Below are 57,118 nucleotides of genomic sequence, written 5' to 3'. Positions count from 1 at the left end.
GATTTCCGTTACCATCCCGCTCGGGAAAGCTTTCAATTCAGCAAAAATCATATAATAAGGGTTTACTTCCAGACGCTGACGGAGTTCTTGACCCTGAATGATGCGCTGATTTTGCGGAAACAGGTCTGTATCGGTGTCTTCTTTGAATTCAGTATACGCCTCTCCATCACCGATAAACCACGCATAGGAAGAGATGGGGAACGGTTGTAATATATCTGCCGCAAACCGTCCGAATTCATTTGGGATGTCAAAAGTAATGCCGCGTTTCATATGGTCGTATCTCCTTTCGGCTTTTGCTAGAATAATATGGTATACCATTTGGATAAATATTGAAAGGGGTGAGTGTTATGACAACACGATACGGCATTGATGCGCCTTATGGAGCGTTTGGATTTATCTTTCTTGCGCTCCTTTATGCCGCTGCCACGTTATGCGGTATGATTCCTCCTTACTGGGGCTGGCTGACGGGCACCTTGTTTTTATTGCTCGGTCTTTGGATACTCTTGTATTCAACGGCCATTAAACTTTTACACCGCCATCGCATTCTTGCGCTTTCCGGTTTAAAGCCGGACATGAAGGTGCTTGATATTGGGACGGGACGGGGGCTGCTAGCCATCGCCGCGGCTCAAAAAGGCGCTGACGTCTCAGCGATTGACAAATGGTCAGGCTGGGATCTGAGCGGAAACGGGAGAGACGCATTTGAAAAGAACAGACGGGCAGAAGGAGCGCCGGAAATTGATTTGTATGATGGACTCGCGCAAGACATGCCGTTTCCTGATAAAACGTTTGACCTTGTCATTTCGCATTTTGTCGTACACAACATTTCAGGCAGAAAAGAGAGGGAACGGGCGATTGCAGAAATGGTGAGGGTGCTGAAGCCTGGCGGCACATTGGCCGTGTCAGATATAAAAAATACATCACAATACAGAGAGATTCTTGAGGAAAACGGCTTTCAGACAAGAACGTATTCCTTTTATTATACGTTTCCGTTTTCGAAACTCATCATTGCTGTCAGGACTCCGGTAGGAACCGGGCGCTCCATTTGTTAAAATAAATAAGACAAAACAGATAGAAAAGGTGTTACACATGAAGTCTTATATAATTATCGGGGCCGGCATTCTCGGTGCGTCCGCGGCTTATCATCTCGCAAAGGCCGGGGCGGATGTAACGGTCATTGACCGGAAGCACCCGGGGCAGGCGACTGACGCCGCGGCGGGGATCGTCTGCCCGTGGCTGTCACAGCGCCGCAATCAGGCATGGTATGCGATCGCAAAAGGCGGAGCCCGCTATTATAACCAATTGATACAGCAGCTTGAAGCTGATGGAGAAACAGAAACCGGTTATCAAAAGGTCGGTGCTGTCAGCCTCCATACGGATGAAAAAAAACTCAGCCAAATGGAGGAAAGAGCTTATAAAAGAAGAGAGGACGCCCCTGAAATCGGTGACATTACAAGACTGACTCCGGAAGAAACGAAGGCGCTGTTCCCCGCGCTGTCGGAGGAATACGGGGCGGTTCATGTCAGCGGCGCGGCCCGGGTGAACGGGAGAGCGCTTCGTAAGGCGCTGTTAAATGCGGCCGTTAAGCACGGAGCGGCTGTTTACAATGAAGAAGCGTCAATATTGACAGAGGACGGTGCCGTCATCGGTGTGAAAACCGCAGAACGCACGCTTACTGCCGACCAGGTTCTCGTAACGGCCGGCGCTTGGGCTAGAGAGCTGCTTGAGCCGCTCGGCATCCGTTTTTCAGTATCATACCAAAAGGCGCAGATCGTTCATTTAGAGCTTCAGGGAGAGGAGACGGGCGGCTGGCCCGTCGTCATGCCCCCAAACGATCAATATATTCTCGCCTTTGACAGCGGCAGAATCATAGCGGGCGCGACTCATGAAAACGATACCGGCATGGATTTGCGGGTGACGGCCGGCGGTCTCCGCGAGATTTTTGACAAAGCATTAACTGTGGCGCCGGGGCTTTCAGACAGTACTATGATAGAGACAAGAGTCGGGTTCAGGCCGTTTACTCCCGGTTTTCTTCCGGTCATCGGCAAAGTGCCGAATATCAGCGGACTCCTCGTTGCCAACGGGCTGGGCGCCTCAGGGCTGACGAGCGGGCCGTATCTGGGGGCTGAACTGGCGAAACTCGCGCTCGGGCAGCAGACGGAAATTGATTTGAGCCTTTATGATCCGGCCGGGGCGCTTGAATAAAAAATAGCTTTTGGCGCATTCTTATGATAGGATGGAGCTTTAATGAATAAGAGGACGTGACCCATTTGATAAAAATAAACCTTCCTGCTCCTGATGTAACCATTACGGAACGGCAGCAGTCACCGTCGGAGAATGAACCGGCGATTAAAGCGATTTACGGTTTCATTGATTTTCACCAAATTCCGAGAGACAAAGGCGGCATATTTATGTTTTATAACATTCATGATGAGCTGCTGTTTGTCGGGAAAGCCCGTAAATTAAGACAAAGAATCAAAAAGCATTTTGAAGACAATGTGTCGCCTGTTAAACATCACAGGGATGAAGTGTATAAAATTGAAGTATGTGTCGTAAATGATCCGATGGAAAGGGAGATTTACGAAACGTACGCGATCAATACCCTTCAGTCGAAATACAACATTGAGAAAGTATTTTATAAATAAGAAAAACCGGAGCTTAAGGGCTCCGGTTTTCTTTATGTCTACAGTGCCAGCCACATCACGGCAATATGCACGATCAGCAGACAGTAAACGACGAGGAATAGCTGGACGACCTTTTTTCTGAATAACATGCAGATCATCATGAGCACGGGAAAAATCAGGACGCCGGCCGTTTTATTGATTGATGTATTCGGACGGTTCGACACGTCATAGTGAATGGCCATATCAGCAGGAAGAAACGGATAAAACACAATCGAAAGAATAAAGGCGAGAACCACAGCTCCCCACAGCACTTTATCATTCATCAAAAACATATGAACACTCCCTTTTTTACATATAATAGTATATTAGTCTGAAAAATCTAATTTATTAATATTTTACTTGTTGAATGGTGTATAATCATGTCAATGAAATTTCCATACGCTAGGAGGGTTTCAATTGACTGACAAGAAGCAAACCAGCATGTTTTCATTCTTTCTTTTTATCATGGCCGCCTGGATCATCGTTTTGTTTTTTACCATCATCGCGGCATTGCCAAGCTCCGCCATCCAATTAACCAAGCATCAATCCAAAACCGTTTCCATGATTTATCCGCAAAGCTGGGGATTTTTCAGTAAAGATCCGAGAGAAGACAGCTTGAACATCTATCTTCTTGATGCCGATGAGGAACTCAGATGGCCGAATAATTCTCTGAAAAATGTCATCGGTTTAAACCGCTACGGCCGGACGCAAGGGATAGAGCTCGGCCTTATGCTGGAAAAGCTGCCTTCCAAAGAGAAGTGGAACGACTTCACGACTGGCCAAGACATTAAGGATACCACATTTTTGAAAATGAAAAATGAGTCTCCCTCCCCAAGGCTGAAAGGGAAAATGATCATTACATATGAACGCATTACCCCATGGGCATGGAGCCAGCATACCGAAACGAAAAGAACCATCAAAAAATACATCGGAGTGGATGTCAATTGATTCAGGATGCAAAAAAGCAGCTCACCTTATGGATGATGAAGAATCCGCCTTGGACAAATGTGTACGGGCTTGCCAGAAGCTTAATCGCGCTCGGCACGCTGCTGACATTGCTGTTCAATCCGGCGTCTGTCTTCTTCAAAACGCAAAATCAAATGCTCAGCTTTTCCGACACGTTCAGCCTGTTTCTGCTGTTTCCCGATTTCCGTTACATTGAGATCGTCAAAGCCGTTTGTATCTGTATGTTAATCCTTGTCGTCATTGGCTGGCGGCCCCGCCTCACCGGTTTTTTTCACTGGTGGATTTCGTACAGCTTCCAAAACTCCGCCGTTACTCTTGACGGGGGAGATCAAGTGGCTGCCGTTTTTACGCTGCTGCTACTCCCGCTGACATTAACCGATCCGCGGAAATGGCACTGGTCTCCGTACGAGGCGTCTTTTGAGAAAAGACCGCTTGAGCCTTATTACCGCTCCTTATGCTGGGCGACACTGACAATCATCAGAATACAGGTCGCGATGCTGTACTTTAACTCTGTCATTGCCAAACTGATGGAAGAAGAGTGGCAGAACGGAACCGCTGTTTATTACTATTTGAACGATCCGATGCTGGGTCTGCCGGATGCGCTTCACGGTCTGTTTGACTTTATCCTGCAGTCCAAGCTTGTCATCATCCCGACGTGGGGCACGCTCATTGTGCAAACCATTATGTTCTGCGCTTTGTTCGCTCCGAAAACCTATTGGCGTTTGATATTGTTTATCTCCATTTTTATGCACGAAATCTTTGCCGTTATGCTGGGGCTTACCTCGTTTTCCATTACGGTGGCTGGTATTTTGGTCCTGTTTTTGGTGCCGGCAGAGAAAACAGTAGCTTTGAACCATTACAATCCCCTTTTTATCAGATACAATTTTCTCAATAAAAGGAAAAGGAGGAAATTATATGGTTAAAAGCAAGAAGTCCGCAGCTGCCATGATGCTGGTGTTTGTTTTAATGGTCGCATTAGTCGGCCCGCATGCCGCGGCGAAAACTGAGCCGTCGGTCTCTTATTCGGGTGAAGACATTTTTTCCGGCATCTTTTTCGGACAAGGTGAGGTCGCAAAGCTCCTTCCCGAAGTATGGGATACCAAGGCTGTCAAAAAGATTGATCAGGATGAATTAAAGCAAGTGTCCGATCAGGTGATTGCTGATATTAAAAAGTCATCGCCGGATTATTTTAAAGAGTTAAAAGCGGCGGTCTACAGTGGCGATTATGAAAAAGTGAACAGCGTCATTGATCAAGGTTCGCAGATTATGGCGAAAGTGCTGAAAGAAGAGTTTGACAAAAAGAGCATGGACAAAGGAAAATCAACGGCCATCGGCCAATGCGCAACGGCTGTATGGGTATTTTTAAACGCGGCGGCCGCCATTGAGACGATCGCTCTTGCGGTAGCGGCCATCATTTTGACAGTAGCAAGCGTTGACGAAGATTCCGACTTAGGAAAAGAGCAGCTCATCGCTAATGTCGTTGACCGCATTAACGCGCAGCACTGAGGCTGAAGAAAGAAAACGCTAAGGAGACGAACCTTAGCGTTTTTTTGATTGAAGCATCTGTTTTAAATATGCTTCTGAATCAAAGCCGAGTTCCTCGTCGGCTTCTTTTTTCAGTTCAAGCTGAAGTCGCACGTACGTGTCATATTTCGGGCTGAGCTTTTGAAGAAGATTGCTGAAAGGCGATCCCGCCTTCAGCGCGGGAAGATCAGAAGCTGATTCTCCGACCTTGATCAGGCTTTCTCGGTATTCTTCATCTGTCTGCACTCTTTTCACAAGCTGAATGATGATGTTTTTATGAGTATCCCAAGTGGCGGGGTCTCTCTCCAAAATACGCTCGATAAATTGATCATGCTGGACTTTATGCTGCTGGAGCTGAGCCGGATCTTCCTTGCCGACCAGCTGCATCATCGGGTGTGCAGCCGGAACTTCTTCCATATCATCTAATACTTTGATAAGCTCCGCCCATATCATTTTTTTCTCATCTGTATCAATAGAAAAGTCGAGGAACGGTTCAAACAGCGCGGCGATAAATTCTCCAAAATCTCCCGGGAACAGTTTTTTCAGCTGAAGTCCCATATATTTCGGTTCATCTATTTTGACCTCGCCGATATCATGCAGAATTGAATCGACATTTTCCGCATCTTCCACGCGCTTGATCAGCATTTCAGTCAGTTTCCGTTCCTGCTCAAGCTCTTCAATCTGCCGGCTGAGCTTTTGATGCTGCTGGCGCAGTATATCATGCAGACTGCTGCCCTCTAAGAGGAACGCTTTAATATCGCTTACAGACAGTGCCAGCATTCGGAGGGCGGCAATCATTTTCAGCGTATTCACGTTCTGAGCGGAATACTCACGGTATCCGTTATCAGGGTTTTTGCTGACGGTGATTAAACCTTCCTGCTCATAATATTTGATGGCTTTTTTCGTGAGTCCCGTCTGCCTGGCGGCTTCTTTTATATTCATTCTGAATCACTCCCTGTTTTTCATTCTAAACGTGTCTCTAAGGGTCAGGTCAAGAGAGGGCGGGAAATAAGAAGGTTTTATTTTATATTTTAGAAATTTCAGAAAATATGATTGACAACGCACCTTTGTTGCGATTAATATAACGTTATATAATGTTATATAACGTTATATAATAAAATACTGAGGAGTGAAGGATTTGAGTCAAACTGCCGCACAAGTGAATCACAAGGTTCAGGCTTTCTTGGATGATCTGAAAGGAAAAACGATTGATCACGTCTTTTTCGTCGCCTGCGGAGGTTCTTCAGCCATTATGTATCCGAGCAAGTACGTGTTTGACAGAGAGGCGAAAGCCATCAGCTCTGATCTCTACAGTTCAAATGAATTTATTCAGCGCAATCCGGTTCAGCTCGGAGAGAACTCTCTCGTGATTTTATGTTCTCAGTCAGGCAATACGCCGGAAACGGTGAAAGCCGCCGGTTTCGCCAGTAAAAAAGGCGCGCTTACAATTGCGATGACCTTTGAGCCTGATTCGCCGTTAGCGAAAGAAGCCGAATATGTCGCGGTGTATGACTGGGGTGAGAACGCACAGGCGATAAATACGAATTACGGAGTTCTGTATCAAATCGTGTTCGGCGCTTTACACGTGCTGGAAAACCATCCCGCGTTTGAACAGGCGATCGACGGACTCAATAAGCTCCAGACCGTATATGACAAAGCGCTTAAACAAGAAGCGGATCACGCAAAGGCATTCGCGAAAGCCCACGAAAAAGAAGATATCATTTACACGATGGCAAGCGGTGCGAACTACGGCGTCGCTTACTCCTACAGCATCTGCATTCTCATGGAAATGCAATGGATTCATTCCCACGCCATTCATGCCGGAGAATATTTTCACGGACCGTTCGAAATCATTGATGAATCCGTTCCATTTATTATCCTGCTCGGCTTAGACGAAACAAGACCCCTTGAAGAGCGGGCGCTTTCCTTCTCAAAAAGATACGGCAAAAAACTGACTGTGCTTGATGCGGCAGCATATGATTTTTCCGGAATTGACGATTCTGTAAAAGGCTACCTGGCTCCTCTCGTATTAAACCGGGTGCTCAGAAGCTATGCGGATGCGCTGGCGGAAGCAAGGAACCATCCGTTAAGCAAGCGGCGTTACATGTGGAAAGTCGAATATTAAGAACGCGCATTATATTTCACTGGACTATAATGATATATAACGTTATAGTCCGGTGACAAAGGAGGAAAAGCATCTGAAAAAGCTCATCTGCCTGTTCGTTCTGTTAGCTGTATGTCTGTCAGCCGCCGCCTGTTCAAGCCAAAGCAGTTCCTCTGACGGAAAAGTGACCCTGAAGTTTTTTCACAGGTGGCCGAAGGAGCCGGAAAAAAGCTATTTTGAAGAAGCGGTCAAAGAATTTGAAGCCGCTCATCCGGATATTCATATCCAAACGGAAGCGGTCTTAAACGATTCTTATAAAGACAAGGTGAAAGTCATGCTCGGAACAACGAGCCCCCCTGATATTTTCTTTTCATGGAGCGACCGGTTTGCTTATAAATTCATCAAAGGAAATAAAGCCCTCGATCTGTCGTCTTACTATCAGCAGGATAAAGATTGGTCCTCACAGCTTGTGCAGTCACAAATCAAACCCTTTACGCATGACGGAAAACAGTACGGTGTTCCGTGGCAAATGGACGCTAAATCATTCTTTTATAATAAGGACATTTTTAATGCATTACATTTGAAGCCCCCGGCGACATGGGATGAACTGATCACAGTCTCTGAGAAATTGAAAAAGAACGGATATATTCCGATCAGTTTCGGCACAAAAGCGCCTTGGACCATTTCTCATTATATCGGGACGCTGAACCAGCGTATGGTGGATGAAAAAACGCGGGCGAAGGATTACAGCCCGGAAACCGGGGAGTTTACGGACGAAGGCTATGTCAAAGCGCTTGAAAAGCTTCAGGAACTTCTGCCGTACTTTACAAAGCACGTGAACTCCGTTGATCACGAATACGTGCGCCAGCAGTTTACGAGCGGCAAAGCGGCGATGATTTATGCGGAAACGGCAGAAATTAAGCTCGTCGAACCGGTCAATCTGGGGTTGTTTCCTTTCCCGAAAATCAGCGGCGAAAAGGGATCTTCCCGTGCACTGACTGGATCTCCGGAAGGATTTATGATTTCCTCAAAAACGAAGCACCCGAAAGAAGCCATGGAATTTCTTCAGTTTTTAACCTCGAAAAAAATGGGAGAGAAGCTGATAAAAGACGTCGGTAAATACAGCGCGGTTCAAGGAACGGCGACAGAAAACAATTCCGCCCCGATCCAGCGCGAAGCCGTGCAGGATATCGTCCGCGCAGAAACAATGGTGCCGTGGTTTGATATGGATGTTGACGTTGAAATCGCCGATGTGTATGCGGCAGGCGTTCAGCAGATGCTCGGCGGCACAATGACACCGCGCGAGGTGATGAATTCCGTGCAGAAAGCGGCGCGTCAGGTCAAAGCGTCATCTGAATAGAACAGATTTCTTTGGAGAAAGGAGATGAGGATTTCCTTGGTCAGCCGAAACCGTTTCATTCCGTATCTGTTTCTCGCGCCCGCGCTGATTTTTCTACTGTTCGTTTACATTCCGATTATTGAGAATGTGTTTTTCAGTCTGTTTGAATGGAGCTCATTTCAACCCGAAAAGACGTTTATCGGTCTGAAAAATTATATTGACCTGTTTCACGATCCCGTGTTTTTTACAGCACTCCGCAACAATGTGCTGTATGCGGTCATATCGCTGATTTGCCAGGTTGGCGGCGGCTTAATTCTGGCGGCCGTGCTGGAGGACAAATTGTTAAGAAAATGGTCGCCTTTTTTCCGTACGGTCTTTTTTCTTCCGGTCGTCATTTCTATGACCGTCATTGCGCTGTTGTTTGATTTTATTTATAACCCGGAAATCGGGCTTTTGAATCAGCTGCTGGAAGCCGTCGGACTTGATGAACTGACCCGGGCGTGGCTGGGCGATGAAAACACCGCTATGCTGTCTGTCATTTTTGTGTCTCAATGGCAGTCTGTCGGTTACATCGCCATGCTGTACATTGTCTCGATTCAGAGCATTCCCGCTGAATTATATGAATCGGCGCAGTTGGACGGAGCCGGAAAAATCCAGCAGTTTTTTCACATTACGGTGCCGCAGACGAAAGAAATGTCGTTTGTTGCCGTGGTGATGACGCTGACCGGCGCATTTACCGTATTTAATGAACCGTATATTCTGACCGGCGGAGGGCCGGGCAATGCTTCAGAAGTGCTGAGCACATTTTTGTATAAGAGCGCTTTTACAAAGGATATGATGGGCTACGCTTCTGCGATCGCGACGGTGGTGCTTTTGCTGACGCTTGCTCTGTCGCTTATTCAGATGAAATTCTTTAAGACCGGAAAGGAGGAGTAGCCGATGCTTCCTGAAAAGACGGACTTGCGTCATGCCCGTCAGGCCGTCAGAACAGGCGGAAAACCGAGAAAATGGTATGTCGGGGAAACGTCTGTGTGGCTGTTTCTCTTTATCTACCTCATTGCCGTTGCATATCCGCTGTTATGGATGGCGGTCAGCGCCTTTAAAAGCTCGGATGAGATTTTTGAGCACAGCTGGTCGCTGCCCTCTGTCTGGCATCCCGAAAACTTCGTATCCGCATGGAACCAAGGGATTTCCGCTTATTTTATGAACAGCGTCATTGTGACCGTGCTGACTTGTCTCATCACCGTATTTGTGAGCGCCTGGGCGGCATACGGGCTGGCCCGTTTTCAATTTAAAGGAAAAGGGTTTGTGCTGATCATTTGTCTTGGCGGCTTGATGCTGACGCCACAGGTCAGTCTTGTGCCGCTGTACTCCATTATCCAGTCATTGGGACTGTACAATACGTATTGGGCATTGATTCTTCCGTACGCCGCCTACCGTATTCCGTTTACCGTGATTCTGATCCGTTCCTATTTTTTGTCGATTTCCAAAGAGCTTGAGGAAGCTGCCTATCTGGATGGATGTACAAGTTTCGGAATATTTTTCAGAATATTCTTACCTATGAGCGTGCCGATTCTGGTGACATCAGGCATTTTGACGGCTTACCATACATGGAATGAGTTTATGTTTGCGATTATTTTTATCGATGATGAAAATTTACGGACGATTCCGGCCGGGCTGATGCAGTTCAGAGATGCGTTGCAGACGGATTGGGGCGTGCTGCTGGCCGGGCTGACGATTTCTGCTGCTCCGATCATCGCGCTGTTTTTATTAATGCAGAGATATTTTATCCGCGGCATTGCAGCGGGAAGCGTGAAAGGATAAGGAGGATGAAAAGATGAAACTGATAGCGGCCGGAGATAATGTAGTAGATTATTATCAGGATCAGGAGACGTTTTACCCGGGCGGAAATGCGTTAAATGTAGCCGTGCTTGCCCGGCGCTTAGGCCACGAAACTTCTTATATCGGGATTCTCGGCAGTGATGAAGCGGCGGATCACGTATTGAATGTGCTGAAACTGGAAAAGGTGAATGCCGATCTGATCCGCCGGGCATACGGAGAAAACGGGATGGCGGTCGTCACGCTTGATGAAAGAGGGGACAGGATATTTGCCGGATCAAATAAAGGCGGCGTGCAATCGCGTCTGACGCTCGCTTTTCAGGAGAATGACATCTCATTTATCGCAGGACATGATCTGCTGCATACGAGCGTATACAGCAGGATAGAACGTGACCTCCCGATGCTGAGCGGCCATGTGCCGATTTCCTTTGACTTCTCTGTAAAACGTGACGAAGCCTATTTAGAAGCGGTCTGCCCCTACGTGACGTATGCGTTTTTTTCCGGGAGTGATTTGAGTGAAAGTGAATGTATGCGGCTTGCCGAAAAAGCCCGCGGTTTCGGAGCGAAAATCGTTTGTCTGACAAGGGGAGAATATGGCGCGGTGTTATCGGATGGGGAACGCGTCTATCATCAGCCGGTGGTAAGAGCTGATATAATAGATACATTGGGCGCGGGTGATTCTTTTATCGCCGGGTTTCTTACCGATTTCTTCGAGCATCAGGATATTCGGCGAGCGCTTACTGCGGCCGCCGGGACGGCTGCCAAAACATGCGGAGGGTTCGGAGCGTTCGGTTACGGGCATCCCTACAGGCCGGGCGGCGGGAAAAGCAGTGAAAAAACGAGAATACGATAAGCATTGTCTCGTTTTTTATACTTGTTACGCATAGGGACTGTTAATGGTAAACGTGACGCGGTCGGTATGCATTAAAAACAGCGAGCTGTATATCGGCTGGTCTTTTGACATAAAAGCGGTTTTGTCAATTTCAAAAAGCGCATCCCCGATATCACAAGCCAGATAGCGGCTTTCTTCCTGCTTGGCGTATACGACATTTAACAGCTTCGTATTATGGGTGGGCACCACCTGATAGTGCTGTTTCAAAATGTCATGCATCGACACGCCGCCTTTAATATGCTTGCCGATGTCGGGAAATAAACTGAGCGGATAGTGGGCGATTTCGAATGAGAGCGGCTGGTCGTCGTGAAATAAAATGCGTTTTAATTCAAGAACGGGACTTTCGGAAGCGACGCGAAGTTTTTGGGCGATGGATTTAGGCGCTTCAATGATTTCATGGGAAAGGATCTGGTGTTTCGGTTTTTTCCCCGTTGATTCCATAAATTCAGAGTAGCCGTTGACCGCGATGAGCTCCCGCTTCAGTTTAGGGCTTTTAACGAAAGTTCCCTTTCCCTGCTGCCGGACGAGCCAGCCTTCTTCCACAAGATCAAGGATGGCCTTCCTGACCGTTATGCGGCTGACGTTGTACGTTTCGCACAGCTCATTTTCAGTCGGCAGTTTTACGGACGGCGAATAAACGCCCTTCTTGATATCGTCCGCGATAATTTGTTTCAGCTGAATATATAAAGGTTTCGAGCTCCCGTTATTTAACAATGGGACGGACCTCCTTTGTCAAGTAGTAGTACTATTATATGTATTATGACGTTATAATACAAATTTGCTTTTCATTTATGAATCTGTCAGAAACCCCGAACATTTTTAACATAACAGAAAGATGTGGCGGTTTCCAGTATTGGAGGAGGTTTCGAATGGCATCATTAACATTTGACCATATCAAAAAAACATACGGCGCCCAATCGGCGGCAGTGAAGGATTTTCACTTAGATGTAAAAGATGAGGAGCTGCTGGTGCTAGTCGGTCCCTCCGGCTGCGGCAAATCTACGACACTCAGAATGATTGCCGGACTGGAGAGCATTTCTGAGGGGAAGCTTTATATCGATGGAGACGCGGTAAACGATCTGCCCCCGAAGGATCGTGATATCGCGATGGTTTTTCAGAATTACGCGCTGTATCCCCACATGACGGTGTTTGACAATATGGCGTTCGGTTTGAAGCTCAAAAAGCTGCCGAAAAAAGAAATCGCGGAGCGAGTCCGGACGGCCGCTGATATTTTGGAAATCGGGCATCTGCTCAAGCGGAAACCGAAGGCTCTTTCAGGCGGACAGCGGCAGCGGGTTGCGCTCGGCCGGTCGATCGTGCGGGAGCCGAAAGTGTTTCTGATGGACGAGCCGCTTTCCAACTTAGATGCGAAATTGCGAGTGACGATGCGCGCCGAAATCAGCAAACTCCATCAGCGTTTGAAAGCGACCATCGTTTATGTGACGCATGATCAGACGGAAGCGATGACAATGGGCGACCGGATTGTCGTGATGAATGAAGGAGATATTCAGCAGGCCGCAAGCCCCCATGAGATTTATCATCATCCGGCGAATATGTTTGTGGCGGGTTTTATCGGTTCTCCGAGTATGAATTTTATAAAAGGCGTCATTGAAGAAAGTCACGAGCAATGGTATTTTGCCGGTTCGTCCGTTCGTCTGCCCATTCCGAAAGAAAAAGCGGCCGTTCTTGTGCAGAAAGGATACAGCGGTAAGGAGATGATTGCGGGGCTGCGTCCGGAGCATTTGACGCTTGCCGGACAATCAGAGCACCCGCCTGAAGCGGCGTGCCGCGCTGTGGCGGAAGTATGTGAGAACTTAGGCGCGGAGATGTACGTTCATGCGGTGAGCGGAGATGACCGCATGACGATCCGTCTTGACGGCGCCTCACAGGTGAAACCCGGCGATGCCATTCTGCTTGCGGTCAATATGAACCGGGCCGTCTTTTTTGATGCCGACACTGAAAACGCCGTATATTGAAAAAGGGAGCCTGATGATCGGGGCTCCCTTATCACTTTTTATGATACGATTACCAGATTTCGTCCGCCCATTCCGGATGGTCGATAAACGGATTGCGGTTATGCTGATAGTCTTCGTAAATGATTTCGTTCCGCCGTTTTTCCTTACTGTCGACGGGGTCTTGTTGATTCCATTTGAGCAAAACGGACAGTTTTCCCATGTAAGGAGCTGAGCCGTTTCCGGTTTTATCATTCAGCTCAAGGTCGGGATACCCGTCGTCTCCTTCATAACGCACCGCCATGTAAAACAGCATGCGGGCGACGTCTCCTTTAACCTCATCGTGCGGCTCCCAGGAATCACCGTCGTAATAATTGCCCGGCGCTTTCGGGTATTCTGAGCCGCCGTTATCAAAATCCATATTTCCTCTGGCACTGTTCACCTGGACGTCTGCAGGGCGCAGATGATGAATGTCCGTCCCGGGGCCGGCAGCTGTTCCGAAGTTTCCGTGTGACTTTGCCCACACGTGTTCGCGGTTCCAGTCCCCGACGCTGCCGCCGTTTTTACTTTTGGCCCGTGATTCCTGGGTGTAGAGCAAGATGACATTGTTCGGATTTGCCGGATCTTCGTCAGTTTCCTTCAATGCATTCCATACTTGGCTGTAAGACAGCTTTGTATGTCCGCTGATGATGCGGTGCAGGGCGCTCTTTAAGGCTGTTCCGCTTTTTCCGGAAGCTTCTTTGTAATATGTGTCCGTATCCGCAGACGGAGTGATGACAGCTGAGGCAGTTTGCGGAAAAAGAGTTGTGCCGCCGGCAGTTGAAACCGCCATCCGGCTGTACAGATTCGTGTCAGCCGGCGCGCCCGCAGAGGCTGACGGCGCGGCCCATCCAAAAATGAAAAACAGGCAGACAATCGGCAGAAACCAAAGTTTTTTTGTCATGAATTGCCCTCCTTTACCTCTATTATCCAAAAAATAAATCTAATATTCTATCTTTTTTGAAAAATAGTTCCTTCGGCTTATTGGTCAAAGTATCCGGAAAATCATTGATTTTTTGGAAGATATGATAATGAACTCGTTATGCGCTCCTTCTATAATGAAGATCATCTTGTCAGTTTTTCAGTTTAAAAGGAGGGCGTGTATGGAACATCAGCAGCTTTCGGCGGCGAATATCGGGATTTCCGATGACATACAATGGCTGTCTCAATTCGGCGCTTCCGCTTCCGGCGGAGTGACGAGGCTTTTATATACGAAAGAATGGATGGACGCCCAGTTTGCCGTCAAAAAGAAAATGGAGGCGTTCGGGCTGGAAACGGCATTTGACGATGTCGGTAACGTGTTCGGCCGGCTGAACGGCACAGAATCGCCTGATGAGGTGATTCTGACCGGGTCGCATATTGACACCGTTATTGACGGCGGAAAATATGACGGTGCGTTCGGCGTGCTGGCGGGCATGCTGGCGATCCGGCACTTGCATGAGACGTGCGGGCGTCCGAAAAAAACGCTGGAGGCTGTGTCGCTCTGTGAAGAGGAAGGGAGCCGTTTTCCCATCACCTATTGGGGCTCAGGCAATATCACCGGTGCTTTCTCGCTTTCAGATGCGGAAACGCCGACAGACGCGTCCGGCATTTCTCTGAGAGAAGCCATGCGGCAGAACGGCTTCGGTGCAGGCCGTTATCCAGCGCCGCTGCGCACTGATATTAGTGCCTTTCTGGAAATTCATATTGAACAGGGGCAAACGCTTGAACGATCAGGAAAGGATATCGGGATTGTCACCGAGATTGCCGGACAGAGACGCTATACCGTTACGCTTGACGGTGAATGCAACCATGCCGGCACCACTTCAATGAAATGGCGGAAAGACCCGCTCGCAGCGGGAAGCAGCATCATCCACGAACTGATGCTTTCAGCGGAAAGGCAGCCGGAAGAGCTCCGTCTGACGTGCGGGAAAATGACGGTTGAACCGAATATGGCGAATGTCATTCCGGGCCGTATCCAGTTTTCCGTTGATATTCGCCACCGGCAGGAAGACGTGCTGGCAGCCTTCCATCAGAAACTGGTATCGATTGTTGAATACATCAGCCGCGGCAAAGGAGTCAGACCCTTTATTGATGAATATATGAGGATAGAGCCGGTTCAAATGGATCAGACACTGACACGAACCGCAGCAGAGGCTGCAAAAGAGCAGGGGGCGGACCCGGAGGAAATTGTAAGCGGAGCGGGACATGACGCCCAGATGCTCGGCAGAACCTTTCCGGCCTGCATGCTGTTTGTGCCGAGCCGTGGCGGGATCAGCCACTCGCCGCTTGAATTCACACCCGCACATCAGCTTGAAACCGGCGTCCTTACGCTGGCGAATGTATTACATAAACTTGCCTATTAACGTAAAGGGGGAATCGGCGTGCCGACCAGAAAAGAATTGTGCATTCCGCAAAGAACGATTATGACACCGGGACCGACAGAAGCTGAACCGAGGGTGCTGAGGGCGATGGGCGCTCCGATCATCGGCCAGTTTGACCCGGCATTTACCGGCATTATGAACGAAACGATGCAAATGCTCCGTGAATTGTTTCAAACGGAAAACCGCTGGGCCTATCCGATTGACGGCACATCAAGAGCGGGGATTGAGGCTGTTCTCGCAAGTGTGATAGAACCGGGCGACAGCGTGCTCGTTCCGATATACGGACGCTTCGGATACCTGCTGACTGAAATCGCCGAGCGATACGGAGCGGACGTTCATACGATCGAGTGTGAATGGGGAACGGTCTTCCGGCCTGAAGAGGTTATCAGCGAGATGAAAAAGATTTCCCCGAAAATCGTCGCTATGGTGCACGGAGAAACATCAACGGGACGGATTCACCCGCTGCAAGAAATCGGGGAAGCGTGCCGCGCCCAAGACGCACTCTTTATCGTGGATGCCGTGGCCACGATCGGAGGCTGCGCCGTAAAAACGGATGAGTGGAAGATTGACGCAGTCATCGGGGGAACGCAAAAATGCCTATCGGTCCCTTCCGGAATGGCGCCGATTACTTATAATGACAGGACGGCCGCTGTCATTGCCGCGCGTAAAAAGGTAGAACGGGGCATTGCGACGGCGGCTGACGGTAACATGCTGTCCGGTCATGGCCCGGTTACGAGCAACTATTTTGATCTGAGCCAGCTCGAAGATTATTGGAGTGAAAGAAGGCTGAATCACCATACAGAAGCGACAACAATGCTTTATGCGCTGCGGGAGGGTGTGCGCCTTGTCCTGGAAGAAGGACTTGAAGAACGGTTCCGCAGACATCGGCGTCACGAAAAAGCGCTTACGGCGGGACTTGCAGCGATGGGCCTTGATTTATTCGGCGATCCGGAGGCGAAGCTGCCTGTCGTCACATGTGTGCAGATTCCGCCGGAAGCAGACGGCGAATCGATCAGAAGGATGCTTTTGTCTCAATTCGGAATTGAAATCGCCAGCTCGTTCGGTCCGCTGCAGGGGAAAATTTGGCGAATCGGAACGATGGGCTACAGCTGCAGAAAGGAAAATGTGCTGTTTGTGCTGGCCGGACTTGAAGCGGTTCTGATCAGACACGGAGTTGCCGTTAAAGCCGGGGAAGCGCTGCAGGCGGCCCTTAACATATATGATCTGCCGGCTGAAACCGGTGTGCTGTCATGAGACTTGAAAACGAGATTGAAATCATCTGGACTTTTTTCCCTTTTGCCCGTTATACTGAATGGTATAAAAAATGACAAATATGGAATGATCATCTGTTTGTCTGGGGAGAAGGTAAGAAATCATGGCGTACATAGGCCGATTGTCAATTTTAATGCTGAATATGTTTATTGCGATGCTTGGAATCGGATTGATTATTCCGATTATGCCCACCTATATTACCGAATTCGGCGCGACGGGGAGCACGATGGGTCTGCTTGTTGCGGCGGCGGGGCTTACACAGCTTTTATTTGCGCCTATTGCCGGGGAAATAACCGACAAATACGGAAGGCGGAAACTGATTATTTTCGGCATCGCCGCCTTTGCCGTGTCACAATTGATCTTCGCCTTTGCCGGAAGCCTGTGGCAATTGTTCGCATCCCGCCTTTTGGGCGGAATGGGCGCGGCGTTTTTAATGCCGTCAATGTTCGCTTACATTGCGGATATTACGACCGAAGAAGAACGCGGGAAAGGAATGGGGCTGTTCAGCGCGGCGATGACGCTCGGTGTTGTCATCGGGCCCGGTGTCGGAGGCTATTTGGTTCATTACGGCATGTCTGTGCCGTTCATCGTGTCTGCAAGTCTTGCCTGCTTTTCAAGTGTGCTTTCATTTTTCTTTCTGCCCGAAACGCTGGGACGTGAAAAGCAGCTGGAAGCCCGGGCAAAAACGGAAAAACGTGAGCATCTGTTTAAGCAAATGTCACGCGCGCTCAAATCGCCGTTCGCGTTTATGCTGATTCTGGTTTTTGTGCTGAACTTCGGAATTATGAACTTTGAATCCGTTTTCGGCCTTTACGTTGACCATAAACACGGATTTAAAGCGTCTGATATTGCCTTTATTATTACGGCTGCGGGTCTCATCGGCGTGTTTGTGCAGGCGGTCGGCGTCAGTTATCTCGTCCGCAAGTTCGGGGAAAAACGCGTCATTAACGTGACGTTGATCGGGGCTGCTGCAGGACTTGTGTGGTGCCGGTTTGCGGGTTCATATTGGGCCGTTTTTGCCGCGGCAATCTTTTTCCTGACGCTGACATCGCTGCTCCGGCCGGCCGTTAACACGATGCTGTCGAAGCTCGCCGGTGACCAGCAGGGGTTTGCCGGAGGGATGAACACCTCATTCATCAGCTTAGCGAATATCGCCGGACCGTCAGCCGCCGGTTTTCTCTTTGACGTAAATATGGAATTTCCGTATATGCTGGGAGCTGCCATTCTCGCCATCAGTTTTCTGGCCGCGCTTGGCTGGGGCAAAAAGACACAAACCCGGCCGTTCACGCAGCAAGGATAAGAATCAAAAGCCTCCGGGGATCCGGAGGCTTTTTGCTGATTGTCGTTTATTCTTTAGCTGTCTGCATCTCTGCAATTGCAGAGATGCGCATAGAGGGAAAATCATATCGAACCAGTTGTTCCGTATGCTCAAGCATGGCGCGAATGGAAACCGGAACAGGTGTAGATAAAGTAAAACCAGTTTTATCGCTTGACGAGTCTGACGAATTTGATCTGCCGGAAGTTGATCAAAAAAGAAGGCATTCAGGCGGGAATAACATAGATCGGCGTAAATGAAGAAAGGGAAAAAGCAGCGGTGTTGGTATTTGCTGTTTCGTATGCAGAGTGAGAACAGTCTGCCTAAACGGGTCATTGGGATAATAAGAACCGTTCACCGGGTGTAGGGGTTGATTGGTGACAACAAGGAGAGGTTAGCTTATAAAACCTCTCACGGAAGATGTTGTGATGGCTCCCCTGCACGGATTTTGCAGGCTAAAACCCGCAATTAGGCCAACACACAATTATGCAAGAGACAATCATCTAAAAAGGGTGTCGGTAAGTACAATATGGTGTACGGAAAAGGAGTTGAAAATGTTGTATTATTACCCGTCATTCCATTTGTATCAGCGGCAAGAATTTAATTATTATCCATGGGCCTATCAATTGACTCATTCAGGGAGCTCCCCCTATGTTTCCGCGCGCCCTCCTTTTTATAATTCTCCATGTTACAGAGAGTGCATAAGAAGCGGAGCGGATAGTTATTTCTGCTGCTATATCTGCGGTTTCTGTTAAAAAGAAAGACTTATAGAAGTAAGTGATTTTTCCAGGATGACAGTGAGACCATCATCCAGACAGCCATTAGCCAACACACGAAGCTTCATTACGATTCACGGAGGGGAACCGTCCCCTTCTATTTCGGAAATTTTATAAAATCCCCTTGCATGGCCTGTCAGAAGCGGTATTTGGTCTAGACGTGTTCGACTGTTGGTGTTGACGAAGAATTCAAGATACCAGGAAGCAGCGAAACCTGTATGTATCAGCGAGACACAAAGCTTTCCGCCGCTGAGCGGGTTAATTGTAGCTGGGTGCTATCGCATGAGGTAGATAATGAAATTCTCGGCCTAACTAAAGAAATAAAAGAGCAGATTAGGTATTGGAAAAATCCAGATAAATGTTATATTTTTGATATAAGGAGGGAAATATGGACCAATTTATATCAACAATTATATTCACGATTCCTGGTTTAATTTGTTACTATTGGTTACAGCTGTTTGGGTTGACTCCAAATCAAAAGCACAATCCTTTTGAAATGTTAGGTATAAGTGTGTTGTTATGGATTCCTGTCTCAGGATTGAGTCTGATCACATACAATATATTAGTTCTTATAATGAATAGCTTATTAAACTATTATTCGACTAAGACTAACGGAATAACTGAACACTTTAAAGGTGATTATATAGGTGATCTAACAACCCTGAATAGTCACTTAACCAGCTTTTCATTTATAGCAGTATTTTTTGTATTCAGCCTTATCTTTAGTTACTGTGTAGCAAGAATTTATACTAAACTATATTTAAAATTGGTTATAGGAGCTGTTAATAAGGTTCGTAGAAAAAGAGGCTTAAACGGGCTTTCCAAATACCAAACAGTTTGGGAAGAAATTTTTGTGTCACAGGGGCAGAATGTAGTTGAACTTTCTAAGATTGACAATGAGGATAAAAAAATAATTGGAGATATAGAAAAAGTGTCCAGGCCGCTAGAGCCTGAACGAAACTTTGTTTTACGAGATATAACTTATTTTACCGAACTCGTAAAAAAGTACAATTTAAAAATTGAAAAGAGTTATATAGATGTTAAGGCAGGTATAAAAATAGGCGTTTTTAAAAAATCTGAAATTAAAAAAGCACAAATTATTGATAATGAATCAGATAACCCTATTGAGGATTGAATTATTTGCCTTTTCGTATTCTTGAGGATGGAACATCTACAGAAAACCGGTCTCTTTTTTCAACTTTCGGAACTGGTACCTCACTTGTAGGTCGAGGTCTAGGTACTCGGGATGGTGTAGAGTCTACTGAATTATTTTTCCGTGAATAATCAGAACCTTTGTTAGTATTACTCATTAATTTTATCACCTCCTTTTCTGATTAGACCAAAAATTAGATAAATCTGTCAAGATCAAGGCGTGAGACACAATAATGTGTCTCTTTTTATATTTTGAAAGGGGGTGAACAATATGCCAAGAGGTCAACAAGCTTGTCAGCTGATGAAAAAGAAGAGATTCGAAGAGAAGCCTTAGCAAACATGGAATAAAATAGTATAATAACCTCATTACTTTTGGGAATGAGGTTATTATATGAATTGGTTGGAATTTTTCTCGTCCATATTAAACTCTTGGTCAGTTGCAATAGTAATTGTTGTGGCTATACTGAAAAAACCAATTAGTAGTTTAATCAATAGAATTGGCAATCTCACAAATCTGAAATATAAAGATTTAGATTTAAGCTTTGGAGATAAGGTTAGTGAGATAAAATCTGAACTAGAATTTGGTAAAGTAATTGAGCAAACAGAGAAAAAGGATGAGGTAGGTCAAGAAAAGCAATTATTCATTGATGAAGTTATGCGTTTAGCTAAGGTTTCACCACAAGAGGCAATTTATAAAATGTGGCTGGAACTTGAAAAAGAGCTTAGATATATGTTGGTGAGAGTTAATGCTCCTAATATAGGTGCAGCAGAAGAAATTGTGATATTTCTTCAGCAAGAGAATTATATTTCAACTAGAACAGGAAACATCATATTTTCATTACTGAATTTGAGAAATGCAGTTGCCAGGGACTATCCAGAAGCAAAGGATATTAAATACAGTGACGCAGTTGAATATTTTAAAATAATTGAAGAACTAATAGCTCAATTTAAAGAAATTTCAAGTGAATATTATGCTTATACCCCTTCTGTTTGATAGGGGTTTTTATTTTGAAAGGAGGTGAACACATGCGAAGAGAATTGATAAACGCAAAAATCACACATGTTTCTTATGTAGACAAGGCTGCTCATCAAAAGCAGCTTCTTTTTTATGAAATCAAAAAAGCAGCCTGACTTTCACAAGGAAGTAAAGATCCTTGCGAAAGAAGCAGACGCACAAAAACTTGTTTACGGTATCGTTTATGAGCCGGACACAGTGGATGCTCACAAGGATTTCATGACATCTGCAGAAATTGAGAAGGCCGCTCACGGCTTCCTGAAAGATGCCCGTGAAATTGATAAGCAGCATGACTTTCAAGGCGGTGTCGGTGAAGTTGTTGAATCTTATGTCGCCCCTGCTGATTTTGAAATGAACGGTGAAACCATCATAAAGGATACTAGGTGCTTGTGGCAAAGGCTTCCGAGGCAGTTTGGGATGAAATTAAAAAGGGCGAGATTACCGGTTGCATCCTGAATATCGAAAAAGCCTGATGACATCACTGGAAGCAGATTTTGATGGCAGCATTTTTTGAGGATTTAGCTGAATGAATCCCCCTTAAATAGGATGCGGGAGAACACCCGCATCCCTATCTCTAACGATTTCTTAAACGATCAGCCGCTGCATTCTCAGCGCGAGCCGCAGGCGCATCGTCGTCTCCGGATCTTTTAAGCTTTTGCCGAGCAGTTCCTCGCATTTTTCTAAACGATAGATCACCGTATTTCGATGGACGTACAGGCGCTTAGCCGTTTCTGAAATCTGGCAGTGGGTCTCCAGGTAAACAGACAGCGTATGAAGCAGGCTCTGGTCCTCCTTTTGCCGGTCGGCCAGGCTTTGGAGGGTGGCTTCGTAAAACTTCTTCACATCTTCCGCGGGAAGCAGGCGGAGCAGCTCCGGCACGTCTTTGGCATGATAGATTTGAATAAACTCCGCGCTTCTGGACAAGTGCCCGGATGAAATGGCGTCTGAAGCTTCAGTAAAAGCGTCAGGGACGTCGATCAGCTTTTGGCATATGTTTGAGATGCCGAAGGAGACAGTCCGTTTAAACTGCGTCCGGACCTGCTTTTGAAACTGCTCCAAAAAGCTGATGACAGACGCGTGCATTTCATTCCAGCTGTCTGTCGCTTCAATTAAAAGAATACCGACATTTCCTTTAATAAAGAGATGAGGGGGAAACGGAAAGGATGACAGCTCCCCTTCAAGCAGATCAAATACATGATCGGAAACGAGCTGATTTTCGGTAAAGCTGATTGTTTTCTCATTTCGGTCAAGCTTTCCGCAAATGCACATGTATTTCTGATCCCAGCGGAGCCGGAATTCCTTGGCGCGGCTTTTGATTTCTTCATGGCCGGTAAACGAGCGGTCGATGAAATTGCTGAAAAATTCATTGCGCGCCCGTCTGCCGAATTGTTTGACGGCATTTTCTTTCAGCAGTTCAAAGGAAATGACGTTGGCCGCCTGTTCAATTGTCAAAATCATGCCTTTATCAGCGGTCTGCACCAGCTCCGGAATCACCAGATAACCGCAGTTTTTTTCAACATTCAGAATCGGCAGGACAGAATACGCCTTTCTGTCGGACAGCATGGAAAAGCAGGTGAAATAAGGCCCGGAAAGGGAATAACAGATGTTTTTCAATACAGACGTGTCAATGGGTATGCGGTGGGACGATGATAAGAGTTTTGTATGCTGATCCAAAAGCAGCACGGGAAGCCGGAGAATGTCTGAGAGTTTCTTAAGCAGGGATTGCAGTCCCTTGCCGCTCATGATGTGGTTTGTGAATTTTTTATGGGCGTAAATGGCCTGCTGCAGCTCATTTGAACGCATATCAAGAATATGGCTCAGAGTGGCGTTGACGATATCTCCGAGCCTGATGTCTTCCGGCAGCTCAATAATCGGAAATTCATACCGGTCGGCAAGCTCCGCGGCATCTTTCGGAATGACATTAAGATAACGTTTCGTTTTGATCCCCAGTCCCGCGCAGCCCCGTTTTGCCATGAGGCGGATCAAATCTTTCAACAGCTGCGGGCGGTCCTTCAAGTGGTAAGCCGTCGTGACGAGCAATTCGTTTTTATGTAAAAAATCAGCGATGTCCGGCGCATCCATCATGTTGACGTGCTGCACCTCCCTCCAGCCGCCGGATCTGCCTGCGATTATTGCGGCCCGCTCATAAGCGGGAATCTTCATCACATCATAAATGTTCATCAGTCAATCTCCTTTCAGGTTCTAAAGACAACCATTGGTTAATATGAATAAAAATCATCAAAAATTATAGCGGTTTTGCTGATGTATTACGATCATAGTAGCAGTAAACTGACAATCATAGACGCATGTTGTGATAAAAACTGACAGAAAATCGTCATCCTTACAGGGAGGAAGATAAAATGGCCTATGACGTAATTGTAAAGGGTGCGAAAGCTGTGCGAAAAGGCGGAACAGAGCAGGCCGATATCGCCGTCAAGGACGGGAAAATTGCCTTGATCGGGCCCGGCATTGACGAAAACGCGGAACAAGTGGTGCAGGCTGACGGCATGTATGTGTTTCCGGGCGCGGTCGATTGTCACGTGCATTTCAATGAACCCGGCCGCGAAGAATGGGAAGGCATTGAAACCGGCTCAAATATGCTGGCTGCCGGCGGCTGTACGTCTTATTTTGATATGCCGCTTAACTGCATCCCTTCGACGGTAACTGCTGAAAACCTGCTGGCAAAGGCGGAAATCGCCAAACGGAAGTCAGCGGTTGATTTTGCGCTTTGGGGCGGTTTGATGCCCGGATATACCGAACATATCCGGCCGATGGCAGAAGCGGGGGCAATCGGGTTTAAAGCGTTTCTGTCTAAATCGGGAACGGATGAATTTCAATCAGCCGATGAACGGACTCTTTTAAAGGGAATGAAGGAAATCGCGGCGTGCGGCAAGATTTTGGCCCTGCACGCAGAAAGCGACGCCCTCACACGATTCCTTGAAGCCGAGTACGCGCTCCAAGGGAAAATTGATGCACGCGCTTACGCTTCCTCCCGTCCGGAAGAAGCCGAATGCGAGGCTGTGCAGCGGGCGATTGAATATGCGAGAGCGACGGGATGCGCGCTTCATTTTGTACATATCAGCACGAAACGGGCCGTGCTCTCTATTCAGCAGGCGAAAAAAGACGGGTTGGATGTCACCGTTGAAACGTGTCCGCACTACTTATTATTCAGCTTTGAAGACTTCCTCAAAAAAGGGGCGGCCGCCAAATGCGCTCCGCCGCTCCGCTCAGAGGCTGATAAAGAGGAATTGATCGGAGTTTTGGCTGAGGGCCTGATTGATATGGTGTCTTCGGATCATTCTCCCTGTCATCCGTCTTTGAAACGCGAGGATAATATGTTTCTGTCGTGGGGCGGGATCAGCGGAGGCCAATTTACGCTTCTCGGCATGATTCAATTAGCGATCGATCATGGGATTCCGTTTGAACATGTGGCCCGATGGACGGCCGAAGCACCTGCCGAGCGCTTCGGTTTAACGAATAAAGGACGGCTTGAAGAAGGATTTGACGCTGATTTTGCCATTGTCCGGCCGGAACCTTTTACCGTCACAAAAGAAACGATGTTTTCCAAACATAAGCAAAGCCTGTATGAAGGCCGCACCTTTCCATACCGAATTGCTGCGACCTACAGCAAGGGGCGCTGTGTGTATCAGGATGGCGTGGGTAAGCAGAGCGGGGCTTTCGGAACATTCCTGAAGCCTTCTGAAATAAAAGAGCCGATTCTCTGAGGAGAATCGGCTTTTTTTGTCGTTTGGAAAGCGGGTCTCGTGGTATCTTTTTATAAAAAGGAGTAAAACACATTGTATAATCAAATCTTGAACATATTAACGGCATCCTGGTCGCGCAAGACCAGTACAAAATGGACGGAAGATTGCCCGGCCAAAGGCCAGTGCGGCGTAACGGCTTTAGTCATCCAAGATGTTTACGGCGGTGACATTCTCAAAACAAAAACCGGCACAAGCTGGCATTTTTATAACCGAATAGACGGGGAGATATATGATTTCACGAGCGGTCAGTTTTCAGAGCCGATCGTCTATCAGCACATTCTTTCTTCCAGAGATGAGGCATTTTCGGACACCAATGAACATCAGTACCGGTTCCTGAAAAGTGCATTCAGAAAAAACATGGAAACAGAAAGAGAAAAACACCTGTGATAAACTAGAGTGAGAGGTGAAGGATTGTGATTTATATCGGACTGACGGGGTGGGGGGATCATGACAGCATCTATCCGCCGAAAACAGCGGGCCCGCAAAAACTGCAGGTGTATTCCTCCCATTTTCCCATCGTCGAGCTGGACGCGAGCTTTTACGCGATACAGCCCGCCCGTAATAATGAAAGATGGGTCAAAGAGACGCCGGAATCTTTTCAATTTGTCATTAAGGCATATCAAGGAATGACGGGCCATCAGCGCGGCGATATTCCCTTTGAATCGAAGGAAGAAATGTTTGAGGCGTTTAAGCTGTCATTATCGCCGTATATAGAGCATGGAAAGCTTGCCATGGTGCTGTTCCAATTCCCGCCGTGGTTTGACTGCAAGAAAGAAAACGTCGCATATTTAAGATGGTGCAGGCAGCAGATGGGCGATATTCCGTGCGCGCTTGAATTCCGCAACCGGTCTTGGTTTTCCCCGCCATTTTATGAACAGACGCTTTCCTTTATGAAGGAGGAAGGCTGGATTCACAGCATATGTGACGAGCCGCAAATCGGCGAGGGCAGCATTCCGACCGTCCTGAAAGCAACGGATGAAGAAAAAACGCTTGTCCGTTTTCACGGGCGGAACAAGCAGGGCTGGATCAAACCAGACGGCGGACAAAACTGGCGTGAGGTCAGATATTTATACCGCTATAACAAACAGGAGCTCAAAGATTGGAAAAACAATCTTCAGGAGCTGAAAAAGCAGTCGCGCAATCTGTATGTGCTCTTCAACAATAACTCAGGCGGAGACGCCGCCGATAACGGGCTTGAGATGCTTGAAATGTTAGATATCTCATATACCGGGCTTGCTCCGAAACAGCTCGACCTATTCAGCTAGAAAAGAGGTTTCAAGACACATGTCTTATCTTATATTGATCATATTAGGATTTATCGCGGGAACGGTCGGCAGCCTGATCGGGCTTGGGGGAGGAATTATCATCGTGCCGGCGATGCTCTATTTAAGCACGATGACTCCGTTTTTCCATGACGTAACACCGCAGACTGCCATCGGCACGTCCCTTTTGGTGATTATTTTTACGGGACTGTCATCAACTCTGGCCTATATGAAATATAAAACCGTTGACTACAAAAGCGGACTGATCTTTTTTATCGGTTCCGGCCCGGGAAGCATCATCGGCGCGTATTTGTCTAAACTTTTTAATGCGCATACGTTTTCCGTCTGGTTCGGACTTTTTATGATTTTGATTTCCATTACATTAATGCTGAAGGCGAAAGCAAAACCGGTCAATAAAGCGCATAAAGGCATGATCCGGACATATGAGGATGAATCAGGTGAGCTTTATACATATTCGTACCGTATTTTCACCGGTATCGTGATTGCCTTTTTCGTCGGTTTATTGGGCGGTCTTTTCGGCATTGGCGGCGGCTCTCTTATGGTTCCGGCCATGATGCTGTTATTTTTGTTCCCGCCGAAAGTGGCTGTGGCGACGTCAATGCTCATTATTTTCTTATCCTCCGTGACGGGTTCCGTGTCACATATCGCAGAGGGCCATGTCAATTGGCTGTATGCGCTGTGCCTCGTTCCGGGCGCGTGGTTCGGCGGCAAAATGGGCGCGTGGGTCAATAAGCGGGTGCAGACGAAAACGATCGTGCTTTTCATGCGGGTCGTCTTGATTTTGATCGGCTGTGAATTGATTTATCAAGGGATATTCAGCTAAAAGGTAGGAGAGATGGTATGTTAGAGAAGCTCCGTTTATATCATACGAATGATTTGCACAGCCATTTCGAAAATTGGCCGAAAATCGTACATTATATTGAGCAGAAGAGAAGTGAGCATGAAAAGGACGGGGAGGAAACACTCGTATTCGACATCGGCGATCATATGGACCGATTCCAAATGATAACGGAAGCGACCTTCGGCAAAGCAAATGTCGACTTGTTAAACCGGCTTGAGATCGATGCGGCTGCCGTCGGGAATAATGAAGGAATTACGCTGCCTCACGATGAGCTGGCGGATTTATATACCCATGCCGCGTTTCCCGTCATTGTGTCCAACCTGTTTGACGCGGACGGACAGCGGCCGGAATGGGCCGAGCCCTACGTGATCAAAACGCTGAAAAACGGGATGACCGCCGGTATACTCGGCGTCACGGTGCCGTATTATCCCGTCTATCAAAAACTCGGCTGGACGGTGACGGATGCGGAAAAAAGCATTCAAGAATCACTTGACGATATCAAGGGCAAAGCGGACATCATCATTCTGCTTTCTCATTTAGGCCTGATCGATGACCGGGCCGCAGCGGAAAAATTTCCAGACATCGATGTCATTCTTGAATCACATACGCACCACCTTCTTGAGGACGGACAGGACATAAACGGCGTATTGCTTGCATGTGCGGAGAAATACGGGAACTATGTCGGCTGTGTCGAGCTGACGATAGAAAGTGAATCACGAACCATTGTCAGCAAACAGGCATCTGTACAGAAAATGGCTGATTGGCAAGGGGAATCTGAAGATACGGCGGCTTTTCTGAAAGAGAAAGAACGGGAAGCGGAAAACCTGCTCTCCGTACAAGTCGCCAATCTGAATGAAGAAGCCGGCGTGAAGTGGTTTGAGGAATCGCCGCTCCCGCTTCTATTAGCCGAAGCGCTGAAAAGCTGGTGCGGCTGTGAAGTCAGCATGGTGAATTCAGGCGTCATTTTGGGGCCTTTACAGAAGGGGCCTGTCACAAAGCTTGACCTGCACCGTATCTGCCCTCATCCGATCAATCCGGTGGCCGTTCGTCTTTCAGGAAGGGAACTCCAGGAAACAATCAGCCAGGCCGCCTCGGAACAAATGGAGCAGCTGCGGATAAAAGGCCTCGGCTTCCGCGGGGAAGTGATGGGCAGGATGGTATATGCCGGAGCGGAGGCAGAGGCCGGCATTCTTGAAGACGGTGTGACGCATCTCCTCAATGTGAAAGTGAACGGAGAAGAGATTGATCCGGAGCGGATATACTCGGTTGCCGTTCTCGACATGTTTACACTCGGAAAGCTGTTCCCTTACATCCGCGATTCAAAAGAAAAGCAATACTTTATGCCGGAGTTTTTAAGAGATCTGCTCGCCTGGAAGCTCGCGCGGCAGCGGTAATGTCGTATAGCTGCCCGCCGTTCCATCTCATCCGAGTAAAGGTAAGCGGGACTTTTTAAGAGTGAAAATAAAATACTATGTCCCCTCTTACAAGCATACATTGTGATATGTAAGGGGGGATTTTTCTTGCCTAGATACCGGAGCGCTCTTCGCAAGAGAGGGCCTTTGCCTTTTCGATATGTGCTTCTTCTGTCGTTTGCTTTTTTTATCATATCAACAGTCATCAGCCTCTGGATGATCAACTCCTCAATCAAACCGGTGCTGATGAACATCGGAGAAATGGAAACTAAACGGGTGGCGACAGAGGTCATTACGGAATCCATTGAGGAATACATGTCTCACAGCGACAATGTGAAAGATATGGTCGATATGAAAACGGATGAAAACGGAAAAGTCACAACGATGGATTTTAATACACAAATGGTCAACAGCATGAAGGCGAAAGTGACAAAGCAGCTTCAGGCTCATCTGAAGGAAGCGGAGTCGAACAATAAGCAGCATGAAACAGAAAAAGGCGCGAAAACGGCCGATGAAATTATGATCGATATTCCCTTAGGGCAGGTCACGGGAAACAGCATTCTCGGAAATCTCGGGCCGAAAATCCCCGTGCGCTTTAACTTGATCGGCGATGCGTTAACTGATGTGAAAACAAAAATAAAGCCGTACGGCATTAACAATGCCCTGATTGATATCAGTATTTTCGTGGAGATTAAAGTGAAGGTCATTATTCCGTTTGCCAGTAAGACTTCAGTCGTGACAAATAATATTCCGGTCTCCATTAAAGCGATTCAAGGAGAGGTGCCGCAGTTTTATAACGGAAGCGGCGGGTCAGGTGTGACGCCTTCCGTCCAGCTGCCGAATGAAAAACAGAAGAAAGATAAATAAAAACACACAGCCGCAATCTTTCCTGGCGGCTGTGTGTTTACTTTTTCCTGCGGATTTCTTTTCGTTCCCATGCCCTTAAATGGGGATACGGATCAAAAGACCATTCCGATCTGCCGTTATCTTTATACATCCCGTAGTGAAGATGCGGCGGAAATTTTCCCGCGGTGCCCGGCGGTCCGTATCCGGAACTGCCGACAGAGCCGATCACTTCACCGGGTTTGACGATCTGGCCTTTATGCACACCTTTTGCAAAGCCGTTCAGGTGAGCGAAGTAGTGATACGTGTTATTGATATCCCTGATGCCGATTCTCCAGCCGCCGAAACGGTTCCAGCCCTTCATTTCAACAATACCGTAGCAGGTCGATCTGACGGGGAGCCCGTAATGAGCGAACAGATCCGTTCCTTCGTGAATCCGGCGCCCGCCGAAACCCCGGGCGGCGCCCCACGTGCTGCGGTAGCTGTAATCCGTCTTCACGGGAAGCGGAAAGGCGTGCTCTCCGAGATCAAGGCGGCCGAACGTTTTAAACAGTGTCATGAATTCGGTGATAATGCCGACCGTCTGATCACGGCGGTAATAATTCCAGAGGCCGATGCGGATATGGTCAAGATCCGTTCCGAATCCCGCTAAATACTGTGCAAATGTATAAAGGATATCCTCATCATTGCTGACCTCGGCTTTTCCGTCGCCGTCGCCGTCCAGGCCGATCCCGTCAAATACTTTAATGCTGAGAGGCGCATCGTCCTTAGGATTTGGATTTTCAGGGCCGCTCCACAAATGATCCGGAATATAAATGCTGATGATTCCTGCTTTTTCCGGCAGATCCTTTCGGTTCGAGCGGACATTTTCTTCATATTGATCAACCGCCGCAAGCACATACCAAGGAATCTGCGTGACTGCTTCGGCTTTGCGGTACAACTGCATCCGTTCGCCGTAAACAGGAGCCGATTGTTCTTTCCCGCTTGCAGCCGGACAGAAAACTGATAAAAGGAGAAGAGCAGATAACAGAACTTTCACAACATGATCTCCTTTCAGGATTGAATACACATAGTTTGCGGCAACAATCCGAGAAAATGTAAGTAATTCTCTTCCCTTGTCGAGAAATTTTTCCTATGTTAAAGTGACTATTGAATAGAAATCCGCAAGTTTTATATCCATCGTGAAATAGAAATTTTTCGCACACGAACATGAATAAAGGGATAATGGAGATGATGGGGAAATGGCAAAGAAAGACGAGCATCTGAGAAAGCCGGAATGGCTCAAAATAAAGCTGAACACGAATGAAAACTATACGGGCCTGAAAAAATTAATGCGTGAAAATAATCTGCATACCGTATGTGAAGAAGCAAAATGCCCGAACATCCATGAATGCTGGGCTGTCAGACGTACGGCGACGTTCATGATTCTCGGTTCCGTCTGTACGAGAGCATGCCGCTTCTGCGCTGTAAAAACGGGACTGCCGACTGAGCTGGATCTGCAGGAACCGGAACGCGTAGCTGATTCCGTCGCGCTGATGAATTTAAAACACGCCGTCATCACGGCCGTAGCGCGTGATGATCAGAAAGACGGCGGAGCAGGCGTCTTTGCGGAAACGGTCCGGGCGATCCGCAGAAAAAGCCCGTTCACGACAATTGAAGTGCTGCCATCCGATATGGGCGGAAATTACGACAACCTGAAAACATTAATGGATACCCGTCCTGATATTCTGAACCACAACATTGAAACCGTCCGCCGCCTGACACCGAGAGTCCGGGCCCGCGCAACATATGACCGTTCTTTGGAATTCTTGCGCCGTGCGAAAGAAATGCAGCCTGACATCCCGACGAAATCAAGCATTATGATCGGTCTCGGCGAAACGAAGGAAGAAATTATTGAAGTGATGGACGACCTGCTTGCGAACAATGTCGACATCATGGCGATCGGCCAATACCTGCAGCCGTCGAAAAAACATTTAAAAGTCCAAAAATATTATCATCCGGACGAATTTGCCGAACTGAAAGAAATCGCGATGCAAAAAGGCTTCAGCCACTGTGAAGCAGGCCCGCTTGTCCGTTCTTCCTACCATGCGGATGAACAAGTGAACGAAGCGTCTAAAAAACGTCAGGCCCAAGCATAAGATAAGCCGAAAAAACCCAAAACGCCGCAGGTTTTGGGTTTTTTGTGATGGAGCCGTTTTTGCAGGGAAAAAGTCATTCTTGAATAAGGATCGTCTGAACCGCTACACTGGATATAAAGAGGAAAAATTCTCCGTCCGTCCAAACCGTCTCATTTTGCAATTGATGGACAGAAGTCAATGAATTATGATAGTAAAGAGTGATAAAAGAGGTGAAGACATGATTCTTATTCAAAATGCCGAGTTTGAACTCGTACACGATTTTAAAAACGGCTTTAATGAAGAAGCGTTCAAAGCCCGCTATTCGGACATATTAAATAAATATGATTACATTGTGGGAGACTGGGGATACAGTCAGCTGCGGCTCAAAGGCTTCTTTGATGACCAGAATCAAAAAGCAACCTTTGAAACGAAAATCAGCACATTGGACGAATACATTTACGAATACTGCAATTTCGGCTGCGCGTATTTTGTTTTAAAACGAATCAGAAAATAATTGATGCAGAAGGGGATGCTGTCACGTGTATTTTGTTGACAGAAATAATATCGAACAAACACTCCGTTTTTTTGAGACCCAGCTGGCGCTGTTTGACAGCACGCCTGCATGGCAGAGCGAAATCGAAAAAAGGGCGCTTGAGCGGATCAGCCATCTTATGATCGAATGCATTCTCGATGTCGGAAATGATATGATTGACGGCTTTATCATGCGCGATCCGGGCAGTTATGACGACATCATGGATATTCTGACGGATGAAAAGGTGGTAGCTGAGGATGAAGGGAATAAGCTGAAGCAGCTGATCTCTTCCAGAAAGCAGCTTGTCCAGGAATATCAGCATGCCGATCATCAGGAGCTGTTTACGCTGATCACGTCAAACAGAGATGTGCTGAAAGCCTTTCCGGCCCGTGTAAGAACCTACCTGGAAACAGAATTAGGGCCTGTTTCCGCATTTAAATAACAACGAGTGAGAAAATCCACAGGAGTGTTGAGTATGAAAGATTATAAAGGATATTTGATAGATTTGGACGGCACAATGTACAACGGGACGGAAAAAATCGAAGAAGCGTGTGAATTCGTGAGAACGCTTAAAGCGCGCGGCATTCCGTATTTATTCGTAACGAACAATTCTTCCCGGACGCCGAAGCAGGTGGCGGACAAGCTGATGAGCTTTGACATTCCTGCATCTGAAGAGCAGGTCTTCACGACGAGCATGGCTACTGCGCAGCATATCGCCCAGCAGAAAAAAGACGCGTCGGTGTATGTGATCGGCGAAGAAGGCATCCGCCAGGCCATTGAAGAAAACGGGCTGAGCTTCGGGGAAGAAAACGCGGACTTTGTCGTTGTGGGAATCGACCGCGGCATTACATATGAAAAGTTGGCAACGGGATGCCTTGCGATCAGAAACGGCGCCCGGTTCATTTCAACAAACGGCGACGTCGCCATTCCGACTGAAAGAGGGCTTTTACCAGGGAACGGTTCGCTTACATCCGTTTTGACGGTGTCAACGGGCGTTGAGCCTGTCTTTATCGGCAAGCCTGAATCCATTATTATGGAACAGGCGATGCGTGTGCTCGGAACGGATATTTCCGAAACACTCATGGTCGGCGATAACTATGCAACGGATATTATGGCCGGCATCAATGCTGGAATGGATACGCTGCTGGTTCACACCGGAGTGACAAAGCGTGAACATATGGCCGGTTATGACCAAAAACCGACATATGCGATTGACTCTTTAACCGAATGGATTGAACATCTATAAAAAAAGGGACGGCCATGACGGCCGTCCTTATTCTGTATTTCTGGCGCTGTGAGCAAGCCGGCTTGAAGCCGCTGCTGCGATTGCGCCGACGATATCATCAAGAAACGTATGGCATTCGCCCGTAGATTTATCATTTAACCGCCCAAGAATGCCGGGTTTTTCTTTGTCAATGTAGCCGTAATTCGTAAAGCCGATCGAGCCGTATATATTCACGATAGAGAAGGCGAGCACCTCGTCAACCCCATACAGGCTTTCATCAATCGTCAGAATGGTCTGAAGCGGTTCAGACAGCTTTTTTTGTTCGGCGAGCACATCTAATTCTATTCCCGTTAAAATGGCGTTTTGCACCTCGCGTTTTGCGATGACACGGTCCACATTGAGCCTGCATACCTCCATCGTCAAATCAGGATGATATTTTTTTTGAAGGAAATACACCAGCTCGGCGATATCGTCCGTCTCAACCCCCCGTTCTTTTAAACGCGCCCTGGCGACAGCTTCCACCTGATTCAGTTGTTCCTTTTCTGACATTTGCTTCACCCAATCTTTTTTTACTAGTTTATACAACATCCTTCCGATGTGTACGATGTTTCTCCACTTGATTCAAAGGATTACAATATGTATTCATAATTCCGCCGGCGTATGACTACGATGTGAATAGCTCTAATTTTTCAGGCAGGTGATTATGATGAAAAGCATCATTAAAGAAAAGTACGGCATCCACGTCAGACAGCTTTCCGTTTATCAGAAATACCAATGCTTCCAGACGCCTAATTCCTTCTTTCTTATAATTCCCGTTTCCGGGTTTTCGCAATCAGAGCTGACGGAGCTTTACTACATGAGTCAGTATTTACAAGAACAAAGTGACCCATACGTTTCAGTGTTTATCTTTACGAAGGAAGGAGAACTGACCTTTGAGGACGAAGGCAAAACGTATGCGCTCTTAAAAGCGCCGATTCCCGTCTCAAACCGGTCTTTTTCTGTCGGAGGGGAGCTTGCCGAATTTCACAGAAAAGGGCGGGGTTTCCCGTACGAAGTGAAAGAAGCGGGCAGGATCGGCCAATGGAAGGACTTATGGGGAAAACGGGTGGATCAGCTGGAATCATTCTGGATGCAGAAAATTCATATGTCTCCGCTTGAACCGTTCGAAAAGAAAATGATCGAAGCATTTCCTTATTATTCAGGCTTAGCGGAAAACGCCATTCAATATTTAGTGGATACGGAGCTGGATGACAATCCCGGCGCAGAAGACTCGGGGACAATCTGCCATCAGCGGATGGAACGGGATACCTGGTCGGAGGAATCATTGATCCGCATTCCGGGCGATTGGGTATTCGACCATGCCGCCCGTGATATTGCGGAATATATGCGCAGCACATATTTGTATCATCGTGACGACCTGCTCAAAGATGGGTTTTTGTTTCTGCAGGAATATGAGCAAGTTACGCCGTTATCCTCCTTTTCCAAGCGCCTGTTTTACAGCCGCCTGCTGTTTCCGCTCCATTTCTTCGAGACGGTGGAGAGCTATTACATTTCTCATGATTCTGAAAAACAGTTTTACGAAGAGCAGCTTGACTACATTCTTGCCGACTGCACCCGCTATGAACAGTTTTTACAGACATGTCACAACATGATGAATGTCAGGTCGGCGCAGGTTTTTGTCCCGCCTGTGGCTTGGCTCGGAAAAGGAATCAGTTCGTAAGAAAATATAACGTAAAAATATTTAGAAAATAGGGAATCTTGTCATATCAGTGTGTTAAGCGTTTTCATATCCGTAGAAACAATATTCAGCCGCTTGTCAAAACAAATGCGGGCTTATATAATATTTGTAACTTAAATGTCTGTGAAGGGTTAACAATTGTCCTTTTCTAGTGGACAAAAGGAAGAAAGGTGGAGTTTCTCTTTGGAAGCGATTCGTATTGGACTGTTAGGACTGGGAACCGTGGGAAGCGGTGTCGTCAAAATTATACAAGATCATCAGGATAAGCTTATGCACCAGGTCGGCTGTCCGGTGACGATCAAAAAAGTGCTAGTTAAAGATATTGATAAAAAACGAGACGCAGACCTGCCGAAAGAAGTGCTGACGACAGAAGTCTATGATGTAATCGATGACCCTGAGGTCGACGTGATTATTGAAGTCATCGGCGGTGTCGAACAGACGAAGCAATATCTTCTTGACGCCTTGAAAGCGAAAAAACATGTTGTGACCGCAAATAAAGATCTGATCGCCGTATATGGCTCAGAGCTTTTAGCCGCCGCAAAGGAAAATGGCTGTGACTTGTATTATGAAGCGAGTGTCGCCGGCGGAATCCCGATTTTACGCACGCTCGAAGAAGGCCTTTCCTCTGACCGGATCACAAAAATGATGGGAATCGTCAACGGAACGACGAACTTCATCTTAACGAAAATGATTAAAGAAAAAAGCCCGTATGAAGAAGTGCTGAAGGAAGCGCAGGATCTCGGATTCGCGGAAGCGGACCCGACCGCCGATGTAGAAGGGCTCGATGCCGCGCGCAAGATGGCGATTTTAGCCCGTCTCGGCTTCTCTATGGACGTTGATCTGGACGATGTCAAAGTAAAAGGAATTTCCCGGATTACGGATGAAGACATCAGCTTCAGCAAACGGCTCGGCTATACGATGAAGCTGATCGGCATCGCCCAGCGTGATGACAATAAAATCGAAGTCAGCGTTCAGCCGACACTGCTCCCGGATCATCATCCGCTCTCTGCCGTGCATAACGAGTTTAATGCCGTTTACGTGTACGGAGAAGCCGTAGGCGAAACGATGTTTTACGGCCCCGGAGCCGGAAGCATGCCGACTGCGACATCAGTCGTTTCCGATCTGGTCGCGGTCATGAAAAACATGCGTCTCGGCGTAAACGGAAACAGCTTTGTCGCCCCGCAGTTTGAAAGAAATCTGAAGCAGCCGTCTGATATCTACGCCCAGCAGTTTTTAAGAATTCATGTCAAAGACCAGGTGGGCTCTTTTTCAAAAATCACATCGGCCTTCTCAGAGCGCGGCGTCAGCTTTGAAAAAATTCTGCAGCTGCCGATCAAAGGACATGACGATCTCGCGGAAATCGTCATCGTCACGCATCATACATCGGAAGAAGATTTCAGTGACATTCTGCAAAACTTAAATGATCTAGAAGTTGTACAAGAAGTAAAAAGCACATATCGTGTAGAAGGGAACGGTTGGAGCTAATGTGGAAAGGACTCATCCATCAATATAAAGAATTTCTGCCGGTGACGGATCGGACGCCGGCCCTGACATTGCATGAAGGCAATACGCCGCTGATTCACCTCCCGAAGCTTTCTGAAAAGCTCGGAATTGAACTGCATGTGAAAACAGAAGGCGTTAATCCGACGGGATCTTTTAAAGACCGCGGCATGGTCATGGCGGTCGCCAAAGCGAAAGAAGAAGGCAATGATACCATCATGTGCGCCTCAACAGGCAACACATCCGCTGCGGCTGCCGCATACGCGGCGAGAGCCGGCATGAAATGCATCGTCATCATCCCGGACGGGAAAATCGCCTTCGGAAAGCTTGCGCAGGCCGTCATGTACGGTGCGGAAATCATCGCGATTGACGGAAACTTTGACGACGCGCTGGCCATCGTCCGGTCGATTTGTGAAAAATCACCGATTGCATTAGTGAATTCAGTAAACCCTTACCGGATTGAAGGGCAAAAAACAGCGGCCTTTGAAGTATGCGAACAGCTCGGCGAAGCGCCGGACATTCTGGCGATCCCGGTAGGAAATGCCGGGAATATCACGGCCTACTGGAAAGGGTTCAAAGAATATCATGAGAAAAACGGCACCGGACTTCCGAAGATGCGCGGTTTTGAAGCGGAAGGTTCTGCGGCTATCGTTCGCGGTGAGGTCATTAAAAATCCAGAAACCGTTGCGACGGCAATCCGAATCGGGAATCCCGCCAGCTGGGACAAAGCCGTGCTCGCTGCGGAAGAATCAGCCGGAAAAATTGATGAAGTCACAGATGGAGAAATCCTTCACGCTTATCAGCTGATTGCCCGTGAAGAAGGCGTATTTGCCGAGCCGGGCTCCTGTGCATCCATCGCCGGCGTTTTGAAACAGGTGAAATCCGGTGAAATTCCAAAAGGAAGCAAGGTTGTCGCAGTTTTGACCGGAAACGGCCTGAAAGATCCGAATACGGCTGTGGACGTATCTGACATAAAACCGATCACGCTGCCGACAGATGAGGACAGTATTCTGGAATACTTAAATGGAGCGGCGCGTGTATGAATGAGGCGGAGATGCTGTTTTCCATTACGGTTCCGGGAAGCACCGCCAACTTAGGACCTGGGTTTGATTCCATCGGAATGGCGCTCAGCAGATACTTGAAGCTTTCGGTTTTCCGAAACGATGAATGGCAGTTCTCGGCGGAAACCGAAACTGTCGCGGGCATCCCTCAAGGAACGGACAACCTCATCTACCAAGTCGCCAAACGGACGGCTGACCGCTATCAAAAAGAGCTGCCGCCCGCCCATGTCAAAGTATGGAGTGACATCCCCCTTGCACGGGGTCTCGGAAGCAGCGCGGCCGCTATCGTCGCCGCCATTGAGCTTGCGGATGAGTTATGCGGCCTGCAGCTGTCGGAAAGCGACAAGCTGCACTTAGCGAGTCTTGAAGAGGGGCACCCTGATAATGCCGCTGCTTCCCTTGCAGGAGGGCTTGTGATCGGCCTTCACGAAGAAGATGAAACACATATCGTGCGTGTTGCCGAAGCGGATATCGACGTTGTGGCAGTCATTCCGTTTTACGAAGTTCTGACCAGGGACGCAAGAGACGTGCTCCCGAAAGAGCTGCCGTACCGACGCGCCGTTAAAGCAAGCGCCGTCAGCAACCTTCTCGTTGCTGCGATCATGTCAAATGACTGGGCGCTCGCCGGGAAAATGATGAGAAAAGACATCCTCCATCAGCCGTACCGCGCCATGCTTGTTCCTGAGCTTTCAAAGGTGGAACATGCGGCCGAAATGAAAGGCGCTTACGGAACGGCGCTGAGCGGAGCGGGACCGACGATTCTTGTCCTGATTGAAAAAGGAAAGGGAGAAGAGCTGAGAAAACAGCTTTCTGAGCATTTCCCCCACTGTGAGATTGCGGCGCTTACCGTCCCGTCAGAAGGAAGCGTAATTGAACGGAATCCTTTAGAGCAGGTGAAAAGTGTATAATGATAAAAAAGCGTTCTTCCCATCAGAGAAGGACGCTTTCTTTTTCTGGAGAAGGATTTTTATTTAGGGAAGCGAAATAAAAAAGAAAAGGAGGAGAAACGATTTGAAAAAACTCATAACCGAGGAGGACATTGCGACTCTCGTATCCGTGACAGACCCGCAATATGCCCCTGACGGCAGAAGAGCCGCTTACGTCCGGACAACAGTCAATCATAAGCGTGATGCCTATTCCTCAGCCATTATGGTATATGACACAGAATCCGGCATCTCAAACCCGTGGACTTTCGGGGACAACAGAAATACAAGTCCGCGGTGGTCGCCTGACGGACGGCGCCTCGCCTTTGTTTCTGACAGGGGGAACGGCATCCCTCAGCTGTACATCATCGACGCTGCCGGCGGAGAGGCGGAGCAGGCGGCCGATATTCCTTGGGGCGTATCAGATCCGATATGGGCGCCCGACGGCAGATCCGTGCTTGTGTCCGTCAGTCTGACATCAGCGGAGCGCGCCGATGAGAAAGAAAAAAAGAAGCATGACGAGTATGAGCCGGTTGACATTCAGTCATTAACATATAAACGTGACGGGAAAGGCCTGCTGAACGGAAGCTGGGCCCAGCTTGTGCTGATTCATCTTGAAACGGGGGAGGTTCAGCAGCTGACGGATCATGAAGCGGATCATTATGACGCGGCCTTTTCACCGGATGGCAGGCAGCTTGCGTTTACCGCCAATTTATACGAGCCGGGTGACGCCGGAAAGCCGAGCGATGTCTATCTGATGAATCTGGCGGACGGAAGCCTGAAGCAGATTACGCCGCACCGCGGTTCTTTCGGTTCCTGCGTGTTTTCACCGGACGGTTCTTATATCGCGATGCTGGGCCATGAAAATGAATTTCGCAATGCGACTTTAGAAAAAGCGTGGCTGTACGACGTGAAAACTGAGCGGCTGTCCTGCCTGACCGACATGCTGGATGTTCATTTGAGCGATGCGCTGATTGCGGATTCAATCATAGGAGGAGTGACGCCCCGGCCGGTATGGACATACGACGGGCAGGGTTTTTACGTTCTCGGGAGCGAGCAGGGAAGCACCGGTATTTATTATATCTCGATTGACGGCCTCGTATATCCGATCCGATTAGAAGAAGAGTATGTGAACGGTTTTGCTTTTCATCCTGATCAGAAAAGCTGTATCGCAGTCATTGCCAAACCCGCACAGCCTTCCGAGCTTTACAGCATTTCACTTGAAGATGGGGAAGAGAAGCAATTGACATTCGACAATGATCGGTTTATTGAGGAGCGTATCATATCCGTGCCGGAAAAGCTGCAATATGAAACAAAGGACGGGCTGACGGTAAACGGCTGGTTTTTAAAGCCCGCCGTTTTTGAAGAAGATCAAACTTATCCCCTCATTCTATACATACACGGCGGGCCTCACATGATGTATGGCCATACGTATTTTCACGAATTCCAAGTGCTGGCCGCACAAGGATATGCTGTCGTGTATGTCAACCCAAGAGGAAGCCATGGCTACGGGCAGGATTTTGTCAATCGTGTCAGGGGTGATTACGGAGGCGGAGATTACCGTGATGTCATGCAGGCGGTGGATGAAGCCATTCAGGCGTATCCGTTTATTGACAGTGGCCGTCTCGGTGTGACGGGCGGAAGCTACGGAGGGTTTATGACGAATTGGATTGTCGGGCAGACAGACCGTTTTAAAGCAGCCGTCACGCAGCGCTCCATTTCAAATTGGTTCAGCTTCCACGGTGTCAGCGATATCGGTTTCTTTTTTACCGACTGGCAGCTCGGGCATGATTTGTTTGAGGAAGCGGATAAGCTTTGGGATCGTTCTCCTGTAAAATATGCGTCCCGCGTTTCGACGCCGCTTTTGATTCTGCACGGTGAGCGAGATGACCGCTGTCCGATAGAGCAGGCCGAGCAGCTCTTTACCGCGTTGAAGAAACTGAACAAAACGACGTCGTTCATCCGGTTTCCGAAAGCCACGCATGAGCTGTCGAGAAGCGGCCATCCGGAACAGCGGATGAAACGCATCCGTTATATTTGTTCATGGTTTGATGACTATTTGTAAAAAATAAAAAACCAGGCTGTCATGCAGCCTGGTTTTACGATTAAAATACTTGTTCTACTTCAACGACACCCGGTACTTCTTCAAGAAGGGCGCGTTCGATTCCGGCTTTCAGCGTAATCGTTGAACTTGGGCAGCTGCCGCATGCGCCAAGGAGGCGAAGCTTTACGATGCCTTCGTCTACGTCAACAAGCTCACAGTCACCGCCGTCACGAAGCAGAAACGGACGTAATTTATCCAATACTTCCTGTACTTGCTCTTTCATTTCAACCTCAGTCATGAGATTCGCTCCTTTCATATACATAAAACCATTATATTCACAGTAACGGTAAAAATCTAATGTTTGGTTTGCAAAGCTGCTTTCCCCATTATAGCATATTTAAACTTGAACATAAAAACCGTTTTTTATACAAAAGCTGCCTCGTCCTTTGTATACTGGTGTAAAGGGGATGATATACATGACAAAGCCGGTTACGCTCAGTGTTTACGGCGCTGAAACGCTTTGCGCAAGCTGCGTGAATATGCCGAGCGCCAAAGATACGTTTGAATGGCTGGAGGCGGCGCTGAAACGGAAATATCCGGAGCAGCCTTTTAGCATGCGGTATATTGATATCGACGCACCGCCTCAGCAAAAGGAGACAGAAGAGCTTGCGGAGCGCATCAGAAACGATGAATTCTTCTATCCGCTTGTGCTGGTGGAGGATGTCATTGTGGGGGAAGGGAATCCGCATTTAAAAGATATATATGAAGAAATGGAAAAGCGCGGCTATGTTGCGGGCTCTTAAAAATGGCCGCTGATCGCAATCAGCGGCTATTTTCTTATCAGCCGTTATGATGCTTGTACATCCATAAAAGGCCTGATTTTAATAAACGGGGCACACGCCCGATGAGCGGACGGTCGTTGACAAGACCGAAGCCCGCTTTTTTTCCGAGTGAACCGAGAACGCCTTTCAGCTTAAATTGCGGCATTGTTTCCGGCAGCTCTTCATTGTTCCAGCGTTTCAGGAGGATCTGCACAATTTGTTCCGCTTGCGCTTCAGCCAGCTGGGCGCTCGGCGCATGCGGCAGGCTCGCGCAATCACCGACGACGTAAACATGCTCATCGCCCGGAAGGTTGTGATGCGGTGTTAAAACGATGCGGCCTTGCGGGTCTTTTTCAGCGTCCAGTTCTCTGACGGCTTTATTCGGCTGAATTCCCGCCGTCCACACGATGGCATCGGCCGGTATTCCTTCATCATGATTATAAACGATGCCGTCTTCCACTTTTGTAATATTCGCATTATTGATAATGGTGACGCCGTGTTCTTCAAACCATTTCTGAACGTACTTGCTGAGTCTTTTCGGAAAGCTTGATAAAATCAGGTCGCCCCGGTCAAATAACATAATCTTCAGATCGTCACGGCTCTCTCTTAATTCACTGGCAAGCTCCACGCCGCTTAATCCCGCTCCGACGATAGCGACAGATGCATTGGCGCCGAGGTTGTTCAGCTTTTGATAGGCTTCGCGTGACTGATCAATGGTCTGAATGCTGTAAGTATGTTCCGGCGCGCCGGGCACGTTATGATACTTATCCTCGCAGCCCAGTCCGATCACCGCGTCATCGTAAGAAATCGGTTCGCGGTCATGAAACAGAACCTGTTTGTTTTTCGTGTCGACGGAAGCCACCTCACCGTATTGAACATCCAGATTCGGATGCTCAGGAAAAGACACCCTGATATGATGATCAGAAATCGTGCCGGCGGCAAGCGCATAATATTCTGTTTTTAAGCAGTGATACGGGTTTCTGTCAATCAGCGTGATGGATATATCTGACGGAAGCTGGTTCGGCAGTAAGCGGTGCAGCACCCGCATGTTTCCGTAACCCCCGCCGATCAAGACCAATTTTTTCATAATGATTCCCCTTTTGCCCGAAAAATATGGTAGTCAATGTTGTTACAAAATAACGAACTATGTAAAATAACATCTAGAATTATATCGAATTTGATCTAAAACCACAATAATAGTTTTAAAATAACCTACAAATTGACCAGAAAACACGTAATAGTAAAACCTTTAACCTGAATTAATATGTTACGATAACATTGAGCGTGAAACCGGATCTTTGACGAATAGAGGAAATTCCGTTAGGATAAGGTACATATGTGAGGTGAAACCGCATGAATCCGATGATTGAATTCTGTGTCAGCAATTTAGCGCGCGGTTCCCAGGAAGCACTTGAGATCTTAGAGAAGGATCCGAACTTGGACGTGCTTGAATATGGCTGTTTAAGCTATTGCGGGAAATGCATGGAGTCCCTGTTCGCCCTGGTCAACGGCGAAGTGGTCACGGGAGGCACGCCTGCTGAACTGGTTGACAACATATATACATTCATAGAAGAAAATCCGATGTTTTAATCAGAGGCTCCGAACGGGGTCTCTTTTTTATTGCGCCCCGGGTTTTGGCAAAATAAAAAATTTGTAGACAGCAAAAATAAATATTGTTATCTTAATAAAGACTTTTTTTAAATAAAATTTTAGAGGTGGATTCATTGAATATCGTTTGGGGGCTGCTCGGGGCAGTTGCTATATTAGCCATTGCTTTTTTGTTATCAGAGAAGAAAAGCAAAATTAACCTGCGAACCGTCATTGTCGGTTTATGTTTACAAATGGCCTTCGGATTCATCGTATTAAAGTGGGACGCCGGCCGGGCCGTATTTTTATGGTTCTCAAGCCGTGTGCAGCTTCTCATTGATTATGCGAACGAAGGCATCAGCTTTATTTTTGGCCCGCTGTTAAAAGTGGGCAGCAGCCCGGCTTTTGCGCTGAGCGTTCTGCCGGTCATTATCTTTTTCTCAGCGCTGATTGCCGTTTTGTATCACTTGAAAATCATGCAGCTCATCTTTCGCGTCATCGGAGGCGGACTGTCAAAACTTCTTGGGACAAGCAGAACGGAATCGCTTGCGGCGGCTGCGAATATTTTTGTCGGACAGTCTGAATCACCGCTTGCCATTAAACCGCTGATTGCGGGATTGACCCGTTCCGAGCTGTTTACGATTATGACGAGCGGCCTTTCGGCTGTAGCGGGTTCGACGCTTTTCGGTTACGCCCTGTTAGGCATTCCGATCGAATACTTGCTGGCGGCCAGCTTTATGGCGGCTCCCGCCGGTCTCGTGTTCGGAAAAATTTTAATACCTGAAACGGAAAAAACGCAGACGATAAAAGGCGATTTTAATATGGACGAAGAAGGCGAAGGCGCCGCTAACGTGATTGATGCAGCGGCAAAAGGCGCGTCCACTGGCCTTCAGATTGCTTTAAATGTCGGCGCCATGCTGCTTGCGTTTGTCGCGCTCATCGCCGTAGTGAACGGAATTCTCGGCGGAATCGGCGGCTGGTTCGGTTTCAAACATATTACATTAGAATCCATTCTCGGTTACGTGTTTTCGCCGATCGCATTTGTAATCGGCGTTCCTTGGCATGAAGCGCTCGGAGCGGGAAGCTATATCGGACAGAAACTTGTGCTGAATGAGTTTGTCGCTTATTCAAACTTCGGTCCGCATATTGCGGACTTTTCTAAAAAAACGTCTACGATTATCAGCTTTGCGCTGTGCGGATTTGCCAACTTCTCTTCGATTGCGATTATGCTCGGCACACTGGGCGGTTTGGCCCCAAGCCGCCGTTCGGACATTGCGCGCCTCGGATTAAGAGCGGTTATTGCGGGAACACTCGCAAACCTTCTCAGCGCGGCGATTGCCGGCATGTTTATTTAGTAAACGATAAAAGCTCCCTGCATATGCAGGGAGCTTTTATGTATGAAAAACGGGGGATATTTGTATTGTGTCCGAGCAGAAGAGCTTTTATACTAAGTAAAAGAAAAAAAGTTGGAGGCCGATATGAATTCATTCCGTTTTACCAAGATGCACGGTCTTGGAAACAGTTATATATATGTAAATCAATTTGAAGAACAGCTGCCGGAAGAACGGCTGGCTGAGATTGCCGTTAAAGTGTCCAGCATTCACACGGGCATCGGCTCTGACGGAATGATCCTCATCTGTCCGTCAGAAAAAGCGCCCGTCAAAATGCGGATTTTTAATAATGACGGCTCAGAAGGGAAAAATTGCGGCAACGGCCTTCGCTGTGTGGCAAAGTACGCATACGAACATAAGCTGACAGAAGAAACGTCCTTTTTCATTGAGACGCTTTCAGGTCTTGTGAAAGCAGACATTACAGAGGGCAACGGGATTGTGCGTGAAGTCGCCGTTGATATGGGCGAACCGCGGCTCACCAAAAAAGAGCTGCCGATGCTCGGCAATGAAGATGAACGGACGATCGATGAAACCTTTGTTTTTGGAGAAACGGAGCTTTCCGGAACAGCCGTATCAATGGGAAACCCCCATATTGTTTTTCCGGTTGCGGATATCAATCAAGCGCCTCTTACAACGCTCGGTCCCGTCATTGAAAAAGACCCGAGATTTCCGGAAGGCGTCAATGTCGAATTTGTGGAAACCGTCAGCGCCGATGAACTTCATTTCCGCGTATGGGAACGCGGCTCCGGCATTACACAGGCTTGCGGAACAGGCGCCTGTGCGGCGGCTGTCGCATCCGTATTGAACGGTGTTTCTGAACGAAACCGGGATATCACTGTTCATTTAGCGGGAGGCGACCTTGTGATTAATTGGCAGGATAACGGGCATGTGCTGATGACGGGACCCGCCGAAACCGTATGCAGCGGCGTCTTTTATTTGTAAACAGCTCGTTTGAGAAATACTCTCCTCAAGGTTTATAATAGATACTAGCATCGTTTTTAAAAAAGGAGGTCTACCTATGATTGTTCCAGTAACCATCACTGAAGCAGCGGCTTTGCATATAAAAGATATGATGAAAGAGCATGAAGAAGAAAACGCGTTTCTCCGTGTGGGCGTAAAAGGCGGCGGCTGTAGCGGCCTGTCTTACGGAATGGGATTTGAGCACGAAAAAGGCGAAAAAGACAGTATGTTTGAACAGCACGGAATCACCGTTTTGGTCGACAGCGAAAGCCTTGATATTATGACCGGCACGATCATTGACTTCAAACAGTCCATGATGGGCGGCGGTTTCACTATTGACAACCCGAATGCCATCGCTTCCTGCGGCTGCGGATCTTCTTTCCGCACGGCCAAAAACGCCGGTACGCCGGAAGAGTGCTAAGGGTCAACCCGCTATTCTTAGGATGAAAAAATATGACGTCTTTCTTTTCGATGGCGCTTCCACCATTGTTAAGAAAGGCGTTTATCTGTTTAATAAAAATAAAACCCGCTCAACAGAAGCGGGTTTTCCTTTTTCAAAGAGGTTATTCAATTGTATGTTTCATCGCATTGTACATATTTGCCGTATGTTCATCGGCTTTATCCCGTGGCATGCGCAGCCGTTCGACTGAAGAACCATACCCGATTTCTTGTTTGCCCTCTTTCAGTCCTTTAAAAATCCCATCAGCGAATTCATCCAGCGGTTCTCCTTGAGTATGCAGCCCTGCTCCGCCTAAATCTGTATTCACCGCCGGAGGCGCAACTTCAATCATTTCTACAGATGAATCAGAAAGCTGATGTCTCAAACTCATTGTAAATGAATGAAGCGCCGCTTTCGTTGCTGAATAGATCGGTGCAATGGCAAGCGGTGTAAAAGCCAATCCCGAAGAGATGTTAATGACAGCCGCATCTTCTTTTCCGGCAAAAAACGGAGCGAACAGCATAGACAGGTGGAAGGGAGCTTCAATGTTCGTTGTGATTTCTTTATTGAAATAGTCCCAATTGTCTTTCGCATCCGCTTTCAGCACATGAAAACGTTGTTGAATCCCCGCGTTGTTGACTAACACATTCACTTCCGGATAGTTCTCTGTCACCCAATCAAACAGTGATATACGTTCAGATGGAATGCTCAAATCACTGACATATGTAATAAGATCCGGGAATGTTTCCTTTGCTTTTTGAAGAGCGTGCTCACGCCGTCCGGTCACGATGACTTTATTTCCCGCTTTTAAAAACCGTTCTGCGAAAGCCAATCCTATTCCGGCATTTCCGCCTGTAATCAGTATTGTGTTTCCCGTCAGTTTCATATTATCTCCTCTTTTCCGATTGTTTTTACATTTCTTTGTCAACATTTCAGCTTTGATCCAATCAATATATTCATCCCGCAAATAGGCATGAAATAAGACAGCAGTGATTCTGTAAAATTGATTTTTAGATCATCGGGAAACCCGCCAAAGCTATTCTTTCCTTGTCACAATATGATGATACGGCTTAAAGCACGGTTTAAGTCAACAAAAGAACCTTGTGATTCCGTTTCGGTTACTCACATCAGACATAGGCACGAAAGGAAAGGTGAATGTGAAGTCTTGGAATTTTCTTGATGCGATAAAGCGTACCGTATAACATGGGTGAGAGACAATTAAAAAACGTTTCTGATCAAAACAAAAGGACGGCGATGCATGTGCAGGAAGGAAACAGCATTGATATCAGGCCGCTCAGCCTGAATGATGCAGAGCAGGAGCTGGTTTTGCAGACGGAAAACCGCATGTTTTTTGAACGGTTTGCCATGTCGAGACAAGAGGATTTTTATACGCTGGAAGGCCGGAAAAAACGAATTGAACAATCACTGAAGAATGCGGAAAATGAAACAGAATACAGCTTCGGCATTTTTCTTCAGGATCAGACCCTGATTGGCACGATCAGCCTTTTTCAGGTGGTTCGGGGTTCTCTCCAAAGCGCTTTCATCGGTTACTTTTTAGATGGTGAACATAACGGAAAAGGCTATGCGACGAAGGCTGTCAAGCTGGCAGTCGATTATGCATTCAATGAGCTGAAATTGCATCGGATAGAAGCCGGAGTCATGCCGCACAATAAGGCGTCAATCCGGGTGCTCGAAAAAGCTGGCTTTCATAAAGAAGGCATTGCGAGAAAAAATGTAAAAATAAATGGAAAATGGGAAGATCATCAGGTGCTGGCGATCATACATCCGGAGGATACATGACGATATCCTCCTTTTTTACACCCTGCGTCTCTTTCGACAGGTTCTTCCTAAAACTTCAAATCAACGGTTCAAATCATACTATTTGCAAATTCGAAAAAAAATAAAGGGTACATAGCATCAAAAACTATGAAAGATGTGCTCTTTGTCAACACGTTCTAAAGTCATATTTTTCGAAAGGATATTGATTTTTTGATAGGATTAAACTAAATTGTAAAAGTATAGAATAGTTAATTTATTTTGTAAGAAAAGGATGATAATATGATAGGTCAATTGAGCAATAAAAAAATATTTTTAAGTTCTTTTTTCATCATTTTGATCTGTTCATTACTCTTCCAATTCAGTATTTCAGATAAAGTTCTGCAGTCGTATTATTCTTCCGTCGGAGAAAGTACCTATGATATCGGGGAGAAAAGTGTTCGTACGATTGTCATGTTTCTGCAAGGGTTTATGATCTTCACAACTTTTGTGGAAATTCTGATAGGCGGATTTCTGTTATTCGTTGCCGCTTTTATTCTCGGTACAAAAAAACCGAAAAAAATATATTTGCTTCTATATACACTGACTTCTTTAATCTCGGCATTTAAAATGTTGATTCTTTCAGTTGTTAATTACTTAACGGCTGATTCCTCGCTTATATATTCTGCCGGCGGCACCAGCTTGAGTCTGCAGCTGCTGGACCCATTTCTGCTCATATCAATCGCGGCTCTTTATGCTGCCGCAGGAAAACTGACCGATCTCAGTAAAGGCAAGAGAATCATTTTGACTGGATGTTTTGTTTTACTAAAACTCTTTACTATTTTCTTAAACTATTTTATGGCGGATAAAATTTAGCTCGGGAGAGAGTCAATTAAGCTGAATTTTATTATAAATTAAAAAAACAGAGTAGGGAGATGTTATGATGAACTTAGTAAAATCTAATAAAAAGTCTTTCATTTTGTTTGGCGCGGCTCTTGCTGCAGCAACATTGGTTTATGCACTATTATTAACGGGAACTGAATTAAACGTGGCGGCGGCTCATGCATTCTCAGCCAATGCTGAATTAGCTTCAACTCTCGGCATCTCTACAGCAGCAGCTAAAAAAGCAATTGATATTATTGATGCGGCATCAACAATTGCTTCTATCATTTCTCTTATCGGTATCGTTACAGGCGCAGGCGCGATTTCTTATGCAATCGTTGCAACAGCAAAAACAATGATTAAGAAATACGGCAAAAAATACGCAGCTGCTTGGTAAAATCGATCAATAAATAATTGCTCTTTTTGTACAAGCTGCAAAAAGAGCCTCTCTCCCAAATACATATGTAAGGATTGAAAGTATGATAGTCAAACAAATTGCGGCTCTTATCAAATATAATACCCTGTCATCGTTTCGAAAAAGAAAGGAAGATTGGGGCATTCCTCAACTCAACAGCAAACTGCTGTCTGCCATTATTATTTCTCTGTTATGTTTATATCTCGTTTTCCTGGGATGCGGTGTTGTATTCGGAACAAAACTGATTCAGCTGCCCCTCAGCGCATGGGGGCAATTTGTTTTAATCGCCGTTTCACTTGAGCAGCTTTTTTGGGCTGCCGGCTTCTTTAAAGAACATCACAATGCCTTTCTGCTGGATACGCGTAAGGTCATTCATCAATTAAAAAAGGTGCGTTTTTTACAGCTGTTTTCTGTTTTTGCCGGCCAGGCGATCAAAAAAACCATTTTCGTATGGTATCTTTTTGTTTTTCCGGTCTTTTTATTTTTATCAAGCGCAGGCATGACCGGGTCTGCGGCGATCATCGTATTTTTCTTGGGCTTCGTTTATTTTCTTCTCAATTTATTTTTATCTATGCTGTTTTCTTATGTTGTTTATCTTCTTACAAATATGTGGAGCAAATTGTTTTACTTGAAAATCATGAAAGGCATTTTATTCAGCGTCAGCCTGCTGGTTCCGCTTGCAGTTGGGTATGCCGTTTATCTTCTCGTGTTTGGGGAGTATACCGCAAAGGATCTTTCAAGCTTTACGGAGTCACCGGCTTTCCGGAACATCCTCATGAATACGCCGTATGTATGGTTAGCATTCCGCTCACATTCCGTGCTCGTTTTCGCTGCGGTGTTTGCGGCCGCCGTCCTTTTAACGGCGGGGATGTTTAAACTGTGGTCGGCCACCCTGAAGAAAATGGACCTTATTCCATATATGTTTTTGACAAACGCAGATTTTGCGCCAAAGCTGAAATTATATAGAAATAACAAAATATTTCATGCCGTTTTTCAAAAGGATCTGCTGTTCTTATCGAGAATTGATGGGTTTTTTATCAGGAACTTCGGCAGTATGCTGTATTTGTTCATGCTGTTTTTAGGTTTTTGTATTCCGCTTTTATCGCATCACTTTATCGGGTATTCGGCAGCCGCCATCGTGTCTGCGGCGGTTATCATTGCGAACTTTTCGTATCAGCTCGTCGGAGATGCGCTCAAAACAGTATTGTCAGTTGACGGCGAAATAAAAAACCAGCATTTGTTTCACCGGAATATTAAACATGCGTGGCAGCTGGTATTTCCGAAAGTATGTATTTATAATCTCGCCGCTCTTATCTATTCGTTCATCATCACCATTTTGATTACGGTGTTTTTTCCGTCTTCCGCGGCACTGACGATTTACTTGTTTATTGTGTTTTTATGTTCGGGTTTTTTATACAGTCTTGTCCAGATTTCAAGCACCGCCTTGTATCCTAAGAAAAACTGGGAGCATCTGTACGAAATTGGAGAAGCGGGGAAAGCAAAGACATATAACAACTTATACAGTTCTTTCATTTTCATTGTGTCGCTTCAAATCGCTGCGATCACGTCGTATTTTATCTATAAAAAGCCGGAACTTGAAACGATGCTTATTCATTCGGCATCAGGTATTTTTGTCCTGTTCACACTATTAAACTATGGAGTCATGTTTCTGTTTCTTCGCAGAATCAATATGGCGGAAAGGTTTGCGAACAATGATTAAATTAGTGAATATACAAAAAAACTATAGTGAAAAACAGGTGTTGAAAGATATTTCGTTTGAGGTGAAAAAAGGCTCAATCTATGCTTTGCTGGGGACTAATGGAGTCGGGAAAACAACGACTTTGAAAATCATTTCGGGCCTGCTTAAACCGACTTCAGGCCGCGTCATGATTGACGGCAAGGAACTGGATTCAGAAGAGAGGGGGCAAATATCGGCTGATATCGGTTTTGTGCCCGACCATGCTTTTTTATATGATTACTTAACGGGAGTCGAATACTTGCGTTTTACAGCGGAGATGTTTCAAGTGCCGTCTCAGCGGACAAATGATTATATAAAGAATATGTTAGAGACGCTGCAGCTTGCTCAAGACGGAAATCAGCTGATTAAAACATATTCACATGGAATGAAACAAAAATTATCAATTGCCGCCGCGCTCATTCATCAGCCAAAGATATTAATTCTTGACGAGCCGCTGACGGGCATTGATTTAATCAGCGGTAAAACGATACGGACGTTATTAAAGGAGTACGTCAAGCAGGGAAATACGGTCCTGTTATCGACTCACCTGCTGGAGCTGGCGCATTCGCTGTGCGATACGATCGGTATTATACATGAAGGCGTTTTTGCGGCGGAGTATCAGTCATCCGAGCATTCATTAGAAGAGATTGAAGAATTGGCTGAGAGTATCTATACATGATGAACCGCATGTTGCCGGCAATCAGAACATCCGCCATTCCGTTAACCGCGTCATTGCTGTTTTTTTCAGGCGGTGTGATCGCTGCGTTTTTTTCCGATCACTTTGTTTCAACCGCGTCTTACAACGGCTCATCAGGCGCGGTTGAACTGCTGAAAAACAATGCAATCGCTTGTCTGTTTTTAGCCGCGGGTTTTTTTACCTTTGGGTTGACCTCAATCTTTTATTTATTCACAAACGGGTTTATTTTAAGCGGCTCTATTATAGAAAATCTGCATAGCGGGGTTCCTTTTTATCAGATTTTTTTACTGCTAATTCCTCATGGTATATTTGAAGTTCCCGCGTTATTATTAAGTGGCGCCATTGGTTTTAAGGGCGTTGAATTGGTCATCAGGCTGTGTTTTTCTAAGGAAAAAAAGATAATGGTTTCAATGTTCAGGCATATTGGAATATTGGTGCTGCTTATTATTTGTCTGCTGATCGCCGCTGCCGTTATTGAAGCTTACATCACACCAATTTTTAAGTAAAAGGGGCAGAAATCATATGAGAAGTAAATTATCATTAATCGGTGTGCCGATTGTTATGATTATCGGTTATATCATTTCTTTATCCTTTGAGTGGCTGTTTCCTGTTCTTACTTTTGGGGTGGCAGGACTATATCTCTTTATATTTGCTCCGGTGCAAAATAAATTCATTCGTTACATCTTTTTGTTTATTTTTGTGATTAATCTGTTAGCCAGTGCGGCTCTTTATTTCGGTATTTAATAAAAAAATGACATTCAATATGAATGTCATTTTTTTTTATCTTCGAGCGGCTCTGCTGCATGTTAAAATCTGTCGCCGTTGAAAATAGAGTTTTTTACGATTACATAGTCGACATTACGGATGGCTTCGAGTGTATTGCCGCCGGCGTAAGAGATGGAAGATTGCAGATCCTGCTCCATTTCAACCAGCGTGTCCTGCAAAGACCCTTTATGTTCGACATGCATTTTTTTGCCCTCGACGTTTTTCTTTTCGCCTTTTTGAAATTCAGAAGCGGAGCCGAAATATTCTTTGTACAGCTTGCCGTCGATTTCGATCGTTTGGCCCGGTGATTCTTCGTGGCCGGCGAATAATGATCCGATCATGACCATAGATGCGCCGAAACGGATGGATTTCGCGATATCGCCGTGCGTGCGGATGCCGCCGTCGGCTATGATCGGTTTGCTCGCCGCTTTTGCGCACCAGCGAAGCGCGGCTAATTGCCATCCGCCGGTTCCGAAGCCGGTTTTAATCTTTGTGATGCAGACTTTCCCGGGGCCGATTCCCACTTTTGTCGCGTCGGCGCCCGCGCGTTCCAGCTCCCTTACGGCTTCAGGCGTCCCGACATTCCCTGCGATGACAAAGCTTTCCGGGACATGTTCTTTAATAAATTGAATCATGCTGATCACGGCATTGGAATGGCCGTGCGCGATATCAATGGTAATATAATCCGGCACAAGCTCCTGTGCTTTCAGCTCCCGGATGAATTCATAATCATTTTCCTTCACGCCGACACTGATGGAAGAAATCAGTCCGCGCGCTTTCATATCCCGGACAAAAGCCAGGCGTTTTTCCGGCTCGAAGCGGTGCATGATATAAAAATACCCGTTTTCCGCGAGCCAGGCCGCGATGTTTTCATCTATAATTGTCTGCATGTTGGCCGGCACAACCGGAAGTTTAAACGTGTGTCCGCCCAATGTAACTGATGTATCACATTCAGATCGGCTGTCCACAATGCATTTTGCAGGAATCAGCTGAATATCTTCGTAATCAAATACATTTTCCATATATAACACCCCTAAAAGCGAATAATATAATTAAATAAAATTAAAATGTTCGTCTTTTTATAATGTACTTTGTTTTGTCAGGAATGTCAAATGATTTCATGCTGCCTCATATCCGGTCAGCTTGTCATCCATTTGCAGTTTGGTTATCATAGTAGTATTGGGTGTTGTAAGATTTGTTACGATAGATAGATTTGCAGAAGAAGGGAGGGGCCGGTGTGGAACACAAACAGCCCGGGCACAGCCCGAAAGCCCAGAAAATTCAGGACCGGATTATTTTAGGCACGATTTGGGCCGTGTCGGCGCTTGTCATTGCGCTTGTTGTCGGAACCGTCATGAATTATATTTGGATGTTTAAATAAAAAAGAGTCTGTGCCGGTATGACACAGACTCTTTTTTATTATTTTTCAAACATGCTTGTAGAATGCAGAGGCTGGACGCGCGCTTTCGGGTCCATGTAAGCCTTCGCGTTGTTCACGGCTGTCGGAGCTTCGCCGAAACCGCTGGCGATCAGCTTGACCTTGCCTTCATATGTGCAGATATCTCCGGCGGCAAAGAAGCCTTCGATATTCGTTTCCATTGTGCTTTTGACGACGATGGAATTTTTCTCGATTTCAAGGCCCCAGTTTTTAATCGGGCCGAGAGAAGAAACAAAGCCGTAGTTTACGATCAGGTCATCAATTTCAATGATTTCTATACGGTCGCCTTTCACTTCTTCGAGAACGAGCTGTTCGATCCGGTCTTCACCGACAAGTTCAGCGGGAACAAACGGTGTCAGCACGTTGACTTTAGAATTATGCAGGTTTTCGACACTGTGCTCATGCGCGCGGAATTTATCACGGCGGTGGATGATGCTGACTTCTTTGGCGATCGGCTCAAGCATGAGCGCCCAGTCAACCGCGGAATCGCCGCCGCCCAGAACGGCAACGCGTCTGCCTGCGAATTGATTGAGGTCGTCAATGAAGTAGTGCAGGTTTTTGCCCTCATATTGTTCCGCTGATTCCAGCTCAAGCTTTCTCGGCTTAAACGCGCCGTTTCCCGCGGTGATAATAACCGTTTTTGAATAATGTGTTTCTGAATTCGTGACAAGCTTAAACACACCGTCCGCCTGTTTTTCAACAGATTCAACGGCCTGCTCTAAGCAGATGGTCTGATCGAACTTTGCCATTTGCTCTTTTAAGTTGTTCACAAGTTCCTGGGCGCGGATTTTCGGGAATCCGGCTACATCATAAATATATTTTTCAGGGTACAGCGCGCTGAGCTGGCCGCCAAGCTGAGGCAGGCTCTCGATGATTTTGACGCTCGCCTGTCTCATTCCCCCGTAAAAAGCGGTAAACAGGCCGACCGGGCCGCCGCCGATGACCGTAATATCATAAACCTTTGAATCCTCTTGCATACCAAATTGCCTCCTAATTGAAAATTGTTATTAATTATAACATACAATTTAAAAGGATGACGAGTGCCGAAAACCGCCCGGCCGCTTCATTCTTGAAAAAAATTGCGGCCGCCGCTAATATGGGGACAAATTCCAATCTGTTTTTTCCTGAATGTTTTCTGATTCTTCCGGATAGTATGGTGATATGCAGACATGTGCGGTTTTCTAAAAAATTTTATATTTCATTTCATAAAATCCCGCCAATAAGCTGAAGCTAATACAAATGTTGATTTGATTATGCGTCTAACAGCAAAAAAAAGAAGGTGGATGTGATGGCATTGAATAAACCCAAAATCGTGGTTTTAGGTGCAGGTTATGGTGGATTAATGACAGTAACAAGGCTTCCGAAGCATATCGGGGCAAATGACGCTGACATTACTTTGGTCAATAAACACAATTATCATTATGAAACGACATGGATGCATGAAGCGAGCGCAGGAACACTGCATCATGACCGCTGCAGATATCAAATAAAAGATGTAATCAATGAATCACGGGTCAAATTTGTGCAGGATACCGTAAAAGCGATAGATGTGCAAAATAAAAAGGTGACGCTTTCACAAGGGGACATCCCTTATGATTATCTCGTCATCGGGCTTGGTGCCGTCCCTGAAACATTCGGGATTAAAGGCTTAAAAGAATTCGCTTTTCCGATCGCGAATATTAATACGTCGCGCCAGCTGAAAGACCATATTGAGCTCCAATTTGCGACATACAATACGGAGGCCGAAAAACGCCCTGACCGCTTAACCATCGTTGTCGGCGGAGCGGGCTTTACGGGAATTGAATTTCTCGGTGAGCTTGCGAACCGCAAGCCGGAGTTATGCAGATATTATGATATAGATGAAAGTCTCGTCCGGATCGTCTGTGTCGAGGCAGCCCCGACGGTTTTGCCGGGATTTGATCCGGAGCTTGTCGATTACGCCGTTCAATACCTTGAGAGCAAAGGCGTTGAATTTAAAATCGGCACCGCGGTTCAAGAATGCCGCGCAGACGGTGTCACAGTCGGCAAGAAAGATGAAGAGCCGGAAGAAATCAAATCGCAGACCGTTGTCTGGGCGGCGGGCGTGCGCGGACATCCGATCGTGGAGGAAGCGGGTTTTGAAAATATGCGCGGCCGTGTCAAGGTCAACCCTGATCTTCGGGCGCCGGGACATGATGACGTTTTTATACTCGGCGACAGCTCGCTCTTTATCAATGAAGAGACGGAACGGCCGTACCCGCCGACTGCTCAGATCGCGATGCAGCAAGGAGAAACGGTCGCCAAAAATCTGGGCGGTTTGATTAAAGGAGGCCAGCTTGAAGAGTTCAAGCCTGACATTAAAGGAACCGTCGCCTCCCTCGGTGAGCATAACGCCGTCGGAGTCGTATACGGCAGGAAGCTCAAAGGCATGCCGGCGTCCTTTATGAAAAAGGTCATTGACAACCGATCGCTCTTTATGATCGGCGGGCTGGGCCTGACGCTGAAAAAAGGGAAGTTTAAATTCTTCTGAAAACCCGCGGCCGCGGGTTTTCTCTTCTTTTAAAAAAGAGCGCTATAAAAAGCATGTAAAAGAAAAAAATGAATGTTTCCGCTTACATGAGTTGTTTTGTTACATATTCTGACTTGGTGCTTGACAAGTAAATATGATATATTATCAGAAAATTAAGAAAAAGGGTGATCCGCATGAAAACGACAGCAAAAAGCACGGCGGCGTGTCCGTTCTGCTCAGGTAAAGGGTATTTTCAATTGCTTCTTGGCGGCTCCGAAACATGTCCCTCCTGCCAGGGAAGCGGCAAAGAGAGACGATGATTTTTCCAGACGTTGACTTTTTTACCGCCCCCGAGGTACACTGAAAGTGCTGTAGGGGGTGGATGTTTGTGATTAGTTTGCCGGTTGTCCTGATCTCAATCGTACTATTTTTTGTACTGTTTTTCGGCATAGGCTTTCTGTTGAACATGCTGCTTAGAATGTCGTGGATTATGGCTGTTGTCTATCCGATTGTATGCCTTTTCATTATCAGCAATCAAAAGATGATCAGTTACGTGCAGGCGCCGGGGGAATCCTTTCAAAGCCTGTTTCAGCGTATCATGTCATTAGCGGTTGCGGATGTCGTGATTTTGGCGGGCGGACTGGCGGGAGCCATCACGTCAGGCATTGCCATAAAGGCGCTCAGAAAAAGAGGATATCAAATGTTTTAAGCCGCTTTCTTATTTGAGAAAGCTTTTTTTGTGTCGCGGCGCTTTTTGTATAGCACCTCACCGAGTTGGGAACAATGACTCGGAGGAGAGTGATTTCAGATTGACGATAATCAGACGCGTATTCATGATCGTACTTTTTTTGGGTGCATGCCATGCGACATACTTTTCCATAACCGGTGTTGAAGCAAAGGATCTGACAAACTGGATGACCGAGCATCGCGGCGCCGTTTTGAAAAACATGGGCACTCCGTTTCAATCCTTACAGAATCAGCCGGAAAAGAAGGCATCAGGCAGGATAAAACCGCTGGAAGAAGCTTTTGACTGGGAACGCTATCCCTCACATAAGGTGACGGCCACCGGTTATACCGCCGGAGCGGAATCTACCGGAAAATCTCCGGGTCATCCGCAGTACGGAATTACATATTCAGGCGTGAAGGTCAAACGCGATTTATATTCAACTGTTGCGGCCGATCCGTCTGTTTTCCCGATCGGGACGATTCTGTTTATACCGAATTACGGTTACGGGGTTGTCGCCGATACCG

The 57,118-nt window shown here is 46.9% G+C and carries 62 protein-coding genes and 3 pseudogenes (2 of these 65 only partly in view); 52 read left to right on the top strand and 13 right to left on the bottom strand.

Annotated features, from left to right (window positions below):
• Positions 1-270: the 5' portion of a DUF2691 family protein gene (locus tag HWY38_RS01220; protein ID WP_224181106.1), read on the bottom strand. Its footprint begins 195 nt before the window's first position; the window shows 270 of its 465 coding nt (coding positions 1-270); it begins with the start codon at positions 268-270; its stop codon lies off the left edge, out of view.
• 77 nt (positions 271-347) lie between these two features.
• Between HWY38_RS01220 and HWY38_RS01215 the strand changes: the two genes are divergently transcribed.
• The 3 genes from HWY38_RS01215 to HWY38_RS01205 all read left to right on the top strand — a co-directional run bounded on the left by HWY38_RS01215 (position 348) and on the right by HWY38_RS01205 (position 2,642).
• A complete protein-coding gene (locus HWY38_RS01215; protein ID WP_224181105.1) occupies positions 348-1,049 on the top strand; it encodes a class I SAM-dependent methyltransferase in 702 nt (233 codons plus the stop codon).
• Between the two features lie 37 nt (positions 1,050-1,086).
• Positions 1,087-2,202, top strand: a complete 1,116-nt coding sequence (locus HWY38_RS01210) for an NAD(P)/FAD-dependent oxidoreductase (RefSeq protein ID WP_053104474.1) — start codon at positions 1,087-1,089, stop codon at positions 2,200-2,202.
• 65 nt (positions 2,203-2,267) lie between these two features.
• A complete protein-coding gene (locus HWY38_RS01205; protein ID WP_007410094.1) occupies positions 2,268-2,642 on the top strand; it encodes a nucleotide excision repair endonuclease in 375 nt (124 codons plus the stop codon).
• Between the two features lie 38 nt (positions 2,643-2,680).
• On the opposite strand, the gene HWY38_RS01200 is transcribed toward HWY38_RS01205, so the two are convergent.
• On the bottom strand, positions 2,681-2,953 hold the full coding sequence (locus HWY38_RS01200) for a DUF1648 domain-containing protein (protein ID WP_007410095.1): 273 nt from the start codon (positions 2,951-2,953) through the stop codon (positions 2,681-2,683).
• Positions 2,954-3,077: 124 nt separating this feature from the next.
• Here HWY38_RS01200 and HWY38_RS01195 point away from each other — a divergent pair, with 124 nt between their 5' ends.
• From HWY38_RS01195 to HWY38_RS01185, 3 genes and pseudogenes are all read left to right on the top strand, one after another.
• Positions 3,078-3,608, top strand: coding sequence for an SdpA family antimicrobial peptide system protein (locus HWY38_RS01195; protein WP_025285231.1), 531 nt, complete (start codon positions 3,078-3,080; stop codon positions 3,606-3,608).
• A 32-nt stretch (positions 3,609-3,640) separates the two neighbouring features.
• Positions 3,641-4,457, top strand: a pseudogene (locus tag HWY38_RS01190) (sporulation-delaying protein SdpB family protein); the annotation flags it as partial.
• 84 nt (positions 4,458-4,541) lie between these two features.
• Positions 4,542-5,132, top strand: a complete 591-nt coding sequence (locus tag HWY38_RS01185) for a sporulation delaying protein family toxin (RefSeq protein WP_007410098.1) — start codon at positions 4,542-4,544, stop codon at positions 5,130-5,132.
• 33 nt (positions 5,133-5,165) lie between these two features.
• Here the strand turns inward: HWY38_RS01185 and HWY38_RS01180 are convergent, their stop codons facing one another.
• Complete coding sequence (locus HWY38_RS01180) at positions 5,166-6,092, bottom strand: MerR family transcriptional regulator (RefSeq protein ID WP_224181104.1); 927 nt, start codon at positions 6,090-6,092, stop codon at positions 5,166-5,168.
• A gap of 196 nt (positions 6,093-6,288) precedes the next feature.
• On the opposite strand from HWY38_RS01180, the gene HWY38_RS01175 reads away from it, so the two are divergent.
• The 5 genes from HWY38_RS01175 (at position 6,289) to HWY38_RS01155 (ending at position 11,285) form a co-directional block, all read left to right on the top strand.
• Complete coding sequence (locus tag HWY38_RS01175; RefSeq protein ID WP_224181103.1) at positions 6,289-7,275, top strand: SIS domain-containing protein; 987 nt, start codon at positions 6,289-6,291, stop codon at positions 7,273-7,275.
• A gap of 73 nt (positions 7,276-7,348) precedes the next feature.
• Positions 7,349-8,614: an ABC transporter substrate-binding protein gene (locus tag HWY38_RS01170; protein WP_224181408.1), complete on the top strand. Its 1,266-nt coding sequence runs from the start codon at positions 7,349-7,351 to the stop codon at positions 8,612-8,614.
• A 24-nt stretch (positions 8,615-8,638) separates the two neighbouring features.
• Positions 8,639-9,529 carry a carbohydrate ABC transporter permease gene (locus HWY38_RS01165; RefSeq protein WP_373681447.1) on the top strand — a complete coding sequence of 297 codons (891 nt, stop codon included), beginning with the start codon at positions 8,639-8,641 and terminating at the stop codon, positions 9,527-9,529.
• Between the two features lie 3 nt (positions 9,530-9,532).
• Positions 9,533-10,417 (top strand): carbohydrate ABC transporter permease, encoded by an 885-nt coding sequence (locus HWY38_RS01160; RefSeq protein WP_003151895.1) that lies wholly within the window; start codon positions 9,533-9,535, stop codon positions 10,415-10,417.
• Positions 10,418-10,430: 13 nt separating this feature from the next.
• Positions 10,431-11,285, top strand: a complete 855-nt coding sequence (locus tag HWY38_RS01155) for a PfkB family carbohydrate kinase (protein WP_032867112.1) — start codon at positions 10,431-10,433, stop codon at positions 11,283-11,285.
• Positions 11,286-11,309: 24 nt separating this feature from the next.
• Here the strand turns inward: HWY38_RS01155 and HWY38_RS01150 are convergent, their stop codons facing one another.
• A complete protein-coding gene (locus tag HWY38_RS01150; protein WP_012118372.1) occupies positions 11,310-12,038 on the bottom strand; it encodes a GntR family transcriptional regulator in 729 nt (242 codons plus the stop codon).
• Positions 12,039-12,193: 155 nt separating this feature from the next.
• Here HWY38_RS01150 and HWY38_RS01145 point away from each other — a divergent pair, with 155 nt between their 5' ends.
• Positions 12,194-13,300, top strand: coding sequence for an ABC transporter ATP-binding protein (locus tag HWY38_RS01145; RefSeq protein ID WP_224181102.1), 1,107 nt, complete (start codon positions 12,194-12,196; stop codon positions 13,298-13,300).
• Between the two features lie 49 nt (positions 13,301-13,349).
• Here the strand turns inward: HWY38_RS01145 and HWY38_RS01140 are convergent, their stop codons facing one another.
• Positions 13,350-14,219 (bottom strand): endonuclease I family protein, encoded by an 870-nt coding sequence (locus HWY38_RS01140; RefSeq protein ID WP_224181101.1) that lies wholly within the window; start codon positions 14,217-14,219, stop codon positions 13,350-13,352.
• A 199-nt stretch (positions 14,220-14,418) separates the two neighbouring features.
• Between HWY38_RS01140 and allC the strand changes: the two genes are divergently transcribed.
• From allC to HWY38_RS01100, 8 genes and pseudogenes are all read left to right on the top strand, one after another.
• A complete protein-coding gene (gene allC, locus HWY38_RS01135) occupies positions 14,419-15,660 on the top strand; it encodes an allantoate deiminase (RefSeq protein WP_224181100.1) in 1,242 nt (413 codons plus the stop codon).
• Positions 15,661-15,720: 60 nt separating this feature from the next.
• Positions 15,721-16,932 (top strand): pyridoxal-phosphate-dependent aminotransferase family protein, encoded by a 1,212-nt coding sequence (locus tag HWY38_RS01130; protein ID WP_263433248.1) that lies wholly within the window; start codon positions 15,721-15,723, stop codon positions 16,930-16,932.
• Positions 16,933-17,053: 121 nt separating this feature from the next.
• Positions 17,054-18,250, top strand: a complete 1,197-nt coding sequence (locus HWY38_RS01125) for an MFS transporter (RefSeq protein WP_015418151.1) — start codon at positions 17,054-17,056, stop codon at positions 18,248-18,250.
• Positions 18,251-18,282: 32 nt separating this feature from the next.
• On the top strand, positions 18,283-18,525 hold the full coding sequence (locus HWY38_RS01120) for a hypothetical protein (protein ID WP_224181098.1): 243 nt from the start codon (positions 18,283-18,285) through the stop codon (positions 18,523-18,525).
• Positions 18,526-19,205: 680 nt separating this feature from the next.
• A pseudogene (locus HWY38_RS01115) lies at positions 19,206-19,475 on the top strand (hypothetical protein); the annotation flags it as partial.
• Positions 19,430-20,176 (top strand): hypothetical protein, encoded by a 747-nt coding sequence (locus HWY38_RS01110; protein WP_224181097.1) that lies wholly within the window; start codon positions 19,430-19,432, stop codon positions 20,174-20,176. The pseudogene HWY38_RS01115 and the gene HWY38_RS01110, both read left to right, overlap by 46 nt.
• A gap of 408 nt (positions 20,177-20,584) precedes the next feature.
• Positions 20,585-21,187: a hypothetical protein gene (locus tag HWY38_RS01105; RefSeq protein ID WP_059367889.1), complete on the top strand. Its 603-nt coding sequence runs from the start codon at positions 20,585-20,587 to the stop codon at positions 21,185-21,187.
• Positions 21,188-21,219: 32 nt separating this feature from the next.
• Positions 21,220-21,654 (top strand): annotated as a pseudogene (locus tag HWY38_RS01100) (XkdF-like putative serine protease domain-containing protein); the annotation flags it as partial.
• 139 nt (positions 21,655-21,793) lie between these two features.
• On the opposite strand, the gene HWY38_RS01095 reads toward HWY38_RS01100, so the two are convergent.
• A complete protein-coding gene (locus tag HWY38_RS01095) occupies positions 21,794-23,389 on the bottom strand; it encodes a PucR family transcriptional regulator (RefSeq protein ID WP_224181096.1) in 1,596 nt (531 codons plus the stop codon).
• Between the two features lie 179 nt (positions 23,390-23,568).
• On the opposite strand from HWY38_RS01095, the gene HWY38_RS01090 reads away from it, so the two are divergent.
• The 6 genes from HWY38_RS01090 (at position 23,569) to yunB (ending at position 29,375) form a co-directional block, all read left to right on the top strand.
• Complete coding sequence (locus HWY38_RS01090) at positions 23,569-24,933, top strand: allantoinase (RefSeq protein WP_224181095.1); 1,365 nt, start codon at positions 23,569-23,571, stop codon at positions 24,931-24,933.
• A gap of 72 nt (positions 24,934-25,005) precedes the next feature.
• Positions 25,006-25,359: a hypothetical protein gene (locus HWY38_RS01085; protein ID WP_007613566.1), complete on the top strand. Its 354-nt coding sequence runs from the start codon at positions 25,006-25,008 to the stop codon at positions 25,357-25,359.
• A 26-nt stretch (positions 25,360-25,385) separates the two neighbouring features.
• Positions 25,386-26,237: a DUF72 domain-containing protein gene (locus HWY38_RS01080; RefSeq protein ID WP_007613564.1), complete on the top strand. Its 852-nt coding sequence runs from the start codon at positions 25,386-25,388 to the stop codon at positions 26,235-26,237.
• Between the two features lie 19 nt (positions 26,238-26,256).
• Positions 26,257-27,078, top strand: a complete 822-nt coding sequence (locus HWY38_RS01075) for a sulfite exporter TauE/SafE family protein (RefSeq protein ID WP_007613562.1) — start codon at positions 26,257-26,259, stop codon at positions 27,076-27,078.
• Between the two features lie 17 nt (positions 27,079-27,095).
• Positions 27,096-28,490: a bifunctional metallophosphatase/5'-nucleotidase gene (locus tag HWY38_RS01070; RefSeq protein WP_224181094.1), complete on the top strand. Its 1,395-nt coding sequence runs from the start codon at positions 27,096-27,098 to the stop codon at positions 28,488-28,490.
• A 126-nt stretch (positions 28,491-28,616) separates the two neighbouring features.
• Positions 28,617-29,375 carry a sporulation protein YunB gene (gene yunB, locus HWY38_RS01065; RefSeq protein ID WP_014418800.1) on the top strand — a complete coding sequence of 253 codons (759 nt, stop codon included), beginning with the start codon at positions 28,617-28,619 and terminating at the stop codon, positions 29,373-29,375.
• A gap of 37 nt (positions 29,376-29,412) precedes the next feature.
• Here yunB and lytH read toward each other — a convergent pair whose 3' ends face one another.
• Positions 29,413-30,390 carry an L-Ala--D-Glu endopeptidase gene (gene lytH / locus HWY38_RS01060; RefSeq protein WP_032876720.1) on the bottom strand — a complete coding sequence of 326 codons (978 nt, stop codon included), beginning with the start codon at positions 30,388-30,390 and terminating at the stop codon, positions 29,413-29,415.
• 202 nt (positions 30,391-30,592) lie between these two features.
• Between lytH and lipA the strand changes: the two genes are divergently transcribed.
• From lipA to HWY38_RS01040, 4 genes are all read left to right on the top strand, one after another.
• Positions 30,593-31,489: a lipoyl synthase gene (gene lipA / locus HWY38_RS01055; protein ID WP_003151923.1), complete on the top strand. Its 897-nt coding sequence runs from the start codon at positions 30,593-30,595 to the stop codon at positions 31,487-31,489.
• Between the two features lie 217 nt (positions 31,490-31,706).
• Entirely contained in the window at positions 31,707-31,982 is a 276-nt protein-coding gene (locus tag HWY38_RS01050; RefSeq protein WP_003151928.1) for a YutD family protein, read from the top strand.
• A gap of 25 nt (positions 31,983-32,007) precedes the next feature.
• Positions 32,008-32,442, top strand: coding sequence for a DUF86 domain-containing protein (locus HWY38_RS01045; protein ID WP_038459720.1), 435 nt, complete (start codon positions 32,008-32,010; stop codon positions 32,440-32,442).
• 33 nt (positions 32,443-32,475) lie between these two features.
• The gene (locus HWY38_RS01040) at positions 32,476-33,246 is read left to right on the top strand and encodes a TIGR01457 family HAD-type hydrolase (protein ID WP_013353455.1); all 771 of its coding nucleotides are present in this window, start codon (positions 32,476-32,478) and stop codon (positions 33,244-33,246) included.
• Positions 33,247-33,273: 27 nt separating this feature from the next.
• On the opposite strand, the gene HWY38_RS01035 is transcribed toward HWY38_RS01040, so the two are convergent.
• Positions 33,274-33,774 carry a phosphatidylglycerophosphatase A gene (locus HWY38_RS01035; protein ID WP_224181093.1) on the bottom strand — a complete coding sequence of 167 codons (501 nt, stop codon included), beginning with the start codon at positions 33,772-33,774 and terminating at the stop codon, positions 33,274-33,276.
• 154 nt (positions 33,775-33,928) lie between these two features.
• On the opposite strand from HWY38_RS01035, the gene yutH reads away from it, so the two are divergent.
• The 5 genes from yutH to HWY38_RS01010 all read left to right on the top strand — a co-directional run bounded on the left by yutH (position 33,929) and on the right by HWY38_RS01010 (position 40,512).
• Complete coding sequence (yutH, locus tag HWY38_RS01030; RefSeq protein WP_007613555.1) at positions 33,929-34,945, top strand: spore coat putative kinase YutH; 1,017 nt, start codon at positions 33,929-33,931, stop codon at positions 34,943-34,945.
• A gap of 201 nt (positions 34,946-35,146) precedes the next feature.
• Positions 35,147-36,448, top strand: a complete 1,302-nt coding sequence (locus tag HWY38_RS01025) for a homoserine dehydrogenase (protein ID WP_007613551.1) — start codon at positions 35,147-35,149, stop codon at positions 36,446-36,448.
• Positions 36,448-37,506: a threonine synthase gene (gene thrC, locus HWY38_RS01020; RefSeq protein ID WP_015387765.1), complete on the top strand. Its 1,059-nt coding sequence runs from the start codon at positions 36,448-36,450 to the stop codon at positions 37,504-37,506. Before HWY38_RS01025 ends, thrC begins: the two co-directional genes overlap by 1 nt.
• On the top strand, positions 37,503-38,432 hold the full coding sequence (gene thrB, locus HWY38_RS01015) for a homoserine kinase (protein WP_003151940.1): 930 nt from the start codon (positions 37,503-37,505) through the stop codon (positions 38,430-38,432). The genes thrC and thrB overlap by 4 nt, the downstream gene beginning before the upstream one ends.
• A 103-nt stretch (positions 38,433-38,535) precedes the next feature.
• Positions 38,536-40,512: an alpha/beta hydrolase family protein gene (locus tag HWY38_RS01010; protein ID WP_224181092.1), complete on the top strand. Its 1,977-nt coding sequence runs from the start codon at positions 38,536-38,538 to the stop codon at positions 40,510-40,512.
• A gap of 40 nt (positions 40,513-40,552) precedes the next feature.
• On the opposite strand, the gene HWY38_RS01005 is transcribed toward HWY38_RS01010, so the two are convergent.
• Positions 40,553-40,888: a NifU family protein gene (locus HWY38_RS01005; protein ID WP_169510385.1), complete on the bottom strand. Its 336-nt coding sequence runs from the start codon at positions 40,886-40,888 to the stop codon at positions 40,553-40,555.
• Positions 40,889-40,967: 79 nt separating this feature from the next.
• Between HWY38_RS01005 and HWY38_RS01000 the strand changes: the two genes are divergently transcribed.
• A complete protein-coding gene (locus tag HWY38_RS01000; RefSeq protein WP_007613541.1) occupies positions 40,968-41,294 on the top strand; it encodes a YuzD family protein in 327 nt (108 codons plus the stop codon).
• Positions 41,295-41,331: 37 nt separating this feature from the next.
• Here HWY38_RS01000 and HWY38_RS00995 read toward each other — a convergent pair whose 3' ends face one another.
• The gene (locus HWY38_RS00995) at positions 41,332-42,399 is read right to left on the bottom strand and encodes an NAD(P)/FAD-dependent oxidoreductase (protein ID WP_007613539.1); all 1,068 of its coding nucleotides are present in this window, start codon (positions 42,397-42,399) and stop codon (positions 41,332-41,334) included.
• Positions 42,400-42,665: 266 nt separating this feature from the next.
• Between HWY38_RS00995 and HWY38_RS00990 the strand changes: the two genes are divergently transcribed.
• The 4 genes from HWY38_RS00990 to HWY38_RS00975 all read left to right on the top strand — a co-directional run bounded on the left by HWY38_RS00990 (position 42,666) and on the right by HWY38_RS00975 (position 45,671).
• A complete protein-coding gene (locus HWY38_RS00990; RefSeq protein WP_007408721.1) occupies positions 42,666-42,902 on the top strand; it encodes a YuzB family protein in 237 nt (78 codons plus the stop codon).
• Positions 42,903-43,036: 134 nt separating this feature from the next.
• Positions 43,037-44,254, top strand: coding sequence for a NupC/NupG family nucleoside CNT transporter (locus HWY38_RS00985; protein ID WP_012118346.1), 1,218 nt, complete (start codon positions 43,037-43,039; stop codon positions 44,252-44,254).
• A gap of 123 nt (positions 44,255-44,377) precedes the next feature.
• The gene (gene dapF / locus HWY38_RS00980) at positions 44,378-45,232 is read left to right on the top strand and encodes a diaminopimelate epimerase (protein WP_224181091.1); all 855 of its coding nucleotides are present in this window, start codon (positions 44,378-44,380) and stop codon (positions 45,230-45,232) included.
• A gap of 76 nt (positions 45,233-45,308) precedes the next feature.
• On the top strand, positions 45,309-45,671 hold the full coding sequence (locus HWY38_RS00975; RefSeq protein ID WP_032876743.1) for a HesB/IscA family protein: 363 nt from the start codon (positions 45,309-45,311) through the stop codon (positions 45,669-45,671).
• Between the two features lie 142 nt (positions 45,672-45,813).
• Here the strand turns inward: HWY38_RS00975 and HWY38_RS00970 are convergent, their stop codons facing one another.
• Positions 45,814-46,575 (bottom strand): SDR family oxidoreductase, encoded by a 762-nt coding sequence (locus HWY38_RS00970; protein WP_224181090.1) that lies wholly within the window; start codon positions 46,573-46,575, stop codon positions 45,814-45,816.
• Positions 46,576-46,943: 368 nt separating this feature from the next.
• Here HWY38_RS00970 and HWY38_RS00965 point away from each other — a divergent pair, with 368 nt between their 5' ends.
• The 7 genes from HWY38_RS00965 (at position 46,944) to HWY38_RS00935 (ending at position 51,920) form a co-directional block, all read left to right on the top strand.
• On the top strand, positions 46,944-47,489 hold the full coding sequence (locus tag HWY38_RS00965) for a GNAT family N-acetyltransferase (RefSeq protein WP_411908464.1): 546 nt from the start codon (positions 46,944-46,946) through the stop codon (positions 47,487-47,489).
• Positions 47,490-47,747: 258 nt separating this feature from the next.
• Positions 47,748-48,320 (top strand): hypothetical protein, encoded by a 573-nt coding sequence (locus HWY38_RS00960; protein WP_007613520.1) that lies wholly within the window; start codon positions 47,748-47,750, stop codon positions 48,318-48,320.
• 67 nt (positions 48,321-48,387) lie between these two features.
• On the top strand, positions 48,388-48,723 hold the full coding sequence (locus HWY38_RS00955; RefSeq protein WP_003151973.1) for an uberolysin/carnocyclin family circular bacteriocin: 336 nt from the start codon (positions 48,388-48,390) through the stop codon (positions 48,721-48,723).
• Between the two features lie 82 nt (positions 48,724-48,805).
• Complete coding sequence (locus HWY38_RS00950) at positions 48,806-50,461, top strand: hypothetical protein (protein ID WP_053285180.1); 1,656 nt, start codon at positions 48,806-48,808, stop codon at positions 50,459-50,461.
• Complete coding sequence (locus tag HWY38_RS00945; RefSeq protein ID WP_224181088.1) at positions 50,454-51,158, top strand: ABC transporter ATP-binding protein; 705 nt, start codon at positions 50,454-50,456, stop codon at positions 51,156-51,158. Before HWY38_RS00950 ends, HWY38_RS00945 begins: the two co-directional genes overlap by 8 nt.
• Positions 51,155-51,682, top strand: a complete 528-nt coding sequence (locus HWY38_RS00940; RefSeq protein WP_224181087.1) for a stage II sporulation protein M — start codon at positions 51,155-51,157, stop codon at positions 51,680-51,682. Before HWY38_RS00945 ends, HWY38_RS00940 begins: the two co-directional genes overlap by 4 nt.
• A gap of 16 nt (positions 51,683-51,698) precedes the next feature.
• On the top strand, positions 51,699-51,920 hold the full coding sequence (locus HWY38_RS00935; protein ID WP_003151978.1) for a DUF5970 family protein: 222 nt from the start codon (positions 51,699-51,701) through the stop codon (positions 51,918-51,920).
• A gap of 62 nt (positions 51,921-51,982) precedes the next feature.
• Here the strand turns inward: HWY38_RS00935 and guaC are convergent, their stop codons facing one another.
• Complete coding sequence (gene guaC / locus HWY38_RS00930; RefSeq protein ID WP_033574902.1) at positions 51,983-52,963, bottom strand: GMP reductase; 981 nt, start codon at positions 52,961-52,963, stop codon at positions 51,983-51,985.
• A 215-nt stretch (positions 52,964-53,178) separates the two neighbouring features.
• On the opposite strand from guaC, the gene HWY38_RS00925 reads away from it, so the two are divergent.
• Complete coding sequence (locus HWY38_RS00925) at positions 53,179-53,322, top strand: hypothetical protein (protein WP_224181086.1); 144 nt, start codon at positions 53,179-53,181, stop codon at positions 53,320-53,322.
• A 38-nt stretch (positions 53,323-53,360) separates the two neighbouring features.
• Here the strand turns inward: HWY38_RS00925 and yumC are convergent, their stop codons facing one another.
• Positions 53,361-54,356 (bottom strand): ferredoxin--NADP reductase 2, encoded by a 996-nt coding sequence (gene yumC, locus HWY38_RS00920; RefSeq protein ID WP_224181085.1) that lies wholly within the window; start codon positions 54,354-54,356, stop codon positions 53,361-53,363.
• 311 nt (positions 54,357-54,667) lie between these two features.
• On the opposite strand from yumC, the gene HWY38_RS00915 reads away from it, so the two are divergent.
• From HWY38_RS00915 to HWY38_RS00900, 4 genes are all read left to right on the top strand, one after another.
• Positions 54,668-55,888 (top strand): NAD(P)/FAD-dependent oxidoreductase, encoded by a 1,221-nt coding sequence (locus HWY38_RS00915; protein WP_007408709.1) that lies wholly within the window; start codon positions 54,668-54,670, stop codon positions 55,886-55,888.
• A gap of 173 nt (positions 55,889-56,061) precedes the next feature.
• Positions 56,062-56,187: a YuiA family protein gene (locus HWY38_RS00910; protein ID WP_007408708.1), complete on the top strand. Its 126-nt coding sequence runs from the start codon at positions 56,062-56,064 to the stop codon at positions 56,185-56,187.
• Positions 56,188-56,255: 68 nt separating this feature from the next.
• Positions 56,256-56,576, top strand: coding sequence for a YuiB family protein (locus HWY38_RS00905; protein WP_224181084.1), 321 nt, complete (start codon positions 56,256-56,258; stop codon positions 56,574-56,576).
• A gap of 100 nt (positions 56,577-56,676) precedes the next feature.
• Positions 56,677-57,118, top strand: partial view of a 3D domain-containing protein gene (locus HWY38_RS00900; protein WP_032876757.1) — the 5' portion only. 200 nt of this gene lie beyond the right edge of the window; the window shows 442 of its 642 coding nt (coding positions 1-442); its start codon is at positions 56,677-56,679; the stop codon falls past the right edge of the window.

This window comes from Bacillus sp. KS1 (genome assembly GCF_020075515.1).
In the GTDB taxonomy this organism is placed as follows: Bacteria; Bacillota; Bacilli; order Bacillales; family Bacillaceae; genus Bacillus; species Bacillus velezensis.
The sequence above is the reverse complement of the archived record's forward strand: the minus strand, read 5'-3'. Positions and strand labels throughout refer to the sequence as shown.

Coding starts and splice junctions, on each gene's coding strand:
- HWY38_RS01215 (WP_224181105.1), top strand. CDS start 348: ATGACAACACGATACGGCATTGATGCGCCTTATGGAGCGTTTGGATTT.
- HWY38_RS01210 (WP_053104474.1), top strand. CDS start 1,087: ATGAAGTCTTATATAATTATCGGGGCCGGCATTCTCGGTGCGTCCGCG.
- HWY38_RS01200 (WP_007410095.1), bottom strand. CDS start 2,953: ATGTTTTTGATGAATGATAAAGTGCTGTGGGGAGCTGTGGTTCTCGCC.
- HWY38_RS01185 (WP_007410098.1), top strand. CDS start 4,542: ATGGTTAAAAGCAAGAAGTCCGCAGCTGCCATGATGCTGGTGTTTGTT.
- HWY38_RS01180 (WP_224181104.1), bottom strand. CDS start 6,092: ATGAATATAAAAGAAGCCGCCAGGCAGACGGGACTCACGAAAAAAGCC.
- HWY38_RS01165 (WP_373681447.1), top strand. CDS start 8,639: ATGAGGATTTCCTTGGTCAGCCGAAACCGTTTCATTCCGTATCTGTTT.
- HWY38_RS01160 (WP_003151895.1), top strand. CDS start 9,533: ATGCTTCCTGAAAAGACGGACTTGCGTCATGCCCGTCAGGCCGTCAGA.
- HWY38_RS01155 (WP_032867112.1), top strand. CDS start 10,431: ATGAAACTGATAGCGGCCGGAGATAATGTAGTAGATTATTATCAGGAT.
- HWY38_RS01145 (WP_224181102.1), top strand. CDS start 12,194: ATGGCATCATTAACATTTGACCATATCAAAAAAACATACGGCGCCCAA.
- HWY38_RS01140 (WP_224181101.1), bottom strand. CDS start 14,219: ATGACAAAAAAACTTTGGTTTCTGCCGATTGTCTGCCTGTTTTTCATT.
- allC (WP_224181100.1), top strand. CDS start 14,419: ATGGAACATCAGCAGCTTTCGGCGGCGAATATCGGGATTTCCGATGAC.
- HWY38_RS01130 (WP_263433248.1), top strand. CDS start 15,721: ATGACACCGGGACCGACAGAAGCTGAACCGAGGGTGCTGAGGGCGATG.
- HWY38_RS01125 (WP_015418151.1), top strand. CDS start 17,054: ATGGCGTACATAGGCCGATTGTCAATTTTAATGCTGAATATGTTTATT.
- HWY38_RS01110 (WP_224181097.1), top strand. CDS start 19,430: ATGGACCAATTTATATCAACAATTATATTCACGATTCCTGGTTTAATT.
- HWY38_RS01105 (WP_059367889.1), top strand. CDS start 20,585: ATGAATTGGTTGGAATTTTTCTCGTCCATATTAAACTCTTGGTCAGTT.
- HWY38_RS01095 (WP_224181096.1), bottom strand. CDS start 23,389: ATGAACATTTATGATGTGATGAAGATTCCCGCTTATGAGCGGGCCGCA.
- HWY38_RS01090 (WP_224181095.1), top strand. CDS start 23,569: ATGGCCTATGACGTAATTGTAAAGGGTGCGAAAGCTGTGCGAAAAGGC.
- HWY38_RS01075 (WP_007613562.1), top strand. CDS start 26,257: ATGTCTTATCTTATATTGATCATATTAGGATTTATCGCGGGAACGGTC.
- HWY38_RS01070 (WP_224181094.1), top strand. CDS start 27,096: ATGTTAGAGAAGCTCCGTTTATATCATACGAATGATTTGCACAGCCAT.
- lipA (WP_003151923.1), top strand. CDS start 30,593: ATGGCAAAGAAAGACGAGCATCTGAGAAAGCCGGAATGGCTCAAAATA.
- HWY38_RS01050 (WP_003151928.1), top strand. CDS start 31,707: ATGATTCTTATTCAAAATGCCGAGTTTGAACTCGTACACGATTTTAAA.
- HWY38_RS01040 (WP_013353455.1), top strand. CDS start 32,476: ATGAAAGATTATAAAGGATATTTGATAGATTTGGACGGCACAATGTAC.
- HWY38_RS01035 (WP_224181093.1), bottom strand. CDS start 33,774: ATGTCAGAAAAGGAACAACTGAATCAGGTGGAAGCTGTCGCCAGGGCG.
- yutH (WP_007613555.1), top strand. CDS start 33,929: ATGATGAAAAGCATCATTAAAGAAAAGTACGGCATCCACGTCAGACAG.
- thrC (WP_015387765.1), top strand. CDS start 36,448: ATGTGGAAAGGACTCATCCATCAATATAAAGAATTTCTGCCGGTGACG.
- thrB (WP_003151940.1), top strand. CDS start 37,503: ATGAATGAGGCGGAGATGCTGTTTTCCATTACGGTTCCGGGAAGCACC.
- HWY38_RS01000 (WP_007613541.1), top strand. CDS start 40,968: ATGACAAAGCCGGTTACGCTCAGTGTTTACGGCGCTGAAACGCTTTGC.
- HWY38_RS00995 (WP_007613539.1), bottom strand. CDS start 42,399: ATGAAAAAATTGGTCTTGATCGGCGGGGGTTACGGAAACATGCGGGTG.
- HWY38_RS00990 (WP_007408721.1), top strand. CDS start 42,666: ATGAATCCGATGATTGAATTCTGTGTCAGCAATTTAGCGCGCGGTTCC.
- dapF (WP_224181091.1), top strand. CDS start 44,378: ATGAATTCATTCCGTTTTACCAAGATGCACGGTCTTGGAAACAGTTAT.
- HWY38_RS00975 (WP_032876743.1), top strand. CDS start 45,309: ATGATTGTTCCAGTAACCATCACTGAAGCAGCGGCTTTGCATATAAAA.
- HWY38_RS00970 (WP_224181090.1), bottom strand. CDS start 46,575: ATGAAACTGACGGGAAACACAATACTGATTACAGGCGGAAATGCCGGA.
- HWY38_RS00965 (WP_411908464.1), top strand. CDS start 46,944: ATGCATGTGCAGGAAGGAAACAGCATTGATATCAGGCCGCTCAGCCTG.
- HWY38_RS00960 (WP_007613520.1), top strand. CDS start 47,748: ATGATAGGTCAATTGAGCAATAAAAAAATATTTTTAAGTTCTTTTTTC.
- HWY38_RS00955 (WP_003151973.1), top strand. CDS start 48,388: ATGAACTTAGTAAAATCTAATAAAAAGTCTTTCATTTTGTTTGGCGCG.
- HWY38_RS00950 (WP_053285180.1), top strand. CDS start 48,806: ATGATAGTCAAACAAATTGCGGCTCTTATCAAATATAATACCCTGTCA.
- HWY38_RS00945 (WP_224181088.1), top strand. CDS start 50,454: ATGATTAAATTAGTGAATATACAAAAAAACTATAGTGAAAAACAGGTG.
- HWY38_RS00940 (WP_224181087.1), top strand. CDS start 51,155: ATGATGAACCGCATGTTGCCGGCAATCAGAACATCCGCCATTCCGTTA.
- HWY38_RS00935 (WP_003151978.1), top strand. CDS start 51,699: ATGAGAAGTAAATTATCATTAATCGGTGTGCCGATTGTTATGATTATC.
- guaC (WP_033574902.1), bottom strand. CDS start 52,963: ATGGAAAATGTATTTGATTACGAAGATATTCAGCTGATTCCTGCAAAA.
- yumC (WP_224181085.1), bottom strand. CDS start 54,356: ATGCAAGAGGATTCAAAGGTTTATGATATTACGGTCATCGGCGGCGGC.
- HWY38_RS00915 (WP_007408709.1), top strand. CDS start 54,668: ATGGCATTGAATAAACCCAAAATCGTGGTTTTAGGTGCAGGTTATGGT.
- HWY38_RS00910 (WP_007408708.1), top strand. CDS start 56,062: ATGAAAACGACAGCAAAAAGCACGGCGGCGTGTCCGTTCTGCTCAGGT.